Here is a 57,671-nt window from a genome sequence, read left to right as displayed (position 1 = left end):
ACCGGCAGGCAGATGCCGCCGAGTTTTTACAATTTTTACAGTACTTGTGTCTGAACCAAGCAAGCGCCGCCGGCATCTTGCGCTTGCTAGGCGCGCGGCAGTTGGTGGCTGCCGAGTAGAGTGCTAGCCGCAAACGAAGTTAATTGAGCAAAAACGATCAGCGCCAGCAATTATTGTGGCGGTGATCGTTTTTTTGAGAAAGTAAAAAATAAGGCGGTGTTTTTTGCGTAGATTATAGATATAGGGAGGTGCTCAGGCTGTATAGCGTTAATACTTGAGCTAAATTTGAGAAATAAATTAGGTCAATGATCGGTTTTAAACGCATATATGCTATAATGATTATGAAAATGCCGCAGTTTCGTTCTTATATTAATAGCAATGGTAAAGATGAATTTAAGGAGTTTTATCAGCGGCTGCCCGTGGCTGATCAGAGAAAGCTTGCTGCTGCGATCATGATCACAGAAGAAAAGGGCCTTGTGATCGCTAGTCGTTTAGAAATTATAAAGAAGCTTGAGCACAACTTGTTTGAGTTACGCTCGCAACGCGGTAGTAATATTCAGCGTGCGCTCTACTTTCACGTTGTTGACGATCATTATGTGATCACACATGGATTTACTAAGAAGACACAAAAAACGCCACGACGTGAAGTGGAACACGCCAAAACTATTCGTGCAGAATTTAACCGTAGAAAGAAGGTCTAATTATGGCAAAAGAATTGACGCATACTGCCAGTGTTGATGACTTGATCAAAGCTAGTCTGGAAAATCCAGCGTTTCGCGAGGGCTTTTACACGGAGTATAATCAGCTTGCTAGTGCCGCTGCATTAATTGAAGCGCGGCAGATGGCTGGGCTGACCCAACAAGAGCTAGCCATGCGAGCTAAGTTGCCGCAAACCACGATCGCACGGATTGAGCGCGGTCACAATACGAGCATTGCCACATTGACCAAGTTGGCTAATGCGTTAGGCAAAAAAGTAACGGTGACGATCACTTAGTGGGCAACCAGCTGTTGTTGCAACACCACTTTGCCTTCACCACCGCGCATGCTATACTGAAAAGCAAACGTTCACAAACTAGTGTAGTGGAGGCAAGTTATGGAAAATGATCTAAAAACCTTACAGCACGATTTGACCGCGCTGATCGATGGTCTGGATGGCCAGCTGTTTAAGCCGATTTTTGCGCGTCTGACCGATGTTTACGTAACCGGGATGTCCCTAGGCGTCGAGGCGGCGTATGGTTATTTTATCGCCCAGGATCAGGGCATCCCAATGGCCGAATTAGCGACCACGATCCCTGATTACACGCGGACGATGCAGGCGCAAGTCTTGCGGATCTATCGCACCTTGAAGGACCGCTTGCAAAATGAAGATTCACCCGATTATGCGTTGATGGCTGCCCGGTTGCGTGGCCAAATTTTAGCTGATCCTAAGTTAGCGCCTTGGGTAGCGGCGGAACGGTTGACCACAATTGACTTTGGCAACAAAGATCTGCTGGATATTTATTTTTACGGCTACTGGTACGGCTTCAAGATCAGTTTCTTGACCGCACTGACCCAAAATAATGACATTTATCGGCAGCAGCCAGTGGCGCCCGATGCTAGCAACGACTTGGTCGAGCAACTGGCAACTTATGAGATCGACGCGCAGTACCGTTTTACCTTGAAAAATGACGCCGCATTGACGACGACGTATTATAATATTTTAAACGGGCCGTTTGTGTGACCGCGCTGAATAGGGTGTTGTGGGTGGCTACTTTGGCTATTTCCCGCGGCGCCGTTTTTTGGTAAAATAAATGAATTCCGGAAAAAAACGATAGGTGGCGTTTGTAACATGGATCCGTATCTCGACACATATGCCAACTGGTATCCCAGCGATTACCAAGTCGGCGCTTATCCCCGCAGCAACGGCGCGCGCCAGTACACCGAAACGGAACGTATGGAAATTTATCGCACGCTGACCACGGCCCAGCGCAACGTGGTCAACGACTACAAACGCCGCCAGATCAGCTCGGCGATGCTGAATATCAGCTACATGCGCGACGCCGAGTGGGTGTTCGTGCAGCGCAACGTCGACCCTGATTTCGTCCGCGGCAAGCCGGCCAAGTATCACTGCATCTGCCACCGACCACTGAAATATCAGTTCGTGCTCCAAGCCCGCAGCGACGCCACAATAGTCAAAAAGCTAGGCATCAAGCACTTTTCTGATCACTTAGGCATCCCATTGAAAGTCGTCAACGAGATCCAAGCCGGCGTCCATAAAATCGACCTGGCGTTTGATGAATTATTGTGGCTTAAGCGCCAGCGTTACAGCTTTCCAACCAGTCTGTGGCGGCGCTATGTTTATGCGCACTTCATCAATAATCAGTTAGCCGTACCGTACAAAATGAATCACCATCTCTGGCTGCGTTTGCTGGACTTCAAGCAAGCGGATATGCCGATCTTCACTCTGGATCACGCCACCGTGCTGAATGAGATCGCGCAGATCGACCAGCTAGCGGACGCCGCGGCGCAGCCATTGGCAGCACCGCACCAGGAGACCTTTGAGCATTATCTAGCTGATGTGCAGGCATATTCTAAATTGCCTTTGTTTAAGTTCGCCAACTTTTGGAACGCCAGTAGTCAGCCGTTTTTAACCAAATGGGCGCTGGCGCATGACGCCCAGCCGGGGGACTTTTATTTCCGTCAGTTGTTGCAAGTTTTGCAAACGCCCAGTCGCTGGAAATATTCCTGGGCCACATTTCCGTTTAAGGCTGGCACTAAGCTAGTCCAGCCGGACGTTTCCCAGTACATGGCGCAGTTGGCGCAGCGCTATCCATTAGATGAAAATTTCTTCAACGAATTACCGCTATTTTTCCGGCGCGGCTTGCGTCAAGCTTTGCGCGAGCAAAAAGCGGCGGCTAAACCTGCACCGACCACGGTTGCGCCACCACGGCCGGTAGCACCAGCGCCGCAGCAATACGCCAGCCATGCCGCCGCGTTGCAACTTTACAATCAGTGGCGAAGTATCGCGCCGGCTGCGCAAGCGGACGCCTTCGCCCAATTTCAGTTGTTAGTGCAAGACGATCTAGCGCCGCAGGTAGCTGGACAGCTGAATTCAGTGTTTTTTGATAAACTATTTAATCTTTTGCTAACGCTCAATCCGCTTAACGCCGCCCAGACTAAACAACCGCTGCAGCAATTACTGCAGCGGTCTGCGGTGGCGGAAACTAATTTAGCCGCACAACTGCTGGCCGCCACCACGGCATATCAGCGCACCGCTGACTTTGCCGCAAGTTTTAGTGCAGTACCGGCACCATTTTATGCAGAATTGGCCCAGCGCTTCGCTTATTTGACCACCCTTGAATGAAAAATAAGCTGGTTAACGTGAAATTACGGTTTTTTCTGAAGTTTGTCTGTAAGCATAGTTGGTGAGCTTACATTCCGGCGCCAGTGGACGGAACGAGTGGGCGCGTTGGCGAGCTAATTTTTCCTGAATAAATACAAAGGCGGACGGAAAAATGGATCTCGCCAGCCACGCATAGTTCTAAATGGCACAGACCACCATTAAGAACTATCGACATATCTGGTCCACTGGCGACTCCATTCCAGCAGGCAATGGTTGAACGTTCAATTGTTGGTTGTTTAGGTGGCAAACTTAGTGATGATCAGAACACGAAAACACCGGTAAAACAGTTTAAAGCTGTTTTGCCGGTGTTTTTATGCGCATATAATCTACTTGAAAACTGCGAATCGCTAACAACTGCCGATTAATCCTAATTGAACTAACTAAGACAATTAAACTAACTAATTAAATAGTGTTCTAAAACTGCCAAGGTGGAATGGAGGCGCTGGCGTATCACTGTCGCTCGTTCTTAATAACACTATTTACAAGTATCACAATTAGTACTTATTTGCTAAACAGAACTTGCTTCCCGTTGTCGATTGGACTATTGCCAAAGTGCGGCAAGTCCAAGTCGCAGCTGTGTCGATGGTACTTGGTGACTGAATTGTGGTCGCCTAGTACCATGCGCCACTGTCGCTCGTTCTTATCAACTAAGTTCGACAAGTATCTCAATTAGTACTTATTCGCTAAACAGAACGCTCTTCCCGCTGTCGATTGAACTAAGGCAAAAACCGCCAAGTTCAAGTCGCACGCGTTCCATACGCCAGCGCCGGAATGGAACCAAACTAAATCCGTTTACGCGTTAATATTACCGCCCGATTTCAGCAAGAATTCAAGTATTTCTGTACTATAATTAAGCGCCTTAAGTTCGGGCCCGAAATTGGTGACGGCACTGCGGACAGGTGATTTGAATTTTGCCTTTGCCACGGGGGATGCGGATCCGCTGGTGGCAACTTTTACAAGTGAAAAAACGATATTGCTTGCGCTGCTGCCATTCACGGTAACGGCGCCGCAGTGGTTTCGTCACCCAATTGGTGTGCTGCTGGAATTTAGTGTTTTCAGCGGCGCGCTGATAAATTTTGCGGGAAAAGATCCGCCAATAAGCGACCACCAACACTAGCAGGCCCAGCAGATTGAGCCAAGTCGTGTGCACAAATAGGGTCAAGAAAATCAGCAGCAGTCCGACCGCCATTAAAAATTTATTCAAACTATCCATGATCCCGTAACGGCCGCGCATAAACGCCGCGACCTTATAAAGCCATTTTGGTGGTTGTTTCAATTGTCTCAGCCTCACTTTTAATTTAGATAGTATATTTGAAAAAACAGAGCGGCGTTAGCGTTGTCTGCTTTTCCAGCATTGATCACTCTATACTATGCCAAATAAAAGTAAAAAAGTCATCGGTCGAAAGCCGCAGAATTCAAAAATTAACCGGTACAGACGCATCGTGTTTGCGTCATTTTCCAACGGCAAAAAGTCCAACTTCATAGTTGGACTTTTTGGCATCTTTTAGTTAAATCAACTTAATCGGCACCGGTCTGCATGATCTTGGTGTCAACATAATCGGCGGGGGTCAATAGGCTGCTACTTTGCTTCAACAAGCCTAATTTAACAAAATTATTTTGTTGGGTGGTGTACAGCTTCAGTAACGCGCCATTTTTAGCCATCGTTTTGACTTCTTTGGCGGTGTACAGCTTGATCACTGACTTCAATTGGGTTTTGATCGAGCTGGTGCTAACGCCTAACAATTTAGCCGTCCATTTAGCGGTGTTGCCGCCTTTGACCCGGTAATCCATTGCCTGGTACATCGCGGTGTCGAACTTCTTGATCAGCGCCGAATTTTTACTGGCGAAGCGCTTAGTCACGACCCACGAGCTGACCGACGGCATTTTAGTCAAATAATCGTTGTCGCTGGCCAAGGTGACGGCGTTACTGCCGAGTTTGCTAGTGATCGTGTCGGTGCTAGGCGACCACGCCGCCGCAGCGTCAACTTTGCCGGCGGTCATTGCCGTGGCGATGGCGGCAGCACTCATGTTGACGATGGTCACATCCGACTCGCTTAAGCCGGCCGATTCCAGCGCCGTGTCGAGAATGACCTGACTGCTAGTACCGCTGACTACCGCGACTTTTTTACCTTTGAGATCCTTGATGCTGGTGATGCCGGATTTCTTGTTGGCAATCAATTTATCGCTGGTGCTCAAACTATCGAACAGCACGACTTTGGCTTGTCCTTTGGCGAGCGCCGTGTGCGCGCCAGTGCTGATCTGACCGAAATCAATGCTGCCGGACTTCATCGCCGCCAAAATCGACGGTCCATCTTGGAAGGTGACCAACTTGACCTTTAAGCCTTGCTTTTCAAAATAGCTGGCTTCCTTGGCCACCGCGACTAAACTCGCGCTGTTCACGTTAGCCATATAACCAATTTTTATCGTTGTTGTTTTAGTTGATTGGCTGGCCGAATTTTTGCCGCAGCCAACCATGATCACGGCCAAAAGCATTACGATCAGCAATTGCCACCAATGTCGTTTCCGCAAAATTACCACGTCCTTTTTTTATAATGTTGTTAGCATAAAGGGGGTAACTTAAATTCAGCTTAAGCGCGGACGGCGAAATGAAAAATCGGAAAAGAAACGTATATTCAGCGTGATAAGTTTATGTAAAAGGCTGAATACGTTTCTATTTATAGGGTGGTAGTATCAGATTGGAAAAGAGCGCTGACGACTAGTGAATTGATCCGGCGTATTTATGAAATTTTGACTAAAGTTAATTATTATATGTTTAAACTACGCAAAATAACTGATTTATTTTTTTAAATTTATCAATTGCGGACAGTCTGGCAGAAGTGTCCGGTTGGGCTTGAATTTTAAATTTAACGCTTTATACTAGAGGCGTAATGTAGTTTAAGGATATTGATTATCGCTTTTTCAGAAAAATTCTCCCTTAGCTATTTTTACAAGCAACTGGCAACAGGATCAATTAAAACGCAAGTAAGAAGGGAGTCAGCAGCATGAATAAAAACTCAGTTTATTGGGGCGTCACAGTCGGTTTACTAGCAGCTGGTGTTTTGTATCTTGCTAAGAAGACTGGATTCTTTGAAGACGACCGTCATTTATATGACGAATTTGAATCGCGTTAAGCACCGACTTAGTGCGATATTTCCAAGTCAGGCCGGCGGTCAAACGCAGTAATTATTTTGCCAGTCAGACGAATTTAACGTAAACGTGTTGCTAAAAGTCACGCTTGATGCTTTTTCCAGCACACGCTAGTTAATTATTGGAGGAAACGATTATGCGAAAAAATAAAGCTGTTATGATCGGTGCCGGCTTAGCTAATATGGCCGCTGCCGTTTACTTGATTCAAGAAGGTCACTGGAATGGCGATCAGATCACGTTCTATTCACTGGATGACCATGGTTCTAACGATGGTGCGCCCACTGATTCAGTGACCGACGAATATTGGAACAAGAATCATCCCATGGAAAATCGTAAAGGTTACGTTGCCCGTGGCGGCCGCATGCTCAATTATCGGACTTACGTTGATTTAATGGATCTGTTGGATCGCATTCCTTCCGCCACCGAACCGAATATGACAGTCGCCGAGGATACCCACGATTTTGACGCCAAGCATCGGACCTTTGATAAGGCGCGCTTGCTAGAAGGCGGTAAGGGGATCGTCAATGGTAGTCACCTAGGCCTGAATAATTCGGATCGGCTGCATTTAACTAAGTTGATCATGATGCCGGATTCAGACGAAGAAAAGTTGGATAATGTGACGATCGCCCAGTACTTCAGCGATGATCCACATTTCTTTGGCACTAATTTCTGGTTCATGTGGGAAACGACTTTTGCTTTTCGAGTACAAAGTTCGGCGCAAGAATTACGCCGCTATATGCACCAAATGATCTACGAATTTACCCAGATCGAACATTTAGTTGGGGTCAACCGGACCCGCTACAACCAGTATGAAAGCATTATGTTGCCACTGGTCAATTATTTACGCGCTCAAGGCTGCCATATCGTTTTGGACCGTTTAGTTACCGATTGGGAATTTAAGGACACTACGATGCAAGATGAGATCACCGTCACCGGTTTAGAAATGCAAAACACCGTCACTGGTGACACTGAGCACGTTACGATCGATGATGATACCGCGGTGATCTTCACTAACGGTTCGATCACTGATTCGGCGACATTAGGCGATCTCGATACGCCAGCACCAGAAAATATGGACTATGGCGCCGCAGCTAGTCTATGGAAGAAAGCCAGCGAACATTTCTATGATCTGGGTAATCCGGATAAATTCTTCGCTGACCGCGCCGCCAGTGAGTGGACCAGCTTTACGCTGACCACTAAAGATCATCTGTTGTTAAATGAGATCACGCGGATCACGACGCAGGTGCCGGGCAACGCGCTGAACTCCTTTATTTCAACTAGTCCGATCACGGCGCTAGGGCATAAAGATATTAACATGTCGATCGTGGTCCATCATCAGCCACATTTCACCAGCCAAAAGCCCAACGAAACGGTTATTTGGGGTTACTTCTTGTATCCACGGCGCCGCGGCGAATTTGTCGACAAACCGTACATCAAGATGACCGGTAAGGAAATGGCGCAAGAGTTGATTGGGCAATTGTCCAAGGTCGATCCTGGTCCCGGCAATATTCGTGACCATGAAGCGGCGATCATGGACAGTATCATTAACAATATTCCTGTCCATATGCCATACGCCTCAGCCTTGTTCAATAATCGGGCTAAAACTGATCGGCCGAAAGTTATTCCGCAGCATTCGACTAATCTGGCGTTCACCGGTGAATTCGCAGAACAGCCTTACCAGATGATCTTCACTGAACAAAGTGCTGTTCGTTCTGGCGAGATCGCGGCTTATCACTTTGCCGGGATCCCAATGGCCAACTTGGTCAAAACGCCACGTTACGACAAAGATCTTAAGACCTTAGCCAAGGCGGCCAAGAAAATGTTTAAATGATAATTAGTCGCTTTTAACATTGATCTTGTCCCTTAGTACACTGGCTGAATAAGCGTACTAAGGGACTTTTTTTGCGTTACTCAAATGAAAAAGCCGGAACTGCGCCACAGCCATTAAATTTTGTGGTACCATTATTTTAGAGTTTTAAGCACGTTTTCATCGCAAAATAGCGATCAGCAGTGGCGGGTTATTTAGTGCCGCCAGCTGATGGGCCTGCCCAAGCGCGTAAAGATATCCTGTTTTGGACTAGGATCGCTGCTGATTGGCAGGTGAAATTTGCCGTTGATGGGATCACAACTAAGCCGCTACTGGATTGGTTGCGTCAGCAAAAGTGTGCCGATTATGTTGAAGGCGACTATTTTGGCAAGCCGCAGTTACCACTATTGCACGATTAAAACTGTTACTAGCTCACCGCTTTGGTGGTGCCAGTAACAGTTTTTTTATTGCTGCGCAGCTCGGTTTTAGCCAAAAATGATCAGCTAGCGATAATCATATAAAAAAAATACGAAAAAATGATAGGTAAATGATATAATTTAATCAATATATTCGGTCTATTTATTGACAGTTAGGTCAAACGTTAAAATAGGCGGTAAGTTGCTTGTGGCGGGCTGATTTTGCGCATTGCGCAAGCAAAGTTATTAATCACTGATTTAATAATAGGGGGAACTTGATTTAGATGGGGCCGAGACAAAAAACGCGGACACGGCAAAGTCCTGTGCGCACAGTTGCGGAGATCATTAGTGTGATCGTCATTTTAGCATTAGCGGTGATCAGCTTTATACCGCCGTTTCATGGGGAAGCAAAAACCGAATTAGACCATGGTGCACTGACCTATCAGGGCCAGATGGCGGAAAATAAGTTCGCTGGCCAGGGTAAATTAAAATTACGTGATCAAGATTATTATGTCGGCCAATTTAAGGCGGGCCGTTTTGATGGTCATGGTCGATTTATCTCCCACGCCGGCTGGTCGTTCCAAGGTGATTTTAAGCGGGGCACCCCTAGTGGCAACGGGGAATTGAAGCTGCAGGGGAAGACGTTGTATAAAGGATTAGTAAAGGATGGAAAATTAGTCGATGCGAATTAAGTGGTTTAGTCTAGTTCGGGTAACTGGATTAGCATTAGTGTTGTTGTATCATTTCTTTCAAACTAAATTTACTGGCGGCTTCATTGGCGTTGACGTTTTTTTTGCGTTTTCTGGTTTTTTGATCACCGCGCTGATGGTCGACGAATTTGGCCGCTCCGGTGATTTTAAATTATTGGCTTTTTATCGACGCCGTTTTTATCGCATCGTGCCGCCACTATTTTTAGCCGTTTTACTGGTGATCCCGTTAACTTTTCTGGTGGGTCATGATTTCGTGACCAATATTGGTCGCCAAATTGCGGCTGCGTTAGGCTTTACCACCAATTATTTTGAGATCGCCACTGGTGGCAGCTACGAAAATAAATTCATTCCGCATTTGTTTGTCCACACTTGGTCATTAGCGGTTGAAATGCATTTTTACATTCTTTGGGGCTTGGTGGCCTTTAGTGGCGCCAAGTTGATCAAGCGGCTAACTAAAAAAGCTGAGCGGGCATTGCCGCGTTTTCGCGCTTTTTTAGGTATTTTGGCGTTTTTGTTAGCTAGCGGTAGTTTTGCGGCGATGTACATCGGCGCGGCTGGCTTGACTGATTTCTCGCGGGTCTATTTTTCAAGTGTGACCCATAGTTTTCCGTTTTTCGTCGGCAGTCTCTTAGGCGTGCTTAGCGGGATCAAATACCCACTGCCACTATTTAAATCGATCATGGCGCATGGTAATAAATACGTTGCCAGCGCCATGATGTACCTGAGTTTTGTTGGCCTAGTTAGCTTAGGTTACTGGCTTAAATTTGACCAGTTACTCACTTATCGTGGCGGCTTATTGGTGGCAACGCTACTGGCTGGGCTGATGATCTATAGTGCGCGGATTTTACATGATAAGACGCCGAACACAGCTGAACCGCGCTGGATCACTTTTTTGGCCGACGTCAGTTATAGCGTGTATCTATTTCACTGGCCACTTTACGTGATTTTTTCACATTTAATGAAAAACTGGCAGGCAGCCTTACTGACCACCGTTTTGTCGATTTTGCTGTCGGCGCTGTCGTATTATATTTTGGAGCCAGTGATCGCCGGCAAGCCAGCGCATGTTTTCAGTCATACGTTGAATTGGCGTCAGTTGCAAGCGCCGATAATCGTGGTTGGCTTGGCCTTAGTCGGGGTGACCGGCTATGTGGTCAAGGACGCGCCCCAGTTATCTTCGTTGGAACAGAATTTGTGGATCAGCGGCATTTACCAAGATGTCGATAAAGTTGCGGCGACCCATGATATGGCGTTAGCGGCGACGACGAAACCGCAAGCAGCCGCGGTAAAAGGGCAGCCAGCACCCGCTCAGCGACCAGCACCGACTGATCTGCCTAAAGGCGTGTCGATCATTGGCGATAGTGTGACTTTGGGCACGCGTCGTTATTTAGGTGAGCACGTGGCGGACAGTGCGATCGACGCTGAAGGCGACCGTACCATGGATCTCGCCTATAAAGTGATGATGGAGCAACAAAAGAATAACTTATTGCGCCAATATGTTGTGATCTGCATCGGCACTAACGCCTTGGATGATTATGCAGAACAGACCATGAAGTTAGTCAACGATTTAGCGCCAGGACATAAGTTGATTTTAATGACGCCCTATAATGCACAGGCCGGCGCTGATTGGAACTCGACACGTTTAGGCGATTTAGAACGTACCTTGCCGGATAAATATAAATTCATTACGATCGCCGACTGGGGTAAGATCGCCGCCCAGCATCCAGAAGTCTTTGAAGGTACCGATGGAGTCCATTTTGGCGGGATCGAAGCCGGCGATATTCTCTACGCCAAGGTGGTCAACCAAGCCTTAGCTGCCGCCAAGCACACACCAGCTAAATAAATAAATTCAAGGTTATTTTAAGCTGACTGCGGTATAACAGGATTAAGATAACTTGAATGGAGTTGGTGAGCACATGAATAAATATCAAATCAGCACCCTAGTCTCATTGTTGCTGGCGGCAGCCGGCGCGACAATTTTAACGGCTGAAGTCAAACGACACCAAGCGGCCCATTATCTTTTAGTACCAGCAGCGCTGAAAGCTAAAATCTGACTAGATGATGAAGCGGTGAAAAGAGCATTCCTAACCGGAGTGCTTTTTTTGTCTGCAAAAATGGTTGGCGTCATTGCTGCGTATTAACGTTGCGTCTGATCGTGTCGAAATTATTCATGTTTTTCATACTGCATAAGATATCGAAAATAAAATAAGCGGACCGAAGTTTAAATTTTATGAGCAAATAGGTTGTGCACAATCTATTTATGGCGTAAAGTAGTTCTTGTAGCAAGGCAACGATTAAAACAGTGTGGTTCAGCCGAATTACTTAAATTTAAAAAAGGTGGTCATTAATAATGAAAATCAATATTAAAGCTGCAGCAAGCGACTATTTAGCTAATAAAGAACTTAGCGGCAAACATGTCTTTTTGGCGCTAGATGATGGCTCAAATAAATTTTCCACATTAGGGGGCTCATGTGCGATCGGCAACAAGTTCCAACTGGTCATCGCCGACCAAGCCGATCCTGATTACGACTTAGTGTTGGATAATAACGCTGGTTTGACGCTGACCACCGCTGAACCAGAAACCACGTTTTTAAGCAATGGCTTGGCCTTGGATTATCAAAACGCGATGTTGAAATTAACCGATGATAGTGGCATTTTAGACGGTGCAGTCACGATCGCGCCAATTGCCGTTCCCACGCAGAATCAACAGGCTTTAAAAGCAGAAATGGCCGCTCTTGGTAGCAAGATCTGCTAGTAAATAACGCAAAAAAGGCGTCACACCAAAGTAAATACTTGGTGTGACGCCTTTTTGTTGGTCTGTTTTAACGCACGCTGATACCTAACGCCATCCGCCCCAGTCGGCTGATGCGGGTCATTTTCCAGCGTGGTGTCCAAGCGATGTCGACGACGACTTCGTTAATGTCAGGCAATTTGCTTAGCGCGGCTTTAAGATCGACCGGCATTGATTCAATACAACCACACACCATTTCTGTGAAAGTGGTGATAACTTTCAAAGTGCCGTTCTCATCTAGATCCAATTCATAGATCAAGCCTAAATTATAAACATCTAAACCGAGTTCAGGGTCAAAAACAGTTTGCAACTTGTCGATCAGTTGGTCGCCGATTGCCGCTGCCCGGTCATTTATTTTAATATCCTCACGCATTATATTCAATCCTCTCCACTAACTAAGCTGGCGCAAGTACGCCGCTTATTTGAAATTATATCGTAAATGTATTTTTACATGGATCCAACTTTTTTTCAAGTCTAATATTAAATTTTAATAAGTAAATTCCCTAATTTAATGATTTTTGTATTGGAATAAGATTAGTAAAGTTGTAAAATGTTTACCAAAGTAAAGAAAATACTTGAGCGACCATCAGTTGATCAGACTGTGGATCGATTTATATGTAGTAATAGTAGAGGGGAGCGTTTCAAATGGCTGATGAACAACCACGCAAAGATCTAAGAATTAGAAGTCACGTATACGATGGCATGGTCCGCGCACCTAATCGTGGGCTGATGCGCGCAACGGGGATGAAGGATGCTGATTTTAAAAAGCCGATCGTCGGCGTTATCAGTGCTTGGGCGGAAAATACGCCCTGCAACTTGCACTTAGAAGAATTAGGCAAAACGGCCAAAAAAGGGGTAGCGGCCGCTGGTGGCTGGCCAGTCCAATTTGGCACGATCACGGTTTCCGATGGGATCTCCATGGGCACGCCGGGGATGCGCTTCTCACTGCCATCCCGTGACGTGATCGCTGACTCCGTGGAAACGGCGATCAGCGGTCATAACTGTGACGCTTTTGTGGCGATCGGTGGCTGTGATAAAAATATGCCCGGCTGCATGATCGCCATCGCCAACACCGCCATTCCATCAATTTTCGTTTATGGCGGCACGATTGCCCCTGGTAAATTGGATGGCAAGGACATTGACTTAGTGTCGATTTTTGAAGCGGTTGGGCAATGGAACCATAAAGATATTTCCGCCGAAGAAGTTCGCCGGATCGAATGTAACGCCTGCCCTGGCCCTGGCGGCTGCGGTGGAATGTACACCGCCAACACCATGGCGTCGGCGATCGAAGCGATGGGCATGAGTTTGCCTGGCTCAGCCTCACATCCCGCGACTAACGAGTTGAAGTCGCGCGACGTTGAAGAAGCCGGCAAAGCCGTACTGAATTTACTGGCCAAAGGCATCTACCCCAAGGATATCATGACCCGCGACGCCTTTGAAAATGCGATCACCGTGGTCATGGCCTTAGGCGGCTCGACTAATTCCGTGCTGCATTTATTAGCGATGGCCCACGCCGCTAACGTTGACTTGACCATCGATGATTTTAATAAATTTCAGGAAAAAGTACCGCATATCGCTGACCTAAAGCCTAGTGGCCAATACGTTTTCCAGGATCTATACGAAGCTGGTGGCGTCGAAGCGGTCATGAAATACTTATTCCAAAATGGCTATATTCACGGTGATTGCTTGACGGTCACCGGTAAAACCGTCGCTGAAAACTTAGCCACAGCACCTGATCTCACACCTGGTCAAAAAGTTATCATGCCGTTGGCTCATCCTAAACGCCCTGATGGCCCATTATTGATCCTGCACGGTAATTTAGCTCCCGAAGGCGCGGTAGCCAAGGTTTCTGGCGTTAAATCACGGCGCCACGTTGGTCCCGCTAAGGTCTTTAATAACGAAGAAGACGCGGTGACCGCCGTATTGGCTGATGAAGTCGTTGACGGCGACGTGATCGTGATCCGTTTCCAAGGACCAAAAGGTGGCCCCGGCATGCCGGAAATGTTGTCCCTATCCGGTATTTTAGTCGGTAAAGGGCAAGGCGAATCCGTTGCTTTGCTGACGGACGGTCGTTTTTCCGGCGGCACCCACGGTTTTGTCGTCGGTCATATTGCACCGGAAGCCCAAGATGGCGGTCCTGTTGCTTATTTGCATACCGGCGACACCATCATTATCGACCAAGACACCAAGGAAGTCACGATGGACGTTTCCGCAGCCGAATTAGCCAAACGGAAAGCCGCCACCACGATCCCACCATTGTATACTCGTGGCGTGCTCGGCAAATACGCGCATTTAGTGTCCAGCTCGGCGAAAGGCGCCGTTACTGATTTCTGGCGTAAAGACGAGTAAGAATAGTTAGCAGAAACCGTACATCAAAATTGACGTACGGTTTTTTAGTCCCACTTTTAAGCTCAGGGTTTTGCCTAACTTATAAATTTGTTCTAAATAACCGTTGACAAATGTAATCGACGTGCTAAGATTAACTTATCGATTACAGATGTAAACAGTAATTAACGCCAGTGAATCATAACTGATCAGTGATTGGTTGCCGGTGTTGAACCGATAGAACGGAGGCTTTACGATGGAACAAATATTGTGGAGTGAGCGGGGTGTAGCGGATGGCTGCTGAACAATTTAAGATCGACGGCATGGTCTGTGCCAGTTGCGCGCAAACCATCGAGCACGCCGTTAGCAAGTTACCCGGCGTTAGCGTGGCCAACGTGAACTTAGCCGCCGAACGCATGCGTGTCGAGTTTGCCGACCAAGCCTTGGCACCGGCAGAAGTGATCCAGGCCGTGGTCAACGCCGGCTATGGCGCTGAACTCGCTCAGGAACTGACTCAGGAAAATGTCGCCGCCGAGCGTGACGAAAAGGTCGTTCAACTGACCCAACAACGTAACGCAATGATCGGCGCGTTGATCGGCGCCGCGGTGCTGATGTACGTGGCGATGGCCGGCGATCTACATTTACCGACCTTTAATTGGCTGAACCCAATGATGGCACCGCAGACTGCGTCGATCGCCGAAATGATTTTGGCGCTGCCCGTGCTGTGGTTAGGCCGCGATTACTTGCTAAAAGGTGCAAAAACCTTATTCAAAGGTCACCCCAACATGGATTCGCTGGTCTTCGTCGGCACCGGCACCGCCTTTTTGTACAGCGTGGTCAACACCGTGCTGATCTGGACGACGCAGACCCACCAACCACTGTACTTCGAAGCCAGCGCCACGATTTTAGCGTTGATCATGCTGGGCAAATATTTTGAAGCCTTGTCCAAACAAAAAACCACCACGTCGATGACCGCGTTACTGACTTTGGTGCCGAAAATGGCGGACCGCGTCAATCCTGATGGTGCCGTTCAGTCAGTGCCCGTCAACAAGTTACAAGTGGGTGACACGCTTTTGGTCAAATCGGGCCAAACGATCCCAGTTGATGGCACGGTCAAATCAGGCCAAACCACCGTCGACGAATCAATGCTGACCGGCGAAAGCTTGCCGATCACTAAAGTTAATGGCGACCGCGTGATCGGCGGCAGCACTAACAAGAATGGCCAAATTACTTATCAAGCCACCCATGTCGGTAGTGACACTGCTTTGGCCCACATCGTCAAATTAGTGTCTGACGCCCAAGGTTCGAAAGCGCCAATCGCGCGTTTGGCCGACAAAATCTCCGGCGTTTTTGTACCGGTGATCATGGCGATTGCCTTAGTCGGTGGCGTCGCTTGGCTGCTGAGCGGGCAAAGCCTAGCTTTCTCGCTGACGATTTTCGTTTCTGTCCTCGTGATCGCTTGTCCCTGTGCGCTAGGCTTAGCCACACCAACGGCGATCATGGTGGGCACTGGCTTAGGCGCCAAGCACGGCGTTTTATTCAAAAACGGCGCCGCACTGGAACAATTAGCACAATTGGACACCGTGGTTTTGGACAAAACCGGGACCATCACCCAAGGCCAACCACAAGTCACGGATGTATTGACCACTGGCGACCGCGCGGAAGTGTTGCAGTTAGCGGCTAGTTTGGAATATTACTCCGATCATCCGCTGGCCAGCGCCGTGATCGAAGCGAATGACAGCCAACGCCAAAGTGTGACTGATTTTACCACCTTGCCTGGTCTTGGCGTCACGGGGACGATCAATGGTGTCACCGTCGCGTTAGGCAATGCTAAATTGATGCAACAACAAACTAGCGGTGAGAATGCTTTGTTTGCTCAAGCTGCTAGCTTGAGTACTGCCGGTAAAACCTTGATCTACGTGGCACAAGCTGGCACCGTTATCGGTGTGCTCGGCGTGACCGACCCAATCAAAACTGATTCACCAGCAGCAATTAAACGACTACAACAACTTGGTTTGAACGTGGTCATGTTAACTGGCGATAACCGGCCAACCGCGGAAGCAATCGCCACCCAAGCTGGTATTCAGCAAGTCATTAGTGATGTGCTGCCCGCCGGTAAAGCTGACGCAATCAAGTCGCTGCAGCAACAAGGGCACAAAGTTGCGATGGTCGGCGATGGCATCAATGACGCGCCAGCACTCGTTCAAGCTGAAATTGGCGTCGCCATCGGTAATGGAACCGATGTGGCAGTGGATTCCGCCGACGTGATCTTAATGAACTCCGATCTAAGTTCATTGGTCACCGCCCGCCAACTTAGCCACAAAACCATGATCAACATCAAGGAAAACCTATTTTGGGCGTTTTTCTACAACGTGCTGGGTATTCCAGTGGCGCTAGGTCTGCTATACTTATTTGGTGGACCGCTGCTCAACCCAATGATCGCCGCTGGTGCCATGGGCTTCAGCTCGGTCACCGTGGTGTTAAACGCACTACGCTTGAACCGTTTCAAAATCAAACCACTAACACAATCTGAAGGGAAGTTATTAGAATGAAAAAAGTGACAGTAACCGGAATGAAGTGCCAAGGCTGCGTTGATACCGTTACCGAAAAATTAAGTAGCGTTGTCAGCAACGTGAAAGTTGACCTAGATAGCAATTCAGCAACCTTTGATGGCAATGCCAGCGTAAGCGACTTAAACGCAGCACTAGCGGATACGTCATACAACATCGCTGAATAAATAGAGTTACGGGACATGTCTAGCTTAGTGCTAGGCATGTTTTTTTGTGTTTTGATAACTTTTTAAGATAATTAATATTATGAATTACGATATTACTGCTGCTTGTGGCTATAATTAATTGGCAAAAATTAAACTAATTGGTATCAATTAGCGATAATTTTTAATCAAGTTAGCTGAGAAAAATAAGTCAACACACACTTATTTTTTATTAGTATCCTGTAGTATTGCGCTTTGTAGCATCTGTAGTTTGTTTGCTTATGAATTTGCCATGTTTATCTAATCAAATTTATATTATCAATAGTTAACAATAATGCCACTAGACTTATTCGTTAAATTAATTACTTTTATTATAAAAAAGTGATGCAAATTTAAAATGATAACGTTATAATTAAGATGAATTAGTAATAAAGGGGGCTTTTCTGTGAATAAATATAGTGAACGTAAAGTTAGATTTAAAATGTACAAAGCCGGCAAACTTTGGCTTGTGGCCGGCGTCGCGGCGGTATCGTGGGGCATGATGACGCAATCTGTTCAGGCCGCCGATACTGATACGGCAGCACCAACCGCCACGGTCAGCACTGAGAATCAGACTAGCCAAGCCGCTACTGCAGTAACTATTGGTGCTACCACGGACACCGCAGTTACCACTACATCAGGTAACGATGCCGCGGCTACGGATACGCCAGCCGCGGCAACTAGCGACACTACAGCTCAAGTTGCCGGAACAACTGATCAGACACCTGCTAGCGCTAGCGCCGACTCAAGCAACGCTGCTGCCGATACTGTTAATGCTACAACGCAGACACCAGCAACACAGGCTGCACAGTTCAGCACAACAACAGTTGGAAATGAAACCGATTCCGCTACGACGGACAATGCCACGTCTAATAGCGATGTAGCGCAATCATCAAACAAAAATGCCACAACTGAATCAGAATCAACAGCGCCGACTGCTTCTGCAGCAACAACGCCGAAAACGCCAACCGCGACTACGCCCGCAAATTCAGCCGCGCGGTCAGCAGTGGTACCAACGGCAGACACTGATTTTACTTACACGACTAACGCGGATGGCACACTGACGATCACCGGTTATACCGGTACAGAGACTGCGCTGACCATCCCATCAACGATCGATGGGCAAACAGTGACGGCAATCGGGGTAGGCGCTTTTTATAATAATGCAACTAAGTTAACCAGTGTTGTGATTCCAGATAGTGTTTTAACAATTGGAGAAAAAGCTTTTTCAGGTCAAACATTAACTTCTTTAACGTTAGGCAATGGGGTTACAACAATTGGTAACAGTGCTTTTGATAAAAACGAATTAACCAGTCTTGTGATTCCAGATAGCGTCATTACCATTGAAGATTCAGCTTTTAACCAAAATAAATTAGTTAGTGTAAAGCTCTCTAGTAATTTACGGATAATTGGCAACGGTGCTTTTAATATGAACGAATTGACTAGTATCGACTTTCCGGATTCACTTGAGTCGATCGACGATTTTGCGTTTCGCTTCAATCAGTTAGCAGGTGTTATCAATATTCCGGATAAGGTGACAACGATTGGTGCAGAAGTGTTTATGGGTAATCATTTAACGGGCGTCAATTTGAATAATGTGACGTCGATTGGTGAACGTGCTTTTCAAGATAATCTAATTAGTTCGCTAAAACTATCAGATAAGATAGAAAGTATTGACCACGGTGCGTTTGCGCAAAATCATTTAAGCGAGATTAAAGTAAATGGAACACCAACGATTGGTGATGCCGCATTTGCCTATAATTATATTAAAAATCTAGATACAACAGTACCAACTTATAATAATGACCAATATGTCGGTTCGGTTACTATTCCGGTTGATAGTAATGAGATAAACATTGCCGACATAGTTCAGGTAGAACTAGCTGGTAAGGGGCTTACTGGAAATGTGAGTTTTGTTGCGGATAATGGTGTCACCGTATCTGCTGATGGTACAAAATTCATTTTACCAGAGAATGCTAAAAAAAATTCTGGCTTCGTTTTTAACATTGTTTTTACCGATGCGGATGGAAATATAGTATTACAAAGAGCATTTATGGTTAATTTGGTACAATTAGCGGCTCATAATTCAACAGTTTATGCCAAGGATGGCGCTACGTGGAATCCGGCTGATAATTTTGATTATGCATGGAGAGGTGCATGGGAAACTGGAACAGACGGTAGCCTTGTAGACAATGTTGGCAATATTGATTTGAGTAAAGTTACCGTGACCGGTGATAAAGTTGATCTGACTAAACCGGGCGAATATCAAGTGACTTATGAATATCAAGATTCACAAACCAATGCTCCAGCAAAGAAAACCATCACGGTCACGGTCAAAGCCGATCAATCCACCGTCACAGCCAAGGACAGTACGTTGGGTGTTGGTGATGAATGGACTGCAGAAGATAGCTTTACTGGTGCAACGGACAAAGACGGTCAGCCAGTTAGTTTCGACAAAGTAACAGTCGGTGGCGACACCGTTGATACCAGTAAGGCTGGCATTTACAAGGTAACGTACAGCTATGGCGGTAAAACCACCACGGCAACGATCACGATCAAAGCCGATCAAAGTCAATTAACGGTTCACGACGTATCGGCAACGGTTGGTGACGCGCATGCCGCGGCAGCTGATTTTATCACTAAGGCCACCGATAAAGATGGCGCCGATATCAGCGGGCAGGTCAAGGCTGATTTTAGCAAGGTCGATTGGACCAAGGCCGGCGACTATTTAGTCACGTTGACGGTTGACGGTAAAACGCAGACGGCGTATTTACATTTAGCTGCTGCGACGATCATACCAGAACAGCCTGAAACACCAGCGACACCAGAAACGCCAACGACAACGACGCCGGGTCAAGATACGGCGGTCAAAGTTGTCCCAACCGCGACACCAACGCAGATCGGCACACAAAATAGCACGATCCGCTTTGATGCTGCACAAGCGCAAACTAACTCAAGCCAATTGCCACAAACCGGCGAGTCCGAGAATATCGGCTTGCTGTGGCTCGGTGCATTTAGCCTATTGGGCGCTGGTCTCGGTTTGGCCCACAAGAAACATGACGATAACCAAGAAGCTTAATTGAACGTGAAAGCATCCGCTGACCGGGTGCTTTCTTTTTTTGGTATAATGTCAGTAACCGCTTAACTAATTGAAAAGGAGCACGCTTAAATGAAAATAGCATTGATTGCGCATGATGAAAAGAAACCCGAAATGGCCCGTTTTGCTGCGGCTTATCGCGAAATTTTGCGCGGTAATGAATTATTTGCCACTGGCCACACCGGAAAAGTGGTCGCCGACGCAACTGACTTACCGGTGCAGCGCTTTAACTCAGGTCCGCTAGGCGGTGACCAAGAAATTGGCGCGTTGATCGCTAAAAATCAGATGGACTTGGTGATTTTCTTTCGCGATCCACTAACCTCGCAGCCCCACGAGCCGGATGTCAACGCCCTGATCCGCTTAGCCGACGTGTACAACACACCGTTGGCGACAAATATTGGGACCGCCGAAGTGTTACTGCGTGGCTTAGGTGCCGGCTTCATCGATTTCCGCAAGCTAGTTAATGGTGATGAAACACAGCACGAACAATACGAATAGTACAGTTCAATCTAAAATCGTAATCAGAAATGGTTACGATTTTTTATTTTGAGCTAAATTTATCGATTTAAAGAGTCCGTTATTATAAATTAATATTTTTTATAATTGCACTATTTACGCTAATAAATTAAAGTTTTTTAATAAAACAATATTAGATTTTTAATCAAAGTAATAATAATACTGATAAAAAGTCAAATATTGATAATGCCATTATTAGTGGATGACATCCAAACATAAAAAATTCATAATACCACCAAACAATATACATATTTATAAAATATGAATAATTAATGACGAATATAACCGCTTGCTTTGCGTAATATCACTCATTAAAATATAATATCCATTTTAGTCGTCAAATCGAGGTTGATATATAAGCAGTTTCATGTATATTTTCAAAATAAAATCATTTATTCATAATTAAGAAAGAAAAGATGGCATTTTTAAACTGAATAATCATTTACAATAAAAAACATAATAAGCAAATAAATATATTTAAAATTCCCAAGCTGATACTTCTGTTTTTTAATTGACGCCATAAACGAAATAAGAAGGAGATTGAATATGAGACGAATAGGTAAAAATAATTTAGTACAGAAAATGGAACGTAAAGGGCTACATTATCGGATGCGCAAAAGTGGTAAGAAATGGATCTTCAATATGCTTTATGGTTTGGCCATCGGCGGGGCAACAATTGGCTTTGTTGCGACCACGCAAGTCAGCGCAGCAACTGCAACTGATGCTGAGACCACAGTCGTAGCGGCTGACTCAGATGCCGGGGGTACCGCTGATGTGTCGGCTGCAGATTTGGATCAAGACAGTGATGGTCTAAATAGTAGTGAAGAAGCTGCGGCTGGCACCGACGTCACCAAGGCCGACACTGATGGCGATGGTTTAAATGATAAAGAAGAACTGACGGCAGGCACCAATGCTAACCAAGCTGATACCGACAGCGATGGTGTTGCTGATGGGACTGATGCCAATCCACTAAGTGCCGACGGTGTGGCTAATTCAGCCGCCGACTCAGCAACAGTCAGTGCCGCCACTAGTACGGCCAGCGCTGCTGCAGCCCCCGCAGCACAAAAAAGTGGCCACAAGCGCCGCTAGTGCTAGAGCTCAGTCACAATTAACGATTCATTACTATTACATTGATGAAAATGGCAAGTGGACGATGATTGGTAACATTAGCGGGGACAACATATTTGGTAATGCAGGAGAAAATGCTACTGCGCAAATTCCATTGCCGACGATCAGTGGTTATGAATTTACTGCATATACTGATGGGCCACAACATGGTAATGATCCAATCAATATTGCAAATGTTGTTTTTCCTGATAGTGTTGGCGATGTTTGGATATTATATGGTAAGCCTGGACAAGAATCAGCAATCCCAGATGATCCCGATAGTGACGGTTTGTCGAATTCGGAAGAAAATGGTCTGGGTACTGACCCAACGAATTCCGATACCGATAGCGATGGTCAAAATGATGGTGATGATCTTAATCCATTAGTTCCTGATGATACGGATCCCGATTCCGACGGTCTGAATAGTGAAGAAGAAGCGGCCGCTGGGACGGAGCCAGATAATCCGGATACGGATAGCGACGGCATTAATGATTCTGACGATATTAGACCAACAGATCCAAACGTATCTGATAATACCGATGATCTTGATTCCGATGGCCTAGATAGCGAAGGCGAAGCAGCAGCGGGTACGGAACCGGATAATTCAGACACTGATGGTGATGGCATCACCGATTCTGATGATATTAGACCGACAGATCCAAACGTATCTGATAATACCGATGATCTTGATTCCGATGGCCTAGATAGCGAAGGCGAAGCAGCAGCGGGTACGGAACCGGATAATTCAGACACTGATGGTGATGATATCAACGATTCTGACGATATTAGACCAACAGATCCAAACGTATCTGATAATACCGATGACCTTGATTCCGATGGTCTAGATAGCGAAGGTGAAGCTGCCGCCGGTACGGAACCAGATAATCCAGATACGGATAGCGATGGCATCAACGATTCTGATGATGTGAAGCCAACCGATCCTGATATTTCTGACGATAAGGACGATCCAGATTCAGACGGTTTAACTAGCGAAGAAGAAGTGGAAGCTGGTACGGACCCGGATAATTCGGATACGGACGATGATGGCATCAATGATTCTGATGATGTGAATCCAACGGACCCGGATATTTCTGATGATAAGGACGATCCAGATTCAGACGGTTTGACTTCAGAAGAAGAAGTGGAAGCCGGTACTGACCCAGATGATCCAGATACGGATAGTGATGGCATCAATGATTCTGATGATGTGAATCCAACGGACCCGGATATTTCTGATGATAAAGACGATCCAGATTCAGACGGTTTGACTTCAGAAGAAGAAGTGGAAGCCGGTACTGACCCAGATGATCCAGATACGGATAGTGATGGCATCAATGATTCTGATGATGTGAATCCAATCGATCCTGACATTTCTGATGATAAGGACGATCCAGATTCCGACGGTTTGACTTCAGAGGAAGAAGCGGAAGCAGGCACCGACCCAGATGATCCAGATACGGATAGTGATGGCATCAATGATTCTGATGATGTGAATCCAACCGATCCTGATATTTCTGATGATAAGGACGATCCAGATTCTGACGGTTTAACTAGTGAAGAAGAAGTGGAAGCTGGTACGGAACCGGATAATTCTGACACGGATGGTGATGGTATCAACGATTCTGATGATGTGAATCCAACCGATCCTGATATTTCTGATGATAAGGACGATCCAGATTCTGACGGTTTAACTAGTGAAGAAGAAGTGGAAGCTGGTACGGAACCGGATAATTCTGACACGGATGGTGATGGTATCAACGATTCTGATGATGTGAATCCAACCGATCCTGATATTTCTGATGATAAGGACGATCCAGATTCTGATGGTTTAACTAGTGAAGAAGAAGAAGAAGCGGGTACTAACCCAGATAATCCAGATACGGATAGCGATGGTGTTACCGATTCTGACGATGTAGACCCATTGGATCCAACAATTTCCGATGATAAAGATGACCCAGATTCAGATGGGTTGACTAGTGAAGAAGAATCAGAAGCGGGTACGGAACCAGATAATCCAGATACGGATAGCGATGGCATCAATGATTCTGATGATGTCAACCCAACCGACCCAGATATTTCCGATGATAAGGACGATCCGGATTCCGACGGTTTAACTAGTGAAGAAGAAGTGGAAGCTGGTACGGAGCCCGATAATTCGGACACGGATGGTGATGGTATCGACGATTCCGATGATGTGAATCCAACGGACCCAGACATTTCCGATGATAAGGACGATCCAGATTCAGATGGATTGACTAGTGAAGAAGAATCAGAAGCCGGCACCGACCCCGACATTTCTGACACAGACGGCGATGGTGTTACCGATTCTGACGATGTAGACCCATTGGATCCAACGATTTCCGATGATAAAGATGACCCGGATTCAGATGGGTTGACTAGTGAAGAAGAATCAGAAACGGGTACTGACCCGGATAATTCTGACACAGACGGTGATGGTATCAACGATTCCGATGATGTGAATCCAACTGACCCAGATATTTCCGATGATAAGGACGATCCAGATTCTGATGGTTTAACTAGTGAAGAAGAAGAAGAAGCGGGTACCGACCCAGATAATTCGGATACGGATAGTGATGGCATCAATGATTCTGATGATGTGAATCCAACCGACCCAGATATTTCTGATGATAAGGACGATCCAGATTCAGATGGGTTGACCAGCGAAGAAGAAGAGGCAGCCGGTACCGATCCAGATAACTCCGACACGGATGGTGATGGTGTTAACGATTCTGACGACATTAAGCCAACTGATCCTGATATTTCTGACGGCTCGGATGATCCCGATTCAGACGGTTTATCGAATTCAGAAGAAACTGATAACGGCACTGACCCGGATAATTCAGATACTGATGGCGATGGCGTTACCGATTCCGAGGACGCGAACCCAACTGACCCAGATATTTCTGATAGCAGTGATGATCCAGATTCCGATGGTTTAACTTCAGACGAAGAAATAGCCGCTGGCACTGACCCAGAAAATTCAGATACCGATGGTGACGGTGTCAATGATTCTGACGATGTAGCGCCAACGGATCCAACGATTTCTGACAGCAATGATGATCCTGATTCCGATGGCTTGAACGCCACTGAAGAGGCCGCTAAAGGCACTGATCCTAACAACTGGGACACGGATGGTGATGGCATCAATGATTCCGATGATGCAAATCCAACTGGTCTCAGTACCGGGAGCGCTGGCCTGACGACGGCAGCTCCAACTAATGCGACCACTGGCACCGCGCAAACAGCACTCAGCGGAACAAATGCGGCGACTAACCGTCATGGCCAATTGCCACAAACCGGCGAAGCAACTAATTCAACTTTAGGTATCGTTGGCTTAATGGCGACCTTAGCTGGACTGTTCGGCATAGCTGGCATCCGCCGGAAAAAGCGTGACGAGGAGTAAGCAATCAATTTCTAGCAAAAAGAAAGCGCAAAATCGATCATGGTTTTACGCTTTTTTGCTACAGAGACAGTATAATAGTAGATAAAGATATGAATAGGAGCAAGCTAATGTTTTATTTCGTCAATCAAAATGTGCCCAAACGTGTAACCGGTATTGAAAGCGCTCAACTAAAGCGACTATACATGCTGAAGCGGCACGCCACGCCGGCTAAACTGGTGACGGTGGCCTATGATCCCAGTTACGCGCAAAATGTGGTCACTTACCACTTAGAACCAACTGACGTCACCAACATGTTTGACTATCTTTGTGATATCAAACTGCAATTGCCGCAACCGCTGCTGTTGTCCCAGCTTAGTTTTCCTGGAGCGACCCAGCGCGGCGTTAATTACTACGATGCCCAGCAGCGATTAATGGTCAAAGTAGCGCTGCATCCTACTGGCGGCGTGCGCCAAGTCAATTATTATGGTAAAAACAAACAGACCGTTCAGGCAGAATTTTACGATGTGCGCGGCTTTAGATCCAGTCTCGCGCTATATGATCAGCAGTTACACATGACCCAGCGTTTATTTTTTGATCAGCAAGGCCAGACACGCCTGGTTTTCTTTTATCGCAAAGGGATACAGGGCAAACAAGTGGTGCGGGCGATCCAATATTACGCTGCGGATGGTCGTTGGCGTCATTTTGCTGATGAAACGCAGTTGCAACGCTATTTTCTCGATCAATTAAATCAAACGACGCCGACGAATATTTTCATCGCGGATCGGACGGCACGGGTCGGTTGGGCGATCGCGGCGATGCGGACTAAGGCGTTTAAGCTAGTGCATATTCATAGTGTCCACGTTAACCGTAATGACCAGCCGCAAAGCGATGATTTCAACTCGAATTACCGTTTTGCTTTTAAAAATTTACAGTTGTGGAACGGCATGATTGCCAGCACCCAAGCGCAAGTCGCGGATCTGCGGCAAAAGTTCCCCCAGACTAATGTTTATCGCGCATCAGTCAGCATCATCCCTAAATCTGTGCTACAGCGTGATCCAGTGGCGCTACCGCAACGGGATCGTTTTAAATTAATTGCTGTCGCCCGCTTAAATCCAGAAAAACGGCTCGATCAAGTGGTACGGATCTTCGGCTTGATCCATGATCAATTACCGCAAGCGACGCTGGATATTTGGGGCTTTGTCGTCGATAAAAAAATGGCCGCACAACTTGATCAGCAAATTAAGGCGCTACATCTAGAGGACGTGGTTCAGCTAAAAGGCTATGCCACTGACATGACGGCGATTTACGATCACGCCCAAGGCTTGCTGATCACCAGCCGCTATGAGGGTACCGCGCTAGTCATCGCCGAAGCATTAGCCCACGGCGTGCCGGTGATCGCCTATGATTTTCATTATGGACCGCGGGAATTTATTAACGACGGTGAAAATGGCATTATTGTCCCAGTCGATGATGCCGCTGCGGCCGCGGATAGGACGGTTGCCATGTTAGCGCATGATGACCAATGGCAGCAAATGAGTCAGGCGGCGTACCGACTGAGTTGGCGCTCTAGCGAAGACGAAGTATTTAAGTCTTGGCAAACCATCGCCACCGCCGCACAAACTTTTTATCAAGGGGGCGACCGGTAATGGATTATTTTTTAAACGGCATTTTAAGTACCGAAAATACCGCGATCGAGCAAAATATGTTGCGCCGCTTGGCCTTATTTCCGCAGTTGGACCGTAGCGCTAAGATTGTGCTATGCGCCTATTCGGCTAACAGCGCGGCTTATGTGCAGCAACAGCAGTTAAGTAGCCAAGTTATCAGCTGTTTTGACTGGCTACAAGAAGCCGCCGACTATCGTGGTAAAGCACTGCGGCGCGATGACCTTACTTTATTAGACAATTATCAACGCAGTAATGTGAAGGACGGTTATTTATACTTAGCGGGGACACATTTATTAGCGCGCGGCCAGGTCAATCGGCATGGCGAGATCACGCGGGTCACGTACTATGATGCCGCTGAAAAGCAACTGGAGATCGATCAGTACGACAGTCGTGGCTTCTTATCACGTCAGCAATTTTTTGATGAGCAACAACGATTAGTCGGCGTGCATTATCTGAATCCGGCAGGTCAGCTTTGTTTGGCGGTCAGTTACGTTGAAAAAAAGCCGGTGCTCTACCGGTTAGTCCGCCGCCAGCAGTTATTTACCAGCCAAAAAGACTTGCTGCAGTATTGTCTAAGTCAACTATTACCGGCCGCAGAAGTGGTGGTGGCTGAACGGCGTGAATACGATTCCCTGCTAGCGGCGATCGAGTGTCAGTTACGGGTCGTCCGTTTGTATAATGCCGCTTATCAAGGGGATGAAGCTGTCGCTGATTTATTTTTAGCTCGCCGGTCAGCACAATTGACCAACGAGAAGACCATTTTGCTTGATGAATATGCGCAACATACTGATTTAAAAGCGCAGTGGCAACAAATTATCACAAAAAACATAAATTAATCTAAACCTTGACTGATTTTCTTGCTATGATAGAGATAGTAACTGGATATCGTTACTATAATTTATTCTTATGATAGGCCAGCGATAGTTGCGCTATTGTAAAAAGTGAGGGCGGTGGCGATGGAAGTATTTGATTTGTTAGAGCGGGTAGAACGGCGCCAAGCACTGATCATTCAACAATTGATCGCGCGCCAGGAGCAGTTTGATCTGCCAACACTTGCCGCACAGTTACAGCTTGACCGTAGTACCTTACGTACAGATCTAACCGCGATCAAGCAGGTGTTCCAGCAATTAGATGATAAAATTACGCTACAGTTCGATAGCAATCAGGTGCGTTTAGTCAGTACTGGTCAGATCTCAGTAGCGACTATTTATTATCAGTACTTACAGCACGCGGTCAAGTATCAGCTGTTGTTATACCTTTTACAACATAGTGGCACTAGCAAAACTCATCTAGCCCGTCATTTTGCGCTTAGTGTTTCCACACTTAATCGGCGGATACATGAGTTAAATGATTTGTTGACTGAATATGATATTCAAATCAAAAATGGCCGTTTAGTCGGTTTTGAAAGCCAGATCCGTTATTTTTATCTGCATTTATTCTGGTTTACCCGGCCGTTTGAATTGAACCAACAGGAAATGACGGGCACGTTGATCGACACGGTGATGAAAAAAATCACTACGCAATTTGCTCAGCCATTTACCCCAGCTGGCGATATGTGCTTGCGAATCTGGTTGTACATTTCAGAAAAGCGCCGGCACACTACTGAGTTAGCGGCGGTTGAGTTTTTTGCAGAACCGATCGATTTCACAACAACTTCAGTCAAATTAATGAAGGCGTTTAGTGATCCTTACTTTGACCAATATCTTTTTGAGCATAACCGTAATGAACGCACGCTGCTGTACATGTTTGTTCAGGGTGGGCTAGTTTTGGACACCCACAATCATGATGCGCAGAGCTTTATCAGCGATGTCGCACAGCAAAATGGTGTTCGCCAGTTGAATCAGCGCTTTATCCAGATCACGCAGCAGTATTTTGATTTTGATCAGCTAGCGGCACCGTTTAAGCGTTACTTAATTGATACTTTAACGCAGATCCATTATAATTTTATTCACTTTCATGGACTTTTCCATATGACGCAGCAGCAACCGGCAGTCACGCTTAATTCGTATTTAGCCGCTGTATACCAGCGTTTGTTACAACCAGAAGTCGGAACAACGGCTGTCTTTACGAAGTATTTATCCTGGCGGTATTTGCCATTACTGTATTTGATGATGCACGCTAGCCAAGTGCATTTACGTGTTGGTTGCGATTTTGCGGTGGAGACGTCACTAGCCAGTGTCTTGATCAACCAAATTCGTGGGGCATTACCGGCAAATATTAAGGTGGAGCTCCGGCGTTATCATGCTGGTAGCAAGTACGATGTGGTGTTGACCGACATGTGCAAAGGCTATCAAGAAGTTTCCACTGATCAGATTTTTATCTTCCTGAACTTACAAAATGAAGTCGATCTACCACCATTAGCGACTTTTCTAACGGATCATTATTTTAATAAATTGTTTAAGTAACCGGGTCGAATATTGAAGTGGAGGCGCAAGATGCAAGCATTTATTGTCATGCAAGGACGAACCTATCAACAAGAAAAAACAGCTGGCTTAATTTGGACGCAACAACGCGCGCAGGGACAGGCGGTTCCGCCAACTTGGGCACGGATCAAAGCGATCCAGCCACAAGATATCTTATTTCATTATGTGGCCGGCCAAATCGTTGCGGTCAGCCAAGCCCAAACACAGGTACAAACGGCAGCACGGCCAGCTTTTTTAGCTGATGTCGCCACGCCACAAGTTAATCTGGTGCGTTTACGCTATTATGAGTTGCCTACGCCGCTAACGATCAGCGCTTATTTACCGCAATTACGACCATTGTTACCAGTTAAACACGCGGCGTTTCAAGCGGATGGTAGCGGCAACCAAGGCTACATTTATCCGTGCTATTCCTTGTTATTGGCCCAATTGATCGACTTGATCGAGGCCCAATACTTTGATGCTAAGCAAAATGAGCAATTGAGCTTGGCCATGTCAGCCGTGGCGGCTACGGAAGCTGATCCGCTAGTGCGTTTATTGGTCAACGCTGATTTGATCAATCGCCGCCAAATCAGTCAGGCACAGCAAGCTTTTACGGCAGCAGTCAAGCAACAACAAGTGCTACAGTGTGCGATTTGCGGGGTGGAACAGCCGCAATTATTGCAAGCGACGCGGTTGAAACCATTAAAAGACAGCACACCAGAAGAACGCAACATAGCGGCTAATGGCGTGTTATTATGCGCCAATCATGCGCAATTAGTCGCACAGGGCTTGCTCTCATTTAGCCGCAGTGGTCGATTGTTGATCGCATCACAAGTTGGCTTGCTAGATCAAGAGCGTTTGGCGTTAACGACCCAGTTACGGCTTGATTTCCAGCCTGCTGCTACGCCATTTCTCAATTGGCATCGCCGCTTCGTTTTTCAACGTTAAGAAGTGCACGAGACCAAATGCTAGGCACTTTTTGTGGCATGAAATTCTTTTTCTGTGATTTTGCTAATTAGTAACTGTGAAAACGCTGTTAATATCATTTAATTTAATGAGATTTTTCACTAGTATCAACTTTTGATAGCGTTTTACTGCTATAATGACTCTGGCATTATTTATCCTAGAAAGGAGAATTATTATGGCAACAGAAAAAAAACACGTTAAATTAACGTTATCAGCACTAATTCTAATGATCTTTACCTCTGTTTTCGGTTTTACCAATATTCCACGTGCCTTTTACTTAATGGGTTACGCGTCGATCTTTTGGTATATCGTTGCGGCAATTATGTTTTTCATCCCATTTGCTTTCATGCTTGCAGAATACGGGGCAGCATTTAAGGACTACAAAGGCGGTATTTATTCATGGATGGCTAATTCCTTGAATCCTAAGTTTGCTTTTGTGGGTACTTTTATGTGGTATGCCTCCTATATTGTTTGGATGGTCAACGTTGGTTCCGGGATTTGGATCCCGCTATCTAATGCGATCTTCGGGGTCGATAAAACACAGGATTGGTCGTTATTCGGCTTAAACGGTGTCCAAACTTTAGGGGTCTTAGCAATCGTTTGGATCTTGGTATTGACCTTTGTTTCATCTAAAGGTTTGGATTCAATTAAGCGGATCACTTCGATCGGTGGTACGGCTGTCGCTTTGATCAATATTATTGTCTTGGCCGGCGGTATCTTCATTCTGTTCTTGAATGGCCATATGGCGGAACCATTATCGGTCAAAGCATTTTTCGTTTCACCAAATACTGATTTCAGTTCAATGATCGCTGTCTTTAGTTTCTTAGTATTCGCAATCTTTGCTTATGGTGGCTTGGAAGTTGTCGGTGGTTTAGTTGATGAAACTGAAAACGCAGCCGTTACCTTCCCACGCGGGATCACGATTTCAGCTATTATTATTGCGGTTGGTTACGCTATTGGTATTTTCATTATGGGTGCCTTTACTAACTGGAACTTCGCCTTCACTAAATTCGGTAGTGCAGAAGTGACATTAGGCAATGTGGCTTATATTGCGATGAACAATATGGGCTACCAAATTGGCCACGCACTGTCATTATCAGAAGCAGCCTCGATCCAAGTTGGTCAATGGATCAGCCGTTACATGGGCTTATCCATGTTCTTAGCTTTGTCTGGTGCCTTTTTCACCTTGATCTTCTCACCATTGAAACAACTGATCGAGGGCACGCCAAAAGCGATTTGGCCAAAGAAAATGACAGTGATCAAAAACGGTGTGCCGATCAACGCAATGAAGGTTCAGGCCGCAATTGTGATCGTGATCATTGCTATTGTTTCCTTTGGGGGCAAGGGTGCCAAAGCATTCTTCGACATTTTAGTTTCCATGACCAACGTTTCGATGACATTACCATACATGTTCATTGCTTTCGCCTTCTTAGGTTTCAAAAAGCAAACGGCGATCAAGAAGCCATTTACCATGTATAAATCTAAATTCATGACCTATCTAGGTGTTGCGGCGGTCTTGATATCCGTTGGGTTCGCCAACGTCTTTACGATCATCCAACCAGCAATGGACGGTGATTTGTCCAAGTCGATTTATTCAATTGCTGGACCAGTATTCTTCGGCGTTGTCGCGTGGTGGCTATTCACCCGTTATGAACGACTAGAAGCCAAAAAATAATTGAATCAGAAAAAGGGTGCGCTACGGCGGATCCTTTTTTTGCTGACTTGTAAATCACGGCACCGCGGTTTATGCTTAAATAATTAATACCCGTGGCGGCTGTTGTTTGGCCTTAACGGCATGAATAAAAGGATGGATGATATGCGTAAAAAATACTTATGGATTGGCCTGTTGGCGGTTGTTTTATTGATCGGCGGTGGCGGCTACTTCTACCACTGGCACCAGCAGCAACAAACAACAACGGCGGTGCGCAAGGTGGCGACTACCTACACCAAGGCTTTTAGCCAACAAGATTTCACTAAAATGATGACGGTGGTCGATCCGCAGCAATTGACTGGTGGCGACTATCAATACACGACTAAAAAGGTGATCGCCCGTAACGTGGCGGTATTTGGCCAGATTGGTGCCAGCCAGATGCAAGTCAAGCAGTTGAAGGTCACCCGCCAATCAGCTAAACGTTATCGGCTGACCTTTAATTTGAATATGCAAACCACGATCGGCGCGCTAAAGGTCAACCATTATTCGACTAGCATTGAGCGCACTAAGGGTAAATGGCAAGTCGTCTGGACACCCGCAATGCTCTTTCCTAAAATGAATGGCACCGATACCGTCCAGTTGGCGTGGCAACAAGGTCAGCGCGGCAAAATTGTTGATCGTAATGGCCAGCCACTGGCGGAAGATGGTCAGGTGACCCAAGCCGGCTTGGTGCCTAACCAATTAGGCAGCGGCGACACCAAAACTAACAACTTAAAACAGATCAGTCAAAAATTTGGCGTTAGCGAAACCAGCTTAAAGCAGTCACTGCAACAACAATGGGTAACGGACGACAGTTTTGTGCCGATCAAAACGGTGACCGAACAAACCGCTTTAACCGGTGTGACTTATCGCGCAGTCTCGGCACGAACTTATCCTACCGGTGAAGCTAGCGCCCAGCTGATCGGCTACGTCAGCGAAGTAACTGCTGCTGATTTGAAAAAACACCCTGAGCTGCAAAGCGGCGATACCATTGGCAAAACAGGTCTCGAGCGTTACTACGATGCCCAGCTACAAGGCAGCGATGGCGGTAAGATCACGATCAATAATGGCGACACTGTCAGTCGGACTTTGTTAACAACGAAAAAGCATGATGGCAAAACCATTAAATTGACGATCGATCGAACTAAACAAGAAAAGGCGTACCAACAATTAGCCGGCAAAAAAGGCGCCGTGGTCACCATGGATCCGCGCAATGGTCAGTTGTTGACCTTAGTCAGCTCGCCTAGTTACGATCCTAATTTATTCGCCACTGGTATCAGCCAAACGGACTATGCTAAATACGCTGAAAGCGCTGATCAGCCATTTCTCAGCCGCTTTACTCAGCGTTATGCACCTGGGTCAACTTTTAAAATGTTGACCGCCGGTATTGCACTGGATAATGGCACGATCACCACCGACACCACCAAATCGATCAGCGGCTTGAAATGGCAGCAGGATAGTTCATGGGGCAGTTATCAGGTGACGCGGGTGACAGCGGCAGACAGTGAAAATATGACCCAAGCCTTGGTCAATTCGGATAATATTTGGTTCGCTCAAACAGGCTTACAAATGGGCAGTCAAGCCTACTTGAAAGGGTTACAGCCTTTCTTTAAGGCAAAGGCAAACTTACCGCTGACCATGAGTGCGGCGCAAATTTCCAATAATGGCAAGCTGGCTAGCAAGATTTTATTGGCGGATACCGCATACGGCCAAGGCCAATTATTGTTGTCACCGATCCAGCAAGCAATGATGTACAGCGCGATCAGCAACGATGGTGCACTGCAATTACCGACTTTATTATTGAATCAAACCGCCGCGCAGCAAACGGTCCTTAAAAAGGCCAGCGCCGCGGCAGTTAAGCAGGCATTAGTCCAAGTGGTGTCTGACGCCAACGGTACGGCCCATGATCTCCAAGTCAGTGGCCACAACATTGCCGCCAAAACCGGCACTGCTGAGCTAAAACAACAACAAGACACCACCGGCGAACAAAATGGCTTCTTGATGGCCACCGATGCGGATAACAATACGTATTTAACCGTCGCTATGCTGGAAGGGACTGGCAGCGAGGACGTGGTGAAAGCAATGCAACCATACGTCGCCTCATTATATTAAGCAAATCAGCCGACAATAACGCCGGCTTTTTTGTTGAAATCAGTTGCAACCGCTTTAACGACTAGACTATAATTAATTCTGAAATCTATGAGAGCAGGTTATTAAAAGTGAAAACTGAAAAAGAAAAATTTCTCGCCGGCGAGCCTTATTATATTTTTGACGCCGAACTGGCTAATGATGAAAAGCGCGCCCGCCATTTATGACGTTTGATCAATGACCTTGAGGATGATGCGATGCCACAAAAGCAGCACTTGGTGCGGCAATTATTTGGTAGTGTCGGAAAAAATCCCTATCTACAGCCGAATTTTCGTTGTGACTTTGGCTATAATATTCACGTCGGTGATAACTTTATTTGTAATTACGACAGCGTTATTTTAGATATCGCCCCAGTCCATATTGTTGATAATTGCCTATTTGGACCCCACGTGCAATTGTACGCAGCAAGTCACCCGTTGGACCCACAACGGCGTAGTGCTTGGATCGGGGAAGGCGCGCCGATCACAATTGGCGATAATGTGTGGTTAGGCGGCGGGGCAACGATTTTACCTGGTGTGACCCTAGGCGATAACGTGGTCGTTGGCGCAAATTCAACCGTGACCAAAAGTTTTGGCGTGAATGTGGTCATTGCCGGCAATCCGGCCCAAGTGATCAAGCAAGTGCCCTAAATGTGGATAATAAAAGGGCAAATACACCGTGCAACGTCTAGTCACTGAGCATTAGCTAACTATGAAGGATATTATATAGTTTGACGCTAAGAACGAGTGACTTGAACTTGTCGGTTTTCGCCTTAGTTCAATCGACAACCTATTTGTCGAGTAAGTGCTAGATTCAATACTTACTAAACAGTATTAATAACAGCTTTAGAATAGGTTATATGCGTATAAAAATACCAGTAAAACAGTTTTCTAACTGTTTTACTGGTATTTCGTTTCTGATTATGACCAACTTTGCCACGTAAACAATCAATTGTTAAATGCTCAACCATTGCCTGCTGGAATGGAGGCACCAGTGGACAAGATGTGTCGATAGTTCTTAATGGCGGTTTAGGCCATTTAGAACTATGCGCGGCTGGCGAGATCCATTTTTTCGTCCGCTTTTGGTTTTATTCAGGAAAAATTAGCTCGCCAACGCGCCACTGTCGCTCGTTCTTAACAACTAAGTTCGACAAGTATCTCAATTAGTACTTATTCGCTAAGCAGAACTTGCTTCCCGTTGTCGATTGAACTATGGCAAAGACCGCCAAGTTCAAGTCGCACTCGTTCCGTCCACTGGTGGCGGAATGGAAGCTAACTAGCTTTGCTTACAGTTAAACTTTACAAAGCGTCAATTTACTTATGCCACAGCTTTTTTGTACTTATTTAATCGCTTTTTGTTGACGAGTATAATGGTTGTACATTAACCAAGCCAACAAGCCAAAGACGATCGGACCCACGACCATTTCAAAGGCATCCAAGTACATACCTTCTAGCAGTGGTTGAATGATCGTGAACAAAATACCGAAGATCAGCACTAGATCAACTAACACGGTAATGATCAAGGTCCAAGTACGATTAGTGTAAACCTCAAACGGCCGTTCCAAGTCTTGGCGCCGCTTGAAATATGGAAAGGCGGTCACTAGGAACAGATAAGGTAGCGTCGTGGAAATATTGGCCATTTGCGTCAAAACATTGTAGAAAACCTGTGCATCCTGGCCGCCAAAAGCGACAATAAAAATTAAAACAGAAACGAAAATTGCTTGGACCCACATTGCTTTGGCGGGCATCCCAGCTGCATTCGTGTCGGCGAAGCCTTTTGGCCAAAGAGCTTTCGGCGTGCCGAGAACGAATGATTTTAGTGGTGAGTAGATCAATACGAAAAAGGCACCTAAGTAACTAAAGAACATGGCAAAGCCAGTGACCCGGGCAAACCAGATCCCAATCAAATGGGCAGTGGCGGTGCTGTAGCCAAAACTTTGGCCGAAATAGAAACCTAGATTATCCATTAAAACATAAGTAATGTTACCTAGATTAGTTGTTTTATTATTTAAAACTTGTTGCCAATTAGCGGAGATCCCCCAGATAAAAATCGAGACCGCATAGCTGATCGCAATCAAAACTGTGGCGATCAACAGCCCTTTAGGAAAAGTTTTTTCTGGTTTTTCCATGCTGTCGGTGACGCCGCCCATGGTTTCCATACCGCCGTACGCAAAGACAGCGAAAACCACAAACGAAAGCATGCCGATCAGACTATGATAATCAGCATTCGGTGACGAAATAAAACTATGGAAACCGTGAACTGGCTGTGCTAAATGCAGGCCGTTTTTGAACAATACCAGCAAACTAACCACCATGAACGCCACGTTGAGCAAGGCGATCAGGAAGCCGCCAAAGGAAGCAATCCGTGAAATCCGTTGCACACCATGCGTTGCCAGCAAGGTGATCAATAGGAAAAATAAGATCCCCAGCAAGCCAACCGTGGCCGTCGGCGTTAGCCCGAGAAAACGCCAAGTCTGCGTTTGATCATGGCCAAAAACAAAGGTTGAGAAGGGGATCCAAACCTTTGACGCTGTCGATACCATCCAAACGATCCACGATGCTAGCCAGATAAAAGTACCGATAAACGCTGGCCGCTCGCCAATTGATTCGGCTAACCAAGAATAGATCCCACCGTGAACTTCTTTGAAGGTGGAACCATATTCGGCAAACATCAATGATGAGGGCAAGAAGAATAGAATTGCCGCAAATAAGTACCAGATGATCCCGCCGTAACCCATCAGATAGTAGGCGACGGTGGTGTTAGCAAAACCGAAAATTGAACCAAAAATCATTAGGATCAGGCCAATTACGGTAATTTTCTTTTGTTTTTCCATTTTATTTATTTCCTCGTATGATCAATTTGATCAGTTATTTTATAGATTCTCGTCAGTATTAAAATTCAGTGGTGATAAATCGGTTGCTTGCGTGATCATGTCGGCGATCAACGCACTGAAATTAGTGCGGGCCAGGTCGGCGTGCTGCTGATTAGCCTGATTTAAGAAGTCGATCAAGGCCGTGCCGGTAAGGACTTGTGCCGCGGCGTCATGCTGGGCGACTGCCCGCAGCAATTCAGTATGGGTCGCCGTTTGAACGCCACTTAATAATTGACTAAAGGCATGGTAATGACTGTCAACTAGCACACCCGCAAGTTTATACAGCCAATAACTGGATTTAGGATCATAAGTAGCGCCGCCAATTTGGTAATCGGCTGGCGTTTGATCGGCGCCGGCATAAAACGGCACATAAATACTCTCAGCAGTTACGCCCATAGCTAACCAATGAATATCAGCCACTGGTGCTGGTAGCTCCGGCCGAATTTGTAGGATGTGCGATTCCTGAGTTTTGGCTAAGCTGATCGGCCGGAATTTATGCTGATTTTTAGCTTTACCGCGACCAACGGGATCGTATTTAGTTCCTTGATAGTGTGACCCAAGGATCTGTGCGATTTGTTCAAAGGTGATCGGCTGGGTCGCCCGCTGAATGAACGGCAAGTCGTCACTCATTGGTTTTTGCGGCTGCGTGGGGGTCAGTATTTTTTGACCATACCAAACCCGCGGCGTGTTGTAGATAAAATCGCTTTGCGTGTGGGTGCCAAAAATTGCCCGAAAGTTAAATGGCGTATCGGTACGCCATAAATGGTGTTGGCGTGCAAATTTTTGAATCGTCGCTGAACTGAGAAAGTTTTCTTGATCCATGAAATCGATCGTTTGGATCGATAATTGATTGGCGACCACCGCGTAGGCATCATCGGGGATGCGCTGTGCGACCCAGTGATGGCCAGTTGCCGTTTCCATATACCAAGCTTCAGTGTTATCGGCGAATAAAATACCATTAGTTTCCGCCGTCCCGTATTGGTCGACCAATTCGCCTAAACGCAAAACGCCGGCACGCGCTGTTTTGACGTAGGGCAGCACAACGGTGACCATCGCTTCTTCGGCAATGCCATTTTTGACCAGCGGATCATAGGCCAGCACCCGTTCATTGGCGTAGGCACTTTCAGTTGCGCTCATCGCCACGCCATATTCATTGAAGCCATCTTCCTCGAACACGCCGAATTCAGTGGTCCATTCAGGTGTCGCGTTATATTTAGCTTGGGTCAAAGGCAAAGTCAGTGTGAAGCCAGTATCTTTAGATTTAAAAACTGGCGCAGTGGTGTGGGTTTGCCGCGGATGACTAATAAAATGTTTCGGCCAGGCGGCTTTACTGTCTTCGTTGCGGCCAATAAAAATCGATCCGTCAGCACTGGCCTGTTTACCAACTAAAATACTGGTGCAGGCCGACAAGCTAGTTAACAGTTGTTTTTGCATATTAAACTCCTTTTATACATAAAATTAAAAATATCAGCATAATTATACCATTATCAACGCATAAATCACTGTTTATAATAATATGATGAGTAAATAATAGTTAAATGTTTAAATAAATGAGAATTAGCAAAGAAAATTATCATAAAAAGTCATTAGCAGATCAGATTGAGTACAATGAATGCTGGCTTAAAAAGTAAGTGAAATTTTTTCCGATTGGTCTGGAAGCGGCATGAGCCATTATTGTGGTAAAGTGTGACTTACAACTAGTCGGCAGAACCGCTGCTTGAATAAAGTTAACTTTAGTGGTGAAAAGGAAGGCGCGTATGAATACAAATGAATTAGGTAAGAAAATTTTAGTGACCATTGTTGCTAGCTTATTAGTGGCGTTTGCGTTAAATAATTTTTTGATCCCGGCGGCCGTATTTAGTTCTGGGGTCAACGGTCTGGCGCAATTAGTTTCCACATTACTGGCGCGCTACACTTCGCTGCATATCCAAACAGGTTGGTGGATCTTGATCTTCAATTTACCGATCGGCTTGCTCGGTTGGTTTAAAATTGGCCGTGGTTTCACGCTGTTTAGTATTTTGACGGCAGCATTGACGGCCTTGCTCTCGGTGGTATTACCGATCCACGCTTTGGCAGCGAATCCGTTGATGAACGCCATTATCGGTGGTGCGCTGACTGGCGGTGGGGTGGGCTACGCCTTGAAATATGGTTTTTCCACTGGTGGCATGGATATTGTGGCCTTTATGTTGGCTAAAACCACTGGTAAATCGATTGGCAGCCTGATGATGGCGATCAATGGTTTGATCGTGATCATCGCCGGTTTTATGTTCAGCTGGGCCAGCGCCTTATACACGATCATTTCGATCTATTGCCTATCGCGGGTGGTTGATAGCATTAATACCAGCCAACAAAAGGTGACGGTGATGATCGTGACTCAGCAATCGACTGCTTTAGTTAAAGCAATCCACGAACGCTTGATCCGCGGCATCACGATTTTACCTGCCCGGGGCGCATATACCCAGCAGGATAGCAACGTTTTAATGATCGTGATCACGCGTTATGAATTATATGATATGGAACAGGCAGTTAAGTTAGTTGATCCCGGCGCCTTTGTCAATATTATGAACACAACACAAGTTCTAGGCGAATTCTTAGACGAAGATCGGAAAAGTCACCTTGCAGAAACAACTAAAGATTCGGTATAATTCAAGCAGTTAGTTGAAATACTAATTAGCGTAATTTTACCTAAGTCTATAAAATGAGGAAGTGATTAATTTGCCATTAGTTCACATCGATTTATTAGCCGGCCGGACACCGGAACAGTTAAAGCAAATGGCGGCCGATGTTACTGCAGCGATCGCCAAAGACGTTAACGTTCCCGCTGACGATATTCATATTGTGTTAAACGAAATGCCTCATGACCATTATTTTATCGCCGGAAAAGAAAAAGGCGCTAAGTAAACTGATTTAAAGTAGCGGTGACGCATAGCAGTCGCCGTTTTTTAAATAGTACGGGTTGACCAACTGAATAACGAAAACGTGTTGAAAACAGTAAATTGGTGTGTCTTTTTTAACACGCTACAAATGAATGGGAGTGGATGTTTTGAGTTACTATCATTATGGCACCCAAGCGACTAATCAAGCCGGGCACTTGAGTATTGGCGGGGTGGATACATTAGCGTTAGCACATGAATATGGCACACCGCTGATCGTTTACGATGTGGCTTTGATCAAACAACGAATTGCTGAATTTAAGCAAGTTTTTGAAGAAGCCGGGGTGGCTTATAAAGTAACGTATGCCAGCAAGGCTTTTACCGCGATCGCCATGTACCAATTATTGGCGGAACAAGGTGTTGGCTGTGATGTTGTTTCTGGTGGTGAAATTTATACTGCCCAGCAAGCTGGTTTTCCGCTGGCCAACGCTTCGTTTCACGGGAACAATAAAACAGCGGCGGAATTGGAATATGCGTTAACCGCTGGCGTGGGTACGATCGTTTTAGATAACTTTCATGAAATCGACTTATTGAATGATATTCTAACGCGTCACGAGCAAAGTATTGATGTATTATTGCGGATCGCTCCCGGAATTTCGGCGCATACCCACGAATACATTATGACTGGTCAGGAAGATTCTAAATTTGGTTTTGATCTCAAAAGCGGGCAAGCCACGCAAGCCTTTGAAAAAGTCCAAGCCTTACCGCGACTGAATTTACGCGGTGTCCATTGCCATATTGGGTCGCAAATTTTTGAAACGAACGGTTTTGAAATGGCAGCGACCGCAATGATCGATTTGTTAGTGCAATGGGCACAAACAGGCTTCACCGCCGAAGTGCTCAATTTAGGTGGTGGCTTTGGCGTTCGTTATACAGCGGCGGACCAACCGTTAGCGCCACAAGAATATGTGCGCGATATCGTTAAGGTAGTTAAGCAACAAGCAGCAGCGGCAAAATTACCGTTACCAGAAATTTGGATCGAGCCTGGGCGCTCAATGGTGGCGGAAGCTGGCACTTCTTTGTATACGATCGGCTCGCGTAAGGATCTACCGGGAATTCGGCATTACGTTGCCGTTGACGGCGGCATGGGCGACAATATACGGCCCGCTTTGTATGAAGCAAAATATAGTGCCGTTTTGGCTAATGCCCCCGAAGCTGAGCCGGTAGAAACGGTATCGATCGCCGGTAAATATTGCGAATCTGGCGATATGTTATTGTGGGATCTACCCTTACCACAGAGTCAACCGGGGGATGTCCTGGCGATGTTCGTTACTGGTGCCTACGGTTACTCGATGGCCAGCAACTATAATCGCAATCCACGTCCAGCAGTTGTTTTTGTTGAAAACGGCGCAGCACGGCTGATCATCAAGCGTGAAACCTATGCTGATATGGCCCAACTTGATGTAAATGAAAGCCCTTCTCATTTATGATTGCTGAATTGACTTTTTTTAAGTATAATGGGGGAAAGTAAAAGAGGTGAGTCCTATGAGTGAAACTGAAAAAAATGTTGCACCAACTGAGGAAGAAGAAGTAGTTGATGCCGTTAGAGATAATATTTTAACTGCTTTGGAATCCGTGATCGATCCTGAATTAGGTATCGATATCGTCAACCTTGGCTTGATCTATGGTGTTGATTTGAACGATGAAGGCTTATGCCACATTAAGATGACCTTAACCACAATGGGTTGCCCACTATCTGATTTATTGAACGAACAGATCAATTTGTCATTAAGTGAAGTTCCCGAAGTAAAGGACGTCGATATTGAACTTGTGTGGTATCCAGCTTGGTCCGTTGATAAAATGAGTCGTTACGCACGGATCGCATTAGGTATCCGTTAAATATAGTCAATGAGAGTGGGACAAGTAATTGTCTGACTCTTTTTTTACGGGAAGCAGGACGGAAAATGGCCGACGTTATGGCAACTAAATATATGCAGGAAGTACGTTGGTTACGACAACGCTATGCGACTTTACCAGCCGTGACCCAGCGCTTAGACGGTATTTTACGCAATGTCATGCGTTTAGCGCAACATAAACTGCCACGTGAGCTACCGAATCTGATCTTACCGGAAACGGTGCTGATCGAGTGGTCACTGGCGCAGCCGCAGCAAGATTTCAATCAGGCAGCCGCTGAATTTCAACGGCTAGATCGTTGTTTACAAAATTATCGTGGCTTTTTGCAAGATCAGTTCGGCTTTTGGGGGCAGATCACGCAGGCTGTCGCGGCGAGTATTGCTCGGCTGCCCGGTAATCGTTATTTGGAAGTGATGGCCGGTAACGGTTATTTAAGTTACGGTCTGCGTCAATTCAAGCAACAAGTCTACGCCACGGATAGCCTCGGCTGGGTGGCAGAAAACGAAACCGGTAAGCAGCAATTGACATCGGTGGAAAAACTGGATGCGCTGGCGGCTTATCGTAAATATCGGCATGAAATCGATTACGTAGTCATGGTCTGGAGCCCAGATGGCGTGCCGATCGATTGGCAGCTGTTGCAACTAATGCGGCAAGACACTCCCCAGATCCCGCTACTTTGCATTGGTGAACGCAATGGCTGCACCAATAGCAGTCAATTTTGGCAGCAAGCTGATTATCAGCAAAACGCGCAAGTTGCCACGCTCAATCGTAATTTTCCACCACTGGATCTGGTGGCGGAACAGTTGTTTTGGATCTACTAGCCGCAATTAAGCTGGATCACTGAAACCTGGGCTAGACATTCCTGTAGCGACCAGCTATGCTTATAATTAATAATTTATCCGGCAAGAAGTTACCTTAAAAGTGAGATAGAGCTATGTTTCAACTTGGCAGTCTTCGCCGTAGTTGAATGGCATCGCCACGAACATTGATACTTTTTGTTTTCACAAAAAGTTACCTTAATAGTGAGATAGAGGTGAACCATACTTGTTAAAACGTAAATCGCTTTTGGTGGTTCTTTTGGTATTGGTCGCTTTTTTAGGCGTCTTCTTTTTCAGCCAAATGAATCGGGTGGTCTATCAAGATCTGTTAAACCACGCTGGCTTGACGACCAACGCACAAGTGATCAAAACTAAAAGTAAAGAAACAATTGTGACGGCTAATCAGGAATTGGCTAAAAAAAGTCAGTTAACTGATTATCAGGTGCAATATCGCCAACCGCATTCACACACGATTTTCATGTACGGCGCCGGTAATTTCAAAACGTTGCCGCTGATCTCTGGGCGTTTTTTTAGTGACAGCGACTTTAGTTCACCGGTGCCGGTGGCAGTAGTGGGTCAGACCGTTGCGAAAAAGTTATATTCGCCGACTAATCAGAGTTATTTAAAATATGGCGACCGCTATTTATCTGTGATCGGCGTGGTCGGCAACAAGAAAAACAGTCAGCTGGATAAAATGATTTTCATTTCAACTTCACCGCAGCAAAGTTTGGCGGCGCAGTCACTGAGCCATTTTGAGATTCGTTTGGATGGCAAGCCCAAATTAGCTCACTTAAGCACCTTTAAAAGCTTATTTCAGGCAACTTCGATGAAACATTTATTGCCGCAAAGTACGCCGTTTGTTGGCTTGGCTTGGTTGCAAGAATATTGGTGGTTTGGCGGTGCATTGATTTTAATTATTGCATTGTTCATTGGCGTGGTCGAACTTTGGTTGATTTTGGCGCGCCGGATGCTAAAAACGGCCGGCTTTTATACCGATGATACCAAGGATTTTTATTGGCGTGAACTGCGGCATTTTGCGTTGTGGGCGTTGCTAGGAATCACAGTTGGCGGTTTGATCGGTGCTTGGCAGTTGTATATTTTGCAGTATGATCTGCTTGCTTTGATACTTGGGTCCAACTATCTTGTTTGTTTGCTCTATTATGGTTTGCGTTTACGCCACACCTTAAAGTTAACGCATTAAATGATCTGTGCTGATCAAGTTCCAATGCAGTGCTTGATTTAAATGAAAAGGGGAACTAGTTTGTTACCAGAAGGATTTACAGAAAAATATCAGCGCCTGCTGGGTGCAGACGCGGTGCCGTTTTTAGCCAGCTTTCAAGTTGAAGGACATAAAGGTTTTCGACTTAATCCGTTGAAGCCAAATCCGCAGGCGGTGAGCTTAGATCTGACTCAGCCAGTACCGACGACGCAGTGGGGCTATTATGGCGCGGTTAAAGGCCGTCAAGTGGATCATCAAGCAGGTTATGTCTATAGCCAAGAGCCTAGTGCAATGCTAGTTGGGGCTGTCGCAGCGCCACAGCCCGGCGAGCGCGTGCTGGACCTATGTGCCGCACCCGGTGGTAAGACCACGCATTTAGCCAGTTTTATGCAGCAAAAGGGCTTATTGGTGGCTAACGAGATCATGCCAAAGCGGGCCAAGATTTTAGCCGAAAATGTGGAGCGTTTTGGCATTACTAACGCCGTGATCACCAATGAGACACCAGAGCGGTTAGCACAAAAATTTCCCAGCTTTTTTGATCGGATTTTAGTCGACGCTCCTTGTTCCGGGGAAGGCATGTTCCGCAAAGATCCGGGTGCTAAAAAGTATTGGACACCAGATTATCCGCTGGCTTGTGCGCAACGCCAGCGCGAAATTTTGACCGAAGCACTAAAAATGTTGCGGCCTGGTGGGGAAATCATTTATTCGACTTGTACGTTTAGTCCTGAAGAGGACGAGCAAATTATCGCTTGGTTATTGCAGCAGTACCCATTGACGGTGGTGCCGATCACGCGGCAAGCGGGCATGAGTGCAGGCCGCCCAGAATGGGCCGATGATAATCCAGCGTTGGCCGGAACTTTGCGGCTTTTTCCACATTTATTTGCCGGGGAAGGTCATTTTATCGCTAAGTTACAGCTAGCGGCGGATGCACCTACAGCGGTAGTTAAACCGCAATCGAAGAAAAGTAAACGGGTGGCGCCTGCTTTAACGAAGGAAGAGCAGCCTTTATGGCAAGAATTTGCCCAGGCGACGTTGCCGAGCGCCGCCTATCCGCATTTATTAGTCCATCGTGATTATTTATTTGCGCAGCCAGAGCCCATCGCGCTGAAAGGCTTGAAAGTAGTTCGCCCTGGCTTGCCGCTAGGGATGTTCAAACGCAATCGGTTTGAGCCCGCCTACGCTTTAGCCTTGACGTTGACCACCGCTAAGCAGGTACTTGATCTAACGACAGCACAATATGTGAAGTATGTTCACGGCGAAACCTTTACCTTGCCAATAACCGGTAAGGGCTGGTATTTACTACGTTATCAAGAAAAATCGGTTGGTTTCGGTAAATTGACGGGCACCACAATGAAAAACTTTTTCCCAAAAGGCCTGCGTTTTGTGGCCGATGTCGGCGAAACAGAAGACTAAAAAAGACAGAATCCACTTGGATTCTGTCTTTTTTATAGTTTAATTTGGCGTTGACTCGCATAGCTTAATAATTCAGGACTGAAAATCAGCTGTGCTTTACGCGGCAATTCACTGACGTTACGACAACCCAGCAGGGCGAAAATCAATTTTAGTTGGTCGCGCCACGTACTTAGCAAAGCGCTGGTTGCAGCGGGTCCCTCTGTTTGTAAATGATGTAATATGGTACCGGCCATGCCGACTGATCGGGCACCTAGGGCTAATGCTTTAACGATGTCCAGTGGATTGCGCACGCCGCCAGAAGCGTAGATCGTCAATTGCTGGGCATAAGCGCGACTTTCCAGTAAGGATTCAACAGTCGATTGACCCCAGCCGGTCAGATAATCGAGGTCATGTTGCGGTCGGCGAGCATTTTCGATTTCAACAAAATTGGTGCCGCCGCGACCACCAAGATCAACGTATTGGACGCCTGCTGCCATTAGTTGTGCTAATGTTTCGTGGCTCATCCCGAAGCCGACTTCTTTAACGATGACCGGTACCGGTAATTTAGCAACTAATTGGGCTAAATTATCTAGCCAATAGAAACGTTGTTCGCCTTCAGGCATTACGATCTCTTGTGGCGTATTGAGATGGATCTGTAAGGCGTTGGCTTGCAGCATATCGATGACTTGTTCAGCCTGAGCTAAAGTCACATCAGCACCTATATTAGCCAATATAACGCCATTAGGGTTAGTTTGGCGCACAATTGCAAAGCTAGCGGCCAGTTCAGTTTCCTTCAAAGCAACACTTTGCGAGCCGGTGGCCATGGGAATATTTAAATCTCGCGCGATCGTAGCCAGATGTTGATTAAGCTGTTGCGTCCGCGGGCTGCCACCAGTCATGGCGTTAATGTAGAAAGGCAAGGCGACGGTTTGCTCCGCTAATTGACTGGTTAAATCAACTTCGGCCACAGCAATCTCCGGTAAACTTTGATGAATGAACCGAACTTGATCAAAGTCATTTGCTTGCGTGGCTGCATAGAACTTTTCTGCTAAAAAAACATGTTCATCCTTACGATGAGCATGCGGGGATAGTTTAGTCATTTAGTTACCTCCAAGAATGCTAGGCTGGCTGTAGCCACAACGTTGCGGCTTAAATCGTCACGTTGTGCACGGCTAATGCCAATTGTTCGATACCGTTATTTTCCCAATTGACGGCTAACTGTTGCGTTGGCTGAGCTGCATCTAAAATCGCAATACCGCAGTCACCACCGCCGGCACCAGAGGATTTAGCAGCACCGCCGAATTCTTCGGCTAAGTTGCACATTTTTTTCAGTAGCGGGGTTTCGATTGAAACATGGCTAAAATCGCTTAGCTGCTGTAATAATTCGCGGTTACGCTTGATCTGAGTTTGAATGATGGTCAGATCCTTTTGTTTAAAACCGGCAATCATCGCTTGTAAACAAGCGGTACTCTGATTCAGAAATTGTTGGTAAGCGCGGCGTTTTTTAGCTTTGGCGATCGTGATCTTATCGACTAATTGCGACGTTGAGGCCGGTGAGCCAGTCCAACCGATCATCAATTGTAAATTTTCTGGCGGTGTTAGTAATTCAATATTTAGTTGTGGCCATTCAAGATCAAGTAATTCGGTCAGACTCGACTCACGGCGCATTGCTTGGAGCCAATCACGATCGAAAGCCTGATAAGCGATCCAGCCACCATAAACGCTGGCCGCAATATCGCCTAATGAGCCATTGCCTTGAACGTCTAAATGAGCGATCGCAGCTAATTTATAAAGTTTATCCTTAGCCAGTGGTAACTCATAGTAAGCCAATAAAGCTTTGATCGTTGCGACGGTGACCGCCGCTGAACTGCCTAGGCCATATTTTTTACCATCGGCGGAATCTAAATCGCTGTTGATCTGTAAATGATATAGAGATAATCGTTTACCAGCCTCCAACGCGTATTTTTCCGTTAACCGAATTGCCGAGAGAATATAGTGGAATGGGTTATCCCGGTTATCAAACACCATTTCGTCACCTTGGCGTAACCAATAAAGTGAATTCTCCTGATATTGTTTTGAAGCAATACTGCCAAAATCGGCGCTTTTTTCAATGCTGACCGTCACAAATTGATTTAATGCGACAATAACAGCGGGTAAACCAGTCTCCACAACTGCGTATTCACCCGCGATATATAGTTTGCCAGGGGCCTGAGCCGTTATCAAACAATCATTTCCTTTCAACCACAACAATAGATATGGGCGTGTAACCAAAGCTGCCGTTCTAACTTAGTTGGCACGCTTTCGTTATGCTCCCTAAATATACGCAATGCCAGGGCCAGGCTTAGCCACCAATAAATGATCGGCAGGGAAGTGTTGACGTAGCTGCGCAAGAATTGCGGGCGTCTCCTTGGCCGAACAAATAACCTTCACGTTCGGACCCGCATCCATAGTATAATAACAAGAAATACCATTATTACGCAAGTTTTGAATTATTTCAATCGCTTGCAGCGTTTCTGGTTCAAAATACGTAAATGGCGGATTCGCGCTGAGTGTGGTGGCGTGCATCTTCATTGCGTTAGTTTCAGCTAATTGTCCGATTAAATTTAAATCTTTTTTAAGAATTGCCGCTTTCATCGCCAGCAAGTCTTTTTCAGCGGTGGGTGGCCACGCGGCGTAGTAAGGCGAAGTCGCAACAACTTGGGCCATTCCAGCGCGACTAGCGACTTTTTTCGGCCGTGGGTCTAGCAAAATAGCAATCATTTGGATGTCAAAATCAATATTTTCTTGAAAAGGGAGCGCCAGCGAATCGGCATCATTGTGGCCTTTTTGCCATTCAACAAAGCCGCCATAAATTGAGCGGGTCGCCGAGCCAGAACCGCGGCGAGCTAAGCGCGATAATTCGGGCAAACTTAGTTCAAGTCCAGCAGCTTTACTGGCGGCAGCAGCTAAAGCCGCAAAGCCAGAAGCCGATGAGGCTAAGCCGGCAGCAGTGGGGACATGATTAGTGGAAGCGACGCGGGCAAAAGTTTGAATACCAGCTCGTTGCCGGACTAAATCTAAAAATTCCCGTACGCGCAGGCCGGCTACATTCGTTAGTAGCTGACCATCAATACTAATTTGATCCTGGTCCAGTGTTGGCAAAAATTGAACGGTGGTATCGGTATAAAATGGTTCTAGCGTGAGCGATAGACTGCTATTTTGCGGGATGATCAATTTAGGATCAGCTTTACCCCAATATTTGATCAGTGCAATATTTGTGTGAGCACGGGCCGTAATTGATTTATTCATAGTCCAATTCTCGATTCGTTAGTTGATTGAGGTGAGCGAGCGGCTGGATCCAGGTCTGAGTGACACCTTCAGCCCTTAAAGCAGCTAATAGTCGATCCGTATTAGCCTGATCGGCGGTTAAAGCGATAATACAGCCACCGCGACCACCACCGGTTAATTTAGTACCAAGACTGCCATTGCGTTGAGCCACGAAAACCAAGTGGTCGATGGTTTGATTACTGACACCTAAAGTTTGTAGAATCAATTGGGCGCTGGTGAAGTTTTGGCCGACTTGGGCCAGTTGCTGTGAAGCAATGGCGTTGCGAGTCGATGTCGCTAGCTCAGCTAATTGATCCATGAAGACTGCGGTTTCTTGCGGGAAATCAGCCATCCGTTCGCGAACAGTTGCCACCGCGGGACCAGTTTGGCCGCGGATACCACTATCGGCGATCACTAAATTACCATCTAAGTTAATTGGTAAGTTGTAACTGGCTTGACCTTTAACGAACCAAATTGGTGCCGTGGCACTGGTAGTTGCTGCGTCCATACCACTGGGATCGCCATGGGTGATTTTTTCGGCAACATTTGCTAGTTCAAGTAACATCGCCCGATTGATTTTCTGACCAAAAAAGCTATATAAACTGCGGATAACGGCAATTGCAGTTGCAGCAGAGGAACCCATGCCGCGTTCAGCTGGGATCTCGCTGGTAATGGTCATTTTAAAATTGGCTTGGCGCTGATTTAGCCGCGCCAAGATCGTTTGGATCAATTTACGGATGCCGGCGAAACTTTTGATCGACCGTTCTAACGGACCAGTATAGTAAGTACTTTCAATTAATTGGCCTTGTTCAATGGCGGTGGTTACTGCGGTCAGCTTAACTGCCGTTAAAGGCACGACGATCGCCGGCTTACCATAAACTGCAGCGTGCTCACCGATTAAAATGATTTTGGCGTTGCTTACACCGATGCCTTTTTCTAAAGTCATTGCGCCACTCTTTTCTATTTTTAAATTAGCGAATATCTCAAAAAGCATTTAGTAAGCCGCTTTTGAGACACGTTTAGATTAGATCAGTTATAAAGTTCTTAATTTCAAGCTGCATTTAGTTAATTTTATCTGTGCACTCATCAATAGTTTATACATTGTCGTGAATAAAGTAAATACTAGTTATAAAGAGATGAAATAGCTTTCATATAAATAAGTGTTCAACCTAATTGAATTGCCGTTATAGGTGGAAAATGCTAATATGCTACTAGTAAACTCAAAGAAAAGAGACCAGATGCCGACCATGAATAAAGACTCGATCTACGCCATCGTTGATTTAGAAACTACCGGCACTAGCGTAAAAAACGGTGATCGAATCATCCAATTCGGTTGCGCCTTGGTACAACATGGCCAAGTCATTGATCAAATTGCTTTAGATATTAATCCCGAGCGGGAAGTGCCGCCGACTATTTTACAATTGACGCACTTAACAGCGCGGCGCTTAAAGGTGGCCCCGTATTTTGAAGACGTGGCGCCAACCATTAGTCGGTTACTGCGCGAGACTATTTTTGTAGCCCACAATGTAAATTTTGACTATCCTTTTTTGGATGCTGAATTGCAACGGGTGGGGCAGCCAGCTCTTAAGTTAGCGGCCGTTGACACCGTGGAGTTGGCACAAATTTTATTGCCGACCGCGGTCAGTTACCGGCTCAGTGATTTGACTCAATTATTAGCGATCGAGCACACTAATCCGCACCAAGCTGATAGTGATGCGTTGGTCACGGCGCAATTATTTATTGCGCTCAGTCAGCGCTTGGCCAATTTGCCGCTGGTGACACGCCAAGCCTTGGCTAAATGCGCCACACGCTCGGCGCGGGAGACTAGTGCTTATTTTGCGTTACACGCCCAGCAGAATGACACCGTATTGCCAGAATACTTGTATGTTAGTCACGGGTTGGCCCTCCGTAAAAAAGTGATCGCCGCAACGCGTTTGACCACCACGACTAAACCTTACCCAGATACAGACGCGGCAAAGAAACACTATTTGCAGCCGCTATTGAAATGGCGTAAAACCCAAGGTAAAATGATGGATCTGATCTATACAAACTATACGCAGCAGCCACAATCGATGATTTTGGAGGCCGCCACTGGCTTAGGTAAGTCACTGGGTTATTTATTGCCCTTTAGTTTTTTGCTGCAAGGCAAGCAACAATTAGTAGTCAGTACGTCGACCGCTGTGTTGCAGACTCAATTTGTTCAGCAAACGGTACCACTGCTAAATCAGCTTTTAGACGTCAATCTACAGGCGGCGATCGTTAAAAGTCCGCAACACTACATTGATCTGGCTAAATTCAGTCAGTCATTGGAAGTGGCGGATAACGTTAAGCAGACCCAGTTATTGAAAATGCAGTTATTAGTCTGGTTGACGATGACTAAAACGGGTGATTTTGCTGAATTGCATTTAACAACTTATCATTCACCGTTATTTGCGGAGATCAGTCATCACAGTCACGAAATTATCGCACAAGATGCACCATTTGCGGCGGATGACTTTTGGTTGGCGGCGCGGAAGCAACAGCAGCAAGCTGATGTATTAGTGACTAATCATGCCTTCTTAAGTCAGCACGCCAATGATGAACACTTTTTCGCGGCCGGCAGTTATTTAGTTGTCGATGAAGCGCAACAATTACCAGATGCGGCTTTGAAGGCTAGCAGTCAACAAATTATCGGCGGCGCGATCATGCAGCTACTAAAACGACTACATAAATCTCTGGCTGGTAAATCGACACAGCCGACGCTGACTAGCTTGTTAGCCGCTGATCCAGTGGCCAGTTATAATATCGCGGCGTTAGACTATGGGCTTACCGAGTTCGGTGAGCTACTGTTGCAGCTACAGACCCAGTTGTACACCGACTTTATTGTTGACCAGATCGCAGCTGATCGGCGTAATGGTTTCATCGAACGACCACTGAAGCCAGCTGAGTTGGCGGATTGGGTGGAAACTAATCAAGGTGCCGGCCAGAAGCTACGCCGCTTACTTAACGATTGTTTATTAATGGCGGATAAGCTAAGTCAGCGCTTGTTAAGTGAACAAGCCAGTTGGTTAGTCAGTGAACAAAAATTATGGCTTAACTTTGAACAACAATTGCAAGAATTGCTTCAAGTACGCAGCCTGTTACGAACGGTTTTTACTCAATTACTTGATCATGACGGCGGCCAGCTAGTCTGGCTGACTTCTAAGGATTATGGTGACGCCGCCAGCCTAACGTTACAAATTAGTCGCTTGGATGTTACCCCACTAGTGGCACAGCTGCTAGCACATTTTGCGCCACCAGTCTTTACGGGTGCTACATTAACGGTGGCACACAAATTTGATTATTTTAAGCAACAAATGGGCTTGACCGATATGGCAGTGGTGGAGAAGCGATTTGCCAGTCCATTTCGTTATAAACGCCAGGCGGCCTTTTTTGTGGTCAATGATGGTCCAGCGATTCGCGGTGCCGCAGATCACGCCTACACCACTTACGTCGCCCACGCTGTTTATCAGTTGACCCATGATAATCAGCGCCAAACATTGGTTTTGTTTAACTCTTTGCAAATGATCGCGGAAGTTTATCACGCGTTGTTGCAGACCAACTTGCCACTAGAACGAGAAATTTTTGCGCAAGGGATGACTGGCAGTAAAGAGCGGATCACCAAACGATTTAGCCTCAGTCGGCGCGGCATACTGCTAGGTACCGGCAGTTTTTGGGAAGGCATTGATCTGCCTAAGGAAGCATTGGAACAATTAGTGATCGCACGGCTACCGTTTGAAGCGCCGGATGGTATTTTAACGCAAGCACGCTACCAGAAACTAACTGCGGCCAAGCGCAACCCATTTTTCCAGGAAGCTTTGCCGAAGGCCACATTACGGCTGCGGCAGGGCTTTGGTCGGCTGATTCGTACCAGTGATGACCGCGGAGTGATGGTCATACTTGATGATCGTATTGTAACGACATCTTATGGCAAAAGGATGCTTAAAACCTTGCCAGCCTCATTGCCAAAAACAACTGCCAGCCTCACCGAAGTAGCAACGGCGGCTAATGAATTTTTCGCAAGAAAAGTTTAAAATTTTCAGGCTAAACGATGTGGTAAAATCTGCTATAATAATTAATTAAGAAGACGACTTTATTGACAGCTAAAGCCATGTAGAGGGGAAATCATGCGTAAACATTGGAAATCATATAGTTTAATTGGCGTGATTTTAGTGATCATTGTCAGTGCATTATTCATTTATCATGCAGCAAATAAACCTGCAGTGACGGCGCGGCGTGAAGCAGTCACCTTGGCCAAAAAATATGGTCATGTGACCACTGTGGATGATTTTTATTGGTTCAACCGTAAACAAAGTTATTTGACAGTTGCTGGGCAAACGAAGCAGCAACCCGTTTTTGTGATCATTGCTCAAAAAGGTGGCAAAATCACCGTGTTGAATCAAAGCTCAGGCATTTCTCGGAATACAGCCTTAAAACAGGTTTGGCGGACGCAGGCACCGAAAAAGGTTTATAATGCAACTCTAGGACTTTATCAGAAAAAACCAGTTTGGGAGATCGCTTTTGCCGATAAAAACGGCCATTTAGGTTACCAAACACTGGATTTTAAAACAGGTAAGTCAGTTAAATTGATCAAAAATATATAGGTTTGGGGAGTGATAGTATGACACTATCGAAAAATGTAATGAAGGTGCAACCATCAGCCACGTTGGCAACGTCGGCTAAAACTAAGGAAATGATCGCTAACGGGATCGACGTTATAAATCTAGCAATCGGGGAGCCTGATTTTGTAACGCCTGACTATATTCAGACAGCGGCCATTGAAGCTATTCGTTCAGGCAAGACCAGCTTTTATACACCAGCTGGCGGGTTGCCAGAATTAAAAACCGCGATTGGACAGCGAATTGCGGTTGAAACAGGGGTTCATTATGACAATAAGCAAATCATTGCGACTACTGGCGCTAAGTTTGCGTTATATTTGATTTTTGAAGTGATCTTGAATCCTGGCGATGAGGTTTTATTGCCGGCACCATTTTGGGTCAGCTATGCCGAACAGGTCAATTTAACTGGCGGCACACCGATTTCTGTTGCAACAACAGGGGCTGGCCATAAGGTGACTGTCGCTGATTTGGAAAAAGCACGGTCAGCGAAGACGCAAGCGCTGGTTTTGAATTCACCACAGAATCCATCTGGGTTGATCTATACAGCTGCTGAATTGACTGCCATCGGGAATTGGGCCGTGGCGCATGATATTTTACTGATTTCTGACGAAATTTATAGCAATTTAGTTTATAATGGAAATCAGTTCACCTCGATGGTGGGTTTAAGTGAAGCTATCTGTAAAAACACGCTACTAGTTACCGGCGTTTCCAAAACTTATGCAATGACCGGCTGGCGGATGGGCTATGTCCTAGGTGACCCTGCGATCATCAAAGCAATGACCACGGTTGCCAGTCATGCCACTGGTAATCCAACCACAGTGTCACAATACGCTACAATCGCAGCCTTAACGGGTGATCAGCAGGATACAGAAGACATGCGCCAAGCCTTTGAACAGCGGTTGAATCTTCTATTCCCTAAAATTCAAAGTTTACCTGGTTTTGAATTAACCGAAAAACCTCAAGGCGCTTTTTATTTATTTCCTAATGTTAAGCGCGCGGTTGCGTTATGCGGGTATGCGACGACAGAGGCATTCGTTGACGGCCTGCTAGAAGAGGCTCACGTGGCGGTGGTCCCTGGCCGAGCATTTGGTCAACCTGATCACATCCGCATCAGTTACGCAAATGATCAAGCGTCATTGTTGGCTGCCTATCAACGATTAGCTGACTTCATTCAAACCAAAAGTAACCAGTAGAACTAGTTGCTGCAGTAAAAAGCACCATAAAATAGTGAGATAGGGCCATGTTTCAACTAGGCGATTTTTGCCTAAGTTGAATGGATACTGGCGCTCGTTCTTAGTAACACTACTAGCAAATGTGAGCTAATAGTTCATTTTAAATCAGGTACAGCTTACTTTCCGTTGTCGATTGGACTATGCCAAAGTACGGCAAGTCCAAGTCGCACCGCCACGAACATCAACGCTTTTTACTTTAGAAAAAAGCACCATAAAATAGTGAGATAGGGGAAATTCTTAAATGGTTCAACAAATTAATATCATTGACGCAAAAAATCATGTCGATGAAGAGGTCAAAATCGGGGCTTGGTTAACCGATAAGCGCTCCAGCGGGAAAATTGCTTTCCTACAATTACGCGATGGGACTGCTTTTTTCCAGGGCGTTTTAGTTAAAGCTGCCGTTAGTGAAGAAATTTTCCAATTAGGGAAGCAATTACATCAAGAAGCTAGCATGTGGGTGTATGGCACGATCCACCAAGATACACGGTCGAAGTTTGGTTATGAGATCGAGATCTCTAATCTTGAATTAGTTGGTGAAAGTGAAGGCTATCCAATTACGCCTAAAGAGCACGGTGTTGATTTTCTACTTGATCATCGTCATTTATGGCTACGTTCGCGGCGGCCATTTGCAATCATGAAGATCCGTAACGAAGTGATTCGCGCCAGCTATGAATTCTTCAATGCCCGCGGCTTCATTAAAATGGACGCGCCGATTTTAACTGGTAGCGCCCCAGAAGGCACCACGGAATTGTTCCATACGGAATACTTTGGCCATGATGCTTACTTGTCACAAAGTGGTCAGTTATACGCTGAAGCGGGTGCTCTTGCTTTTGATAAAGTCTTCACCTTTGGTCCTACTTTCCGAGCTGAGGAATCTAAGACCCGGCGGCACTTGATTGAATTTTGGATGTTAGAACCAGAAATGGCATTTATCCATCAAGAACAGAGTTTGGAGGTTCAAGAAGAATACGTGGCCTATTTAATTCAAAATGTGCTCGATCATTGTGATTATGAATTGGATCTACTGGAACGAGATAAGGACGTACTTAAACGCTATACTAAGTTACCTTATCAACGGATCAGTTATGATGATGCGGTCACACTGTTGCAGAAAAATAATTTTGATGTAGAATGGGGCGTCGATTTCGGTTCACCGGAAGAAACTTTCTTAGCTGATCAGTTTGAACAGCCTGTTTTCGTTTTAAACTATCCAAAGAAGATCAAACCATTTTACATGAAGCCACATCCAACTCGTGAAGACGTGGTCATTTGTGCCGATTTGTTGGCGCCAGAAGGTTATGGCGAAATTATCGGTGGTAGTGAACGGGCAACTGACTATAACTACTTGTTGGAGCAGATCAAGCAAGCTGGCTTGGATCCTGAGGAATATAGCTGGTATTTAGATCTGCGTAAGTATGGTAGTGTGCCGCATGCTGGCTTTGGGCTTGGCTTAGAGCGGGCATTGACGTGGATCTGTGGCGTCGATCATGTTCGTGAAACGATTCCGTTCCCACGCTTGTTGAACCGCATTTACCCATAAGCAATAAAAAAGCGTTAGGCACATTGAACGGAATTGGTTCAATTGCGGCGCTTTTTTTGTTAGAAAAGGATGGCAGTATGGACGATACCTTTATGCAACAATTTATTAATGCTGGGCAGACAACTGTTTCCAGTTTATTGCTGGCGCACTTTCATGAATTAGGCATTACTAATGACGAATTTTTAGTTTATCTAGAGTTAAAAAGTTTTTACGATGCCGGTGACCACTTCCCAGAAATGGTGACTATTGCTCAACGGTTACGTCTTTCCAGCACGCAGGTTTATCAAATTATTCACCGCATGATCCAAAAGAAAATTTTAACTATTGATACGACACAGGACAAACAAGGCCGCAGCCAAGATCAGTATGATTTCGCGCTAATGTATCGGAAATTGGCGACTTATCTCAGTCAGCAAAACCAGCAAGTCGTTGAACAGAAAACAACCAACTCGCGGCAGCAGTTATTTGAACAAATTGAAACTGAATTTGGTCGACCGCTGTCGCCGATGGAGTATGAAACTATCGCGGCCTGGTTGGATCAAGATCATTACCAAGCGGATATCGTGACGCTGGCTTTACGTGAGGCAGTTTTAAATCAAGCTTATAGTTTAAAGTACATGGATCGTATTTTGTTGAGTTGGGAACGGAAGCACTTGACCACCAAACAACAAATTCAGCACGAACAGGAAAAACGGCAGCAACGACAGCCAGAGGCTAGTTCTAGTGCAGCAGCAAAGCCCACCAGCGCGATTCCTGAGATCCCAATGTATAATTGGGCGGAACCTACTGATGACGATAAGCAATAGTTAGGGGGCAACAGGGATGTTATCGAAACAACAAACGCAGCAAGCGGTTGTGATCATGGGCGAAATGTTTCCCGATGCGCAGCCGTCACTAGATGCGCGGACCCCATTTCAGTATATGATCTCGGTGATGCTTAGTGCTCAGGCCACCGATATTTCAGTTAATAAAGTGACGCCGCAATTATTTACTGATTTTCCGGATCCACAGACAATGGCAGCAGCAACTGAAACTGCGTTGCAACAGGATATTCGTAGTATTGGGTTGTACCGTAATAAAGCCAAGCACATGAAGGCGGCTAGTCAGGCCTTGTTAGACGACTTTAACGGGGTCGTCCCGCGGACAAGAGCTGATTTAATGCAATTACCCGGCGTCGGCCGTAAAACCGCTGACGTGGTCTTAGCGGATGCCTTTGGCATTCCAGCATTTGCGGTGGATACCCATGTGACGCGCGTGACTAAACGGCTGCATATGGTACCACAAAAAGCAACGGTTCTGGAAATTGAGCAGCGACTAATGAAGTTATTGCCGCAAGAATTGTGGATCACAGCCCATCACCAAATGATTTATTTTGGTCGCTACCAGTGTTTGGCGCGGACGCCTAAATGCGCACAATGTCCGTTACTAGGCATGTGTGCTGACGGCCAGCACCGACTAGGGTTAAAAAAATAATGTAAAAAAGAAGCCTAACATTGTTAGGCTTCTTTTTGAAGTGCAACACAAAAGTTAGACAAAAGTAAATATTTCTACGCTGCTAAGGTATGTTCT

47 protein-coding genes and 1 pseudogene (1 of these 48 running past the window's edge) are annotated in these 57,671 nt (G+C 46.0%); 39 read left to right on the top strand and 9 right to left on the bottom strand.

The annotated features are described in order from the left end of the window. From EKM76_RS03165 to EKM76_RS03145, 5 genes are all read left to right on the top strand, one after another. A protein-coding gene (locus EKM76_RS03165) for a hypothetical protein (protein ID WP_125549232.1) crosses the window boundary here: on the top strand, positions 1-119 show its 3' portion. 103 nt of this gene lie to the left of the window's left edge; the window shows 119 of its 222 coding nt (coding positions 104-222); its start codon lies beyond the left edge, outside the window; its stop codon occupies positions 117-119. Positions 120-341: 222 nt separating this feature from the next. Beyond that, on the top strand, positions 342-701 hold the full coding sequence (locus EKM76_RS03160; protein ID WP_125549251.1) for a type II toxin-antitoxin system RelE/ParE family toxin: 360 nt from the start codon (positions 342-344) through the stop codon (positions 699-701). 2 nt (positions 702-703) lie between these two features. After that, positions 704-994 carry a helix-turn-helix domain-containing protein gene (locus EKM76_RS03155; protein ID WP_125549230.1) on the top strand — a complete coding sequence of 97 codons (291 nt, stop codon included), beginning with the start codon at positions 704-706 and terminating at the stop codon, positions 992-994. A gap of 99 nt (positions 995-1,093) precedes the next feature. After that, positions 1,094-1,720: a hypothetical protein gene (locus tag EKM76_RS03150; RefSeq protein WP_125549228.1), complete on the top strand. Its 627-nt coding sequence runs from the start codon at positions 1,094-1,096 to the stop codon at positions 1,718-1,720. 108 nt (positions 1,721-1,828) lie between these two features. Continuing rightward, a complete protein-coding gene (locus EKM76_RS03145) occupies positions 1,829-3,343 on the top strand; it encodes a hypothetical protein (protein WP_125549226.1) in 1,515 nt (504 codons plus the stop codon). Positions 3,344-4,241: 898 nt separating this feature from the next. Here the strand turns inward: EKM76_RS03145 and EKM76_RS03140 are convergent. Further along, entirely contained in the window at positions 4,242-4,658 is a 417-nt protein-coding gene (locus EKM76_RS03140) for a hypothetical protein (protein WP_125549224.1), read from the bottom strand. Positions 4,659-4,900: 242 nt separating this feature from the next. Then, on the bottom strand, positions 4,901-5,911 hold the full coding sequence (locus EKM76_RS03135; protein WP_125549222.1) for an ABC transporter substrate-binding protein: 1,011 nt from the start codon (positions 5,909-5,911) through the stop codon (positions 4,901-4,903). A 473-nt stretch (positions 5,912-6,384) separates the two neighbouring features. On the opposite strand from EKM76_RS03135, the gene EKM76_RS03130 reads away from it, so the two are divergent. The 7 genes from EKM76_RS03130 (at position 6,385) to EKM76_RS03105 (ending at position 12,214) form a co-directional block, all read left to right on the top strand. Beyond that, on the top strand, positions 6,385-6,513 hold the full coding sequence (locus EKM76_RS03130) for a methanol dehydrogenase (RefSeq protein WP_125549220.1): 129 nt from the start codon (positions 6,385-6,387) through the stop codon (positions 6,511-6,513). Positions 6,514-6,665: 152 nt separating this feature from the next. After that, positions 6,666-8,360 carry an oleate hydratase gene (locus EKM76_RS03125; protein WP_125549218.1) on the top strand — a complete coding sequence of 565 codons (1,695 nt, stop codon included), beginning with the start codon at positions 6,666-6,668 and terminating at the stop codon, positions 8,358-8,360. A gap of 194 nt (positions 8,361-8,554) precedes the next feature. Further along, positions 8,555-8,755 (top strand): hypothetical protein, encoded by a 201-nt coding sequence (locus EKM76_RS03120; RefSeq protein ID WP_164507570.1) that lies wholly within the window; start codon positions 8,555-8,557, stop codon positions 8,753-8,755. A 281-nt stretch (positions 8,756-9,036) separates the two neighbouring features. Then, positions 9,037-9,444, top strand: a complete 408-nt coding sequence (locus tag EKM76_RS03115; RefSeq protein WP_125549216.1) for an MORN repeat-containing protein — start codon at positions 9,037-9,039, stop codon at positions 9,442-9,444. Beyond that, positions 9,434-11,302 (top strand): acyltransferase family protein, encoded by a 1,869-nt coding sequence (locus EKM76_RS03110; RefSeq protein WP_125549215.1) that lies wholly within the window; start codon positions 9,434-9,436, stop codon positions 11,300-11,302. Before EKM76_RS03115 ends, EKM76_RS03110 begins: the two co-directional genes overlap by 11 nt. A gap of 73 nt (positions 11,303-11,375) precedes the next feature. Continuing rightward, a complete protein-coding gene (locus EKM76_RS13385) occupies positions 11,376-11,513 on the top strand; it encodes a hypothetical protein (RefSeq protein WP_164507569.1) in 138 nt (45 codons plus the stop codon). Positions 11,514-11,809: 296 nt separating this feature from the next. Next, the gene (locus EKM76_RS03105; protein WP_125549214.1) at positions 11,810-12,214 is read left to right on the top strand and encodes an iron-sulfur cluster biosynthesis family protein; all 405 of its coding nucleotides are present in this window, start codon (positions 11,810-11,812) and stop codon (positions 12,212-12,214) included. Between the two features lie 67 nt (positions 12,215-12,281). Here EKM76_RS03105 and EKM76_RS03100 read toward each other — a convergent pair whose 3' ends face one another. Beyond that, positions 12,282-12,623 (bottom strand): metal-sulfur cluster assembly factor, encoded by a 342-nt coding sequence (locus tag EKM76_RS03100; protein WP_125549213.1) that lies wholly within the window; start codon positions 12,621-12,623, stop codon positions 12,282-12,284. A gap of 272 nt (positions 12,624-12,895) precedes the next feature. On the opposite strand from EKM76_RS03100, the gene ilvD reads away from it, so the two are divergent. The 14 genes and pseudogenes from ilvD to EKM76_RS03030 all read left to right on the top strand — a co-directional run bounded on the left by ilvD (position 12,896) and on the right by EKM76_RS03030 (position 34,949). Then, positions 12,896-14,599: a dihydroxy-acid dehydratase gene (ilvD, locus tag EKM76_RS03095; RefSeq protein ID WP_125549211.1), complete on the top strand. Its 1,704-nt coding sequence runs from the start codon at positions 12,896-12,898 to the stop codon at positions 14,597-14,599. A gap of 269 nt (positions 14,600-14,868) precedes the next feature. Next, positions 14,869-17,127, top strand: a complete 2,259-nt coding sequence (locus EKM76_RS03090) for a heavy metal translocating P-type ATPase (RefSeq protein WP_125549210.1) — start codon at positions 14,869-14,871, stop codon at positions 17,125-17,127. Next, positions 17,124-17,312: a heavy-metal-associated domain-containing protein gene (locus EKM76_RS03085; RefSeq protein WP_125549209.1), complete on the top strand. Its 189-nt coding sequence runs from the start codon at positions 17,124-17,126 to the stop codon at positions 17,310-17,312. The genes EKM76_RS03090 and EKM76_RS03085 overlap by 4 nt, the downstream gene beginning before the upstream one ends. Positions 17,313-17,733: 421 nt before the next feature. Then, the gene (locus tag EKM76_RS03080; protein WP_125549208.1) at positions 17,734-20,406 is read left to right on the top strand and encodes a leucine-rich repeat protein; all 2,673 of its coding nucleotides are present in this window, start codon (positions 17,734-17,736) and stop codon (positions 20,404-20,406) included. A 90-nt stretch (positions 20,407-20,496) separates the two neighbouring features. Next, a complete protein-coding gene (locus EKM76_RS03075; RefSeq protein WP_125549207.1) occupies positions 20,497-20,922 on the top strand; it encodes a methylglyoxal synthase in 426 nt (141 codons plus the stop codon). Positions 20,923-21,486: 564 nt separating this feature from the next. Further along, entirely contained in the window at positions 21,487-22,029 is a 543-nt protein-coding gene (locus tag EKM76_RS03070) for a KxYKxGKxW signal peptide domain-containing protein (protein WP_125549206.1), read from the top strand. Then, positions 21,959-25,471: an LPXTG cell wall anchor domain-containing protein gene (locus EKM76_RS03065; protein ID WP_164507568.1), complete on the top strand. Its 3,513-nt coding sequence runs from the start codon at positions 21,959-21,961 to the stop codon at positions 25,469-25,471. The genes EKM76_RS03070 and EKM76_RS03065 overlap by 71 nt, the downstream gene beginning before the upstream one ends. Positions 25,472-25,578: 107 nt before the next feature. After that, the gene (locus EKM76_RS03060; protein WP_164507567.1) at positions 25,579-27,096 is read left to right on the top strand and encodes a glycosyltransferase; all 1,518 of its coding nucleotides are present in this window, start codon (positions 25,579-25,581) and stop codon (positions 27,094-27,096) included. Beyond that, positions 27,096-27,950, top strand: a complete 855-nt coding sequence (locus tag EKM76_RS03055; protein WP_125549203.1) for a hypothetical protein — start codon at positions 27,096-27,098, stop codon at positions 27,948-27,950. The genes EKM76_RS03060 and EKM76_RS03055 overlap by 1 nt, the downstream gene beginning before the upstream one ends. Positions 27,951-28,070: 120 nt before the next feature. After that, positions 28,071-29,519 (top strand): helix-turn-helix domain-containing protein, encoded by a 1,449-nt coding sequence (locus EKM76_RS03050; protein ID WP_125549202.1) that lies wholly within the window; start codon positions 28,071-28,073, stop codon positions 29,517-29,519. 30 nt (positions 29,520-29,549) lie between these two features. Next, positions 29,550-30,464 carry an HNH endonuclease gene (locus EKM76_RS03045; protein ID WP_125549201.1) on the top strand — a complete coding sequence of 305 codons (915 nt, stop codon included), beginning with the start codon at positions 29,550-29,552 and terminating at the stop codon, positions 30,462-30,464. Positions 30,465-30,657: 193 nt separating this feature from the next. Further along, the gene (gene yjeM / locus EKM76_RS03040) at positions 30,658-32,157 is read left to right on the top strand and encodes a glutamate/gamma-aminobutyrate family transporter YjeM (protein WP_125549200.1); all 1,500 of its coding nucleotides are present in this window, start codon (positions 30,658-30,660) and stop codon (positions 32,155-32,157) included. A 141-nt stretch (positions 32,158-32,298) separates the two neighbouring features. Next, positions 32,299-34,284 carry a penicillin-binding protein PBP4(5) gene (pbp4, locus tag EKM76_RS03035; RefSeq protein ID WP_125549250.1) on the top strand — a complete coding sequence of 662 codons (1,986 nt, stop codon included), beginning with the start codon at positions 32,299-32,301 and terminating at the stop codon, positions 34,282-34,284. A 107-nt stretch (positions 34,285-34,391) separates the two neighbouring features. Then, positions 34,392-34,949, top strand: a pseudogene (locus EKM76_RS03030) (sugar O-acetyltransferase). A gap of 689 nt (positions 34,950-35,638) precedes the next feature. Here EKM76_RS03030 and yjeM (EKM76_RS03025) read toward each other — a convergent pair. Both yjeM (EKM76_RS03025) and EKM76_RS03020 read right to left on the bottom strand, forming a co-directional pair. After that, entirely contained in the window at positions 35,639-37,132 is a 1,494-nt protein-coding gene (yjeM, locus tag EKM76_RS03025; RefSeq protein ID WP_125549199.1) for a glutamate/gamma-aminobutyrate family transporter YjeM, read from the bottom strand. Between the two features lie 39 nt (positions 37,133-37,171). Next, complete coding sequence (locus EKM76_RS03020) at positions 37,172-38,605, bottom strand: C69 family dipeptidase (protein WP_125549198.1); 1,434 nt, start codon at positions 38,603-38,605, stop codon at positions 37,172-37,174. A 323-nt stretch (positions 38,606-38,928) separates the two neighbouring features. Here EKM76_RS03020 and EKM76_RS03015 point away from each other — a divergent pair, with 323 nt between their 5' ends. The 7 genes from EKM76_RS03015 (at position 38,929) to EKM76_RS02985 (ending at position 45,408) form a co-directional block, all read left to right on the top strand. Beyond that, positions 38,929-39,816, top strand: coding sequence for a YitT family protein (locus tag EKM76_RS03015; RefSeq protein ID WP_125549197.1), 888 nt, complete (start codon positions 38,929-38,931; stop codon positions 39,814-39,816). Between the two features lie 70 nt (positions 39,817-39,886). After that, on the top strand, positions 39,887-40,072 hold the full coding sequence (locus EKM76_RS03010) for a 2-hydroxymuconate tautomerase (protein ID WP_125549196.1): 186 nt from the start codon (positions 39,887-39,889) through the stop codon (positions 40,070-40,072). Positions 40,073-40,214: 142 nt separating this feature from the next. Further along, positions 40,215-41,534 carry a diaminopimelate decarboxylase gene (gene lysA, locus EKM76_RS03005; protein ID WP_125549195.1) on the top strand — a complete coding sequence of 440 codons (1,320 nt, stop codon included), beginning with the start codon at positions 40,215-40,217 and terminating at the stop codon, positions 41,532-41,534. Between the two features lie 55 nt (positions 41,535-41,589). Continuing rightward, positions 41,590-41,943 (top strand): metal-sulfur cluster assembly factor, encoded by a 354-nt coding sequence (locus EKM76_RS03000; protein ID WP_125549194.1) that lies wholly within the window; start codon positions 41,590-41,592, stop codon positions 41,941-41,943. 65 nt (positions 41,944-42,008) lie between these two features. Beyond that, on the top strand, positions 42,009-42,779 hold the full coding sequence (locus EKM76_RS02995) for an SAM-dependent methyltransferase (protein ID WP_125549193.1): 771 nt from the start codon (positions 42,009-42,011) through the stop codon (positions 42,777-42,779). Positions 42,780-43,002: 223 nt separating this feature from the next. Next, entirely contained in the window at positions 43,003-43,977 is a 975-nt protein-coding gene (locus tag EKM76_RS02990; RefSeq protein WP_125549192.1) for an ABC transporter permease, read from the top strand. 42 nt (positions 43,978-44,019) lie between these two features. Next, the gene (locus EKM76_RS02985; RefSeq protein WP_191986900.1) at positions 44,020-45,408 is read left to right on the top strand and encodes an RsmF rRNA methyltransferase first C-terminal domain-containing protein; all 1,389 of its coding nucleotides are present in this window, start codon (positions 44,020-44,022) and stop codon (positions 45,406-45,408) included. Between the two features lie 32 nt (positions 45,409-45,440). Here EKM76_RS02985 and fni read toward each other — a convergent pair whose 3' ends face one another. The 4 genes from fni to mvk all read right to left on the bottom strand — a co-directional run bounded on the left by fni (position 45,441) and on the right by mvk (position 49,687). Next, the gene (fni, locus tag EKM76_RS02980; RefSeq protein WP_125549191.1) at positions 45,441-46,487 is read right to left on the bottom strand and encodes a type 2 isopentenyl-diphosphate Delta-isomerase; all 1,047 of its coding nucleotides are present in this window, start codon (positions 46,485-46,487) and stop codon (positions 45,441-45,443) included. 49 nt (positions 46,488-46,536) lie between these two features. Then, the gene (locus tag EKM76_RS02975) at positions 46,537-47,610 is read right to left on the bottom strand and encodes a phosphomevalonate kinase (protein ID WP_125549190.1); all 1,074 of its coding nucleotides are present in this window, start codon (positions 47,608-47,610) and stop codon (positions 46,537-46,539) included. A gap of 90 nt (positions 47,611-47,700) precedes the next feature. Continuing rightward, positions 47,701-48,675, bottom strand: coding sequence for a diphosphomevalonate decarboxylase (mvaD, locus tag EKM76_RS02970; RefSeq protein WP_125549189.1), 975 nt, complete (start codon positions 48,673-48,675; stop codon positions 47,701-47,703). Further along, positions 48,668-49,687, bottom strand: a complete 1,020-nt coding sequence (gene mvk / locus EKM76_RS02965) for a mevalonate kinase (protein WP_225417862.1) — start codon at positions 49,685-49,687, stop codon at positions 48,668-48,670. The genes mvaD and mvk overlap by 8 nt, the downstream gene beginning before the upstream one ends. Before the next feature lie 244 nt (positions 49,688-49,931). On the opposite strand from mvk, the gene EKM76_RS02960 reads away from it, so the two are divergent. The 6 genes from EKM76_RS02960 (at position 49,932) to nth (ending at position 57,575) form a co-directional block, all read left to right on the top strand. Further along, the gene (locus tag EKM76_RS02960) at positions 49,932-52,745 is read left to right on the top strand and encodes a helicase C-terminal domain-containing protein (RefSeq protein ID WP_225417861.1); all 2,814 of its coding nucleotides are present in this window, start codon (positions 49,932-49,934) and stop codon (positions 52,743-52,745) included. Positions 52,746-52,838: 93 nt separating this feature from the next. Continuing rightward, positions 52,839-53,315 carry a cell wall elongation regulator TseB-like domain-containing protein gene (locus tag EKM76_RS02955; protein WP_125549188.1) on the top strand — a complete coding sequence of 159 codons (477 nt, stop codon included), beginning with the start codon at positions 52,839-52,841 and terminating at the stop codon, positions 53,313-53,315. Positions 53,316-53,332: 17 nt separating this feature from the next. Beyond that, a complete protein-coding gene (locus tag EKM76_RS02950; RefSeq protein WP_125549187.1) occupies positions 53,333-54,523 on the top strand; it encodes a pyridoxal phosphate-dependent aminotransferase in 1,191 nt (396 codons plus the stop codon). Between the two features lie 280 nt (positions 54,524-54,803). Next, complete coding sequence (gene asnS / locus EKM76_RS02945) at positions 54,804-56,102, top strand: asparagine--tRNA ligase (protein ID WP_125549186.1); 1,299 nt, start codon at positions 54,804-54,806, stop codon at positions 56,100-56,102. Positions 56,103-56,158: 56 nt separating this feature from the next. After that, complete coding sequence (locus tag EKM76_RS02940) at positions 56,159-56,908, top strand: DnaD domain-containing protein (RefSeq protein WP_225417860.1); 750 nt, start codon at positions 56,159-56,161, stop codon at positions 56,906-56,908. Positions 56,909-56,924: 16 nt separating this feature from the next. Further along, positions 56,925-57,575: an endonuclease III gene (gene nth, locus EKM76_RS02935; RefSeq protein WP_125549185.1), complete on the top strand. Its 651-nt coding sequence runs from the start codon at positions 56,925-56,927 to the stop codon at positions 57,573-57,575. Positions 57,576-57,671: the final 96 nt, after the last annotated feature.

It is taken from the genome of Loigolactobacillus zhaoyuanensis (assembly GCF_003946385.1).
Taxonomy (GTDB): domain Bacteria; phylum Bacillota; class Bacilli; order Lactobacillales; family Lactobacillaceae; genus Loigolactobacillus; species Loigolactobacillus zhaoyuanensis.
This window is presented reverse-complemented; position numbering and strand designations above follow the sequence as displayed.

What these genes read in the sequence shown, in the direction of transcription:
- EKM76_RS03090 (WP_125549210.1), top strand. Translation starts at nt 14,869, where the DNA reads ATGGCTGCTGAACAATTTAAGATCGACGGCATGGTCTGTGCCAGTTGC.
- mvk (WP_225417862.1), bottom strand. Translation starts at nt 49,687, where the DNA reads ATGCTTTTTGAGATATTCGCTAATTTAAAAATAGAAAAGAGTGGCGCA.
- EKM76_RS03145 (WP_125549226.1), top strand. Translation starts at nt 1,829, where the DNA reads ATGGATCCGTATCTCGACACATATGCCAACTGGTATCCCAGCGATTAC.
- EKM76_RS03150 (WP_125549228.1), top strand. Translation starts at nt 1,094, where the DNA reads ATGGAAAATGATCTAAAAACCTTACAGCACGATTTGACCGCGCTGATC.
- EKM76_RS03070 (WP_125549206.1), top strand. Translation starts at nt 21,487, where the DNA reads ATGAGACGAATAGGTAAAAATAATTTAGTACAGAAAATGGAACGTAAA.
- EKM76_RS03100 (WP_125549213.1), bottom strand. Translation starts at nt 12,623, where the DNA reads ATGCGTGAGGATATTAAAATAAATGACCGGGCAGCGGCAATCGGCGAC.
- EKM76_RS03160 (WP_125549251.1), top strand. Translation starts at nt 342, where the DNA reads ATGAAAATGCCGCAGTTTCGTTCTTATATTAATAGCAATGGTAAAGAT.
- EKM76_RS13385 (WP_164507569.1), top strand. Translation starts at nt 11,376, where the DNA reads ATGAATAAATATCAAATCAGCACCCTAGTCTCATTGTTGCTGGCGGCA.
- yjeM (WP_125549200.1), top strand. Translation starts at nt 30,658, where the DNA reads ATGGCAACAGAAAAAAAACACGTTAAATTAACGTTATCAGCACTAATT.
- EKM76_RS03060 (WP_164507567.1), top strand. Translation starts at nt 25,579, where the DNA reads ATGTTTTATTTCGTCAATCAAAATGTGCCCAAACGTGTAACCGGTATT.
- fni (WP_125549191.1), bottom strand. Translation starts at nt 46,487, where the DNA reads ATGACTAAACTATCCCCGCATGCTCATCGTAAGGATGAACATGTTTTT.
- EKM76_RS03130 (WP_125549220.1), top strand. Translation starts at nt 6,385, where the DNA reads ATGAATAAAAACTCAGTTTATTGGGGCGTCACAGTCGGTTTACTAGCA.
- EKM76_RS03015 (WP_125549197.1), top strand. Translation starts at nt 38,929, where the DNA reads ATGAATACAAATGAATTAGGTAAGAAAATTTTAGTGACCATTGTTGCT.
- EKM76_RS02960 (WP_225417861.1), top strand. Translation starts at nt 49,932, where the DNA reads ATGCCGACCATGAATAAAGACTCGATCTACGCCATCGTTGATTTAGAA.
- EKM76_RS02950 (WP_125549187.1), top strand. Translation starts at nt 53,333, where the DNA reads ATGACACTATCGAAAAATGTAATGAAGGTGCAACCATCAGCCACGTTG.
- EKM76_RS03085 (WP_125549209.1), top strand. Translation starts at nt 17,124, where the DNA reads ATGAAAAAAGTGACAGTAACCGGAATGAAGTGCCAAGGCTGCGTTGAT.
- pbp4 (WP_125549250.1), top strand. Translation starts at nt 32,299, where the DNA reads ATGCGTAAAAAATACTTATGGATTGGCCTGTTGGCGGTTGTTTTATTG.
- nth (WP_125549185.1), top strand. Translation starts at nt 56,925, where the DNA reads ATGTTATCGAAACAACAAACGCAGCAAGCGGTTGTGATCATGGGCGAA.
- EKM76_RS03045 (WP_125549201.1), top strand. Translation starts at nt 29,550, where the DNA reads ATGCAAGCATTTATTGTCATGCAAGGACGAACCTATCAACAAGAAAAA.
- EKM76_RS03075 (WP_125549207.1), top strand. Translation starts at nt 20,497, where the DNA reads ATGAAAATAGCATTGATTGCGCATGATGAAAAGAAACCCGAAATGGCC.
- EKM76_RS03055 (WP_125549203.1), top strand. Translation starts at nt 27,096, where the DNA reads ATGGATTATTTTTTAAACGGCATTTTAAGTACCGAAAATACCGCGATC.
- asnS (WP_125549186.1), top strand. Translation starts at nt 54,804, where the DNA reads ATGGTTCAACAAATTAATATCATTGACGCAAAAAATCATGTCGATGAA.
- EKM76_RS03105 (WP_125549214.1), top strand. Translation starts at nt 11,810, where the DNA reads ATGAAAATCAATATTAAAGCTGCAGCAAGCGACTATTTAGCTAATAAA.
- yjeM (WP_125549199.1), bottom strand. Translation starts at nt 37,132, where the DNA reads ATGGAAAAACAAAAGAAAATTACCGTAATTGGCCTGATCCTAATGATT.
- EKM76_RS02995 (WP_125549193.1), top strand. Translation starts at nt 42,009, where the DNA reads ATGGCCGACGTTATGGCAACTAAATATATGCAGGAAGTACGTTGGTTA.
- EKM76_RS02955 (WP_125549188.1), top strand. Translation starts at nt 52,839, where the DNA reads ATGCGTAAACATTGGAAATCATATAGTTTAATTGGCGTGATTTTAGTG.
- EKM76_RS03000 (WP_125549194.1), top strand. Translation starts at nt 41,590, where the DNA reads ATGAGTGAAACTGAAAAAAATGTTGCACCAACTGAGGAAGAAGAAGTA.
- mvaD (WP_125549189.1), bottom strand. Translation starts at nt 48,675, where the DNA reads ATGAATAAATCAATTACGGCCCGTGCTCACACAAATATTGCACTGATC.
- EKM76_RS02985 (WP_191986900.1), top strand. Translation starts at nt 44,020, where the DNA reads ATGAAAAGGGGAACTAGTTTGTTACCAGAAGGATTTACAGAAAAATAT.
- EKM76_RS03020 (WP_125549198.1), bottom strand. Translation starts at nt 38,605, where the DNA reads ATGCAAAAACAACTGTTAACTAGCTTGTCGGCCTGCACCAGTATTTTA.
- ilvD (WP_125549211.1), top strand. Translation starts at nt 12,896, where the DNA reads ATGGCTGATGAACAACCACGCAAAGATCTAAGAATTAGAAGTCACGTA.
- EKM76_RS03125 (WP_125549218.1), top strand. Translation starts at nt 6,666, where the DNA reads ATGCGAAAAAATAAAGCTGTTATGATCGGTGCCGGCTTAGCTAATATG.
- EKM76_RS03050 (WP_125549202.1), top strand. Translation starts at nt 28,071, where the DNA reads ATGGAAGTATTTGATTTGTTAGAGCGGGTAGAACGGCGCCAAGCACTG.
- EKM76_RS03110 (WP_125549215.1), top strand. Translation starts at nt 9,434, where the DNA reads ATGCGAATTAAGTGGTTTAGTCTAGTTCGGGTAACTGGATTAGCATTA.
- EKM76_RS03115 (WP_125549216.1), top strand. Translation starts at nt 9,037, where the DNA reads ATGGGGCCGAGACAAAAAACGCGGACACGGCAAAGTCCTGTGCGCACA.
- EKM76_RS03155 (WP_125549230.1), top strand. Translation starts at nt 704, where the DNA reads ATGGCAAAAGAATTGACGCATACTGCCAGTGTTGATGACTTGATCAAA.